This window comes from Priestia sp. SIMBA_032, assembly GCF_046535215.1.
Taxonomy (GTDB): Bacteria; Bacillota; Bacilli; order Bacillales; family Bacillaceae_H; genus Priestia; species Priestia aryabhattai.
The window spans coordinates 461372-517835 of sequence record NZ_JAWRXD010000002.1; the positions used below are offsets into that span (position 1 = coordinate 461372).

Genomic DNA, 56464 nt, shown 5'->3' on the forward strand with positions numbered 1-56464 from the left:
GGCATTGTGAATATACAGCAAAAGACTGGTGACTAGTCACCAGTCTTTTTTATATGTTTGCATTGCACAAAGAAACAGCAGTGCAGCTATGTTTTTAGTCATCAGTCCCGATTAAAACCACATGGCAAGTCCAGCTAAAAGCGTAGATATTAACATGACAAGAAGCATTAAAAACACAATGGTTTTTTGGATTTTCTTATTAGACATACAACCAAAGTCCTCCTACACGTTTTTTTCTTATTTTACATGTCTTCCGCTGCTTAGACAAGCAACTTTCTGTAGATACGCGAGCAGGAGATTTCTTTTGTTTTCAAGAATATGTCTAAATGAAAACGCTTTTTTAAGAGGTGAGAAAGTGATAAAAGGAATTGATCACATAGGAGTAGCTGTAAAATCAATTGAAGGCAGCCTCCCTTTTTATGAAAAGGTATTAGGACTGTCTCTATTAAAAGTAGAGGAAGTAGAAGAACAAGGAGTAAAAGTTGCTTTTATTCAGTGCGGCAACGTAAAAATCGAATTATTAGAGCCGCTCTTTGAAGACAGTGCAGTCGGCGCGTTCATCAAAAAGAGAGGTGAAGGTCTTCATCATGTTGCTTTGGGTGTGCGTACGATTGAAGAACGGATTAATGAGTTAAAGGAAAAGGGTGTACAGATGATTGACGATGTTCCGCGAAAAGGCGCAGGGGAAGCATCCATTGCTTTTTTGCATCCAAAGTCAGCAAACGGTGTTCTTTATGAGCTCTGTGAAAAAACACAAGAGGAGGAGAAGAAACATGGTTGACATTTATGATAAATTAAATGAATTGTACGATAAGCGTCGGAAGATCGAGTTAGGCGGTGGAGACGAAAAAATTGAAAAACAGCACCATAAAGGAAAACTAACGGCACGCGAACGAATTGAAATTCTTTTGGATGAACATACATTTGTCGAATTAAATCCGTTTATTGAACATCGGTGTGCTGATTTCAGTATGAATAATCAAGTAGGACCGGGAGACGGGGTAGTAACAGGTTACGGCAAGATAAACGGTCGCTCAGTCTACTTGTTTTCGCAAGATTTTACGGTGTTCGGAGGCGCTTTAGGTGAAATGCATGCTAAAAAAATTGCGCACGTAATGGATTTAGCGGCTAAAACAGGCGTGCCGTTTATTGGTTTAAATGATTCAGGCGGGGCTCGTATTCAAGAGGGCGTCATGTCTCTTGATGGATACGGTCATATTTTTTATCGAAATGCCATTTATTCGGGTGTCATGCCTCAAATCTCTGTTATTATGGGTCCTTGTGCAGGCGGAGCCGTGTACTCACCGGCGATTACGGACTTTGTTTTTATGGTAGAAGAAACAAGTCAAATGTTCATTACAGGACCAAAAGTAATTGAAACGGTAACGGGAGAAAGCATTTCCTCTGAAAATCTTGGAGGAGCAGCTGTTCATAACGAAATTAGCGGTAACGCCCATTTTAGAGGTGCAACAGAACAAGAGGTGCTAGAACAAGTACGAACGCTCTTAAGCTATCTTCCTCAGTCTAGCCAAGAGCAGCCGCCGACAGCCTCAAAGGCAGAGTCTGATCATTACCGTCCGGATTTATTAGACGTTGTCCCGTTTGATGCCGTACGCCCTTACGATGTGCGTCAAGTCATTCACCAAGTAGTGGACGAGCACTCATTTTTTGAAGTGCAAAAAGACTTTGCAAGAAATATTGTCATTGGTTTTGCCCGCATAGATGGAAAAGTTGTCGGACTTGTGTGTAACCAGCCTAAAGTAATGGCAGGCAGTTTAGATATTAACTCCTCAGATAAAGCAGCAAGGTTTATTCGATTTTGCGATTCATTCAATATCCCACTTATTACGTTTGAAGATGTTACAGGTTTTTTCCCAGGTATCAAGCAGGAACATGGCGGAATTATACGTCATGGTGCTAAAATTTTATATGCATACTCCGAAGCTACCGTTCCGAAAATCACGGTGATTTTGCGAAAGGCGTACGGAGGTGCATACGTAGCTTTAAATAGTAAATCGATTGGAGCGGACCTTGTGTATTCGTGGCCGAATGCAGAAATTGCTGTTATGGGTCCTCAAGGTGCGGCAAATATTATCTTTGCAAACGACATTCGAGGTAGCGAAAATCCAGATGAAACAAGACACGAAAAAATTGAGCAGTATCGCGAGAAATTTGCTAATCCTTACGTAGCGGCAAGCGCTGGAATGGTTGATGATGTTATTGATCCTAGGGAAACGCGAATAAAATTAATACAAGCGCTTGAAATGTTGCACAATAAAAAGGAAGAGCGTCCAGCAAAGAAACATGGTAACATACCATTGTAGGTTATTTTTGGAGGGATTACATATTATGATTAATGAACAACGAATCGTTGATTTATTTATTGAATTAGTACAAGTAGACTCAGAAACAAAGCATGAAGAAAAAATTGCTGTTGTACTAAAAGAAAAATTTACCGCATTAGGCGTTGAAGTAGTAGAAGATGATGCCAAAGAAAAAACGGGCCACGGAGCCAACAATTTAATCTGCACACTGCAAGCTACAAAAGAAGGCGTAGACACAATCTACTTTACTTCTCATATGGATACAGTCGTACCTGGAAACGGTATTAAACCATCTATTGAAGATGGCTATATTAAAAGTGACGGCACGACAATTCTTGGAGCGGATGATAAAGCAGGCTTAGCAGCAATGCTAGAAGCCATCACCGTATTAAAAGAAGAAAACATCGCGCACGGCAAAATTGAATTTATTATTACAGTAGGAGAAGAATCTGGCTTAGTGGGCGCTAAAGCTCTTGATTCTAGCCTCGTAACGGCAAAATTCGGCTATGCTTTAGATAGCGATGGCAAAGTGGGAGACATTATTGTTGCTGCGCCGACGCAAGCAAAAGTAAATGCAACAATTTATGGAAAAACAGCTCATGCAGGTGTAGCTCCTGAACGAGGTGTTTCTGCTATTACGATTGCTTCAAGAGCCATTTCTAAAATGCCGCTTGGACGTATTGATGAAGAGACTACAGCGAATATTGGACGTTTTGAAGGTGGAACGCAAACGAATATCGTGTGTGACCGCGTCGATATCTTAGCAGAAGCTCGTTCATTAATTCCAGAAAAAATGGAAGCACAAGTAGCCAAAATGAAAGAAGCGTTTGAAACAGCTGCACAAGAAATGGGCGGACGTGCAGAAGTTGATATTAAAGTGATGTATCCAGGCTTTAAATTTGGCGATGGAGATCATGTTGTCGAAGTTGCTAAAAAAGCGGTGGCTAATATCGATCGTCCTTCACGCTTGCTTCAAAGCGGAGGCGGAAGCGATGCAAATGTAATCGCAGGCTTTGATATCCCAACAGTAAATTTAGCAGTTGGTTATGAAGACATTCATACAACAAATGAAAAAATTCCGGTAGAAGAACTGGTGAAGACATCTGAACTAGTAGTGTCAATTATTAAAGAAGTAGCAAAATAATAGTTGAAGCCTTGCTTTTATATAAAAGCAAGGCTTTTTACATAGTGAATAGTAAATAGTCTGAATTTTTTAACATAATGTATAATGAAGAAAAGACGGTCGTTTTGTACAATAAAGTTAGTAATATATTTTACCAAAGTAGAAGTTGAAAATAACGTATACAAAAAATATGTAAGCGCTTTCAATTCGGTTTTTATCAACAGATATCCTTGGGAGGTTGATGCAATGCGATCACAGGAAAGTTTGCAGTCCATCATTCAAAACTTTAATGAAGTAGAAAAAGGGTTGTCAAATAGAGAAGCAGTCGAAGAATCTAATCGATGTTTGTACTGTTATGATGCACCCTGTATTCAGGCATGCCCTACAGGAATTGACATCCCGACGTTTATTAAAAAAATTGCATCGGGCAATTTAAAGGGGTCTGCCGAAACGATTATGTCTTCTAATCCCGTAGGAGCAAGCTGTTCAAGAGTTTGTCCAACCGATGAACTATGTGAGGGAGCGTGTGTACTTAACCACTCAACCAAACCAATTATGATTGGAGATTTGCAGCGCTACGCAACGGATTGGGCTATTCAAAATGAACAGGTCCTGTTTGAGAAAGGAAAAGAAAACGGCAAAAAAGTAGCGATTGTTGGGGGAGGTCCGGCTGGTCTCTCTGCAGCAAGAGAACTGGCGCGATTTGGGTACGATGTAACCATTTTTGAAGCGGAAAAACAAGCAGGAGGGTTAAATACATATGGAATCGTGTCGTTTCGTCTTCCTCAAGCGATTTCATTCTGGGAAGTTGAACAAGTAAAAAGCTTAGATGTAAAAATTAAAACAAACGTAAGAATTGGAGAAGATATTCTTCCGAGCGAATTACTGCAGTCATATGACGCTGTTGTATTAGCTATTGGTATGAGTAAGGTACCTTCTTTACATGTTGAAGGTGAAGAGCTAGACGGCGTGTATGATGCGATTGATTTTGTGAAAAAAACGAAGTCAGAAGCGCTATCAACAGAATTTGTTGGTAAGCGTGTGGCCGTCATTGGTGCGGGAAATACTGCGATTGATGGTGCTACGTGTTCCGTGCGCTTAGGAGCTGAAAATGTTCAAATTTTATACCGTCGTACACGAGAAGAAATGACGGCATATGACTTTGAATTTGAATTCGCGAAACAAGATGGTGTTGAATTCCGCTGGTTAACGGCTCCTATACGAATTATTGGAGATGAAAATGGTAAGGTGAGCGGAATTGAATGCGTAAAAATGACCCTAACAGATCCAGATGCAGATGGCCGCAGAAAGCCTGTTCCGGTTGAAGGTTCAACGTTTACCATTCCAGTAGATGCTGTTGTTAAAGCAATTGGTCAAGAACGATACCTATCTTTGATTCAACAATTCCAGCTGAACCATGAAGACGGAGTTGTCTTAATCAATCAAGAGACGTTCCAAACATCGAATCCAAAAGTATTTGCTTGCGGAGACGTCATTTTTGGTAAAGGACAAGGAGAAGCAATGGTTGTGACCGCTGCTCAGCAAGGAAAGCAAACGGCGTTAACTATTCATATGCAGTTAACAAAAGAAACAATGGAAACAGCTTAAAATCAGGAGGAGGAGAAATCTATGGCAGATTTAACAACAAATTTAGCAGGTATTCAATCACCAAATCCGTTTTGGCTGGCATCCGCACCGCCAACCAATTCAGGTTATCAAGTGCAGCGTGCATTTGAAGCAGGATGGGGAGGCGCGGTTTGGAAAACGCTTGGTGATCCGATTTTAAATGTTTCTTCTCGATTTGCTGCCGTTGGCTTCAACGGTCAGCGCGTAGCCGGCTTTAATAATATTGAGTTAATCACCGATCGTCCGCTTGAAGTTAATTTAAAGGAAATCTATGAAACGAAAAAGAAGTTTCCTAACCACGCAATTATTGCCTCTCTTATGGTAGAGCCTCAGCAAGAAAAATGGCATGAAATTGTCAAAAAAGTAGAAGACGTAGGAGTGGATGGATTAGAGCTGAACTTTGGCTGTCCGCATGGAATGGCAGAACGAGGAATGGGTGCTGCCTCTGGGCAAGTCCCTGATTTGGTTGAAAAACAAACATATTGGGCTAAAGAAGTAGCCCAAACGCCGGTCATTGTTAAGTTAACCCCAAATATCACAGATATTACAGTTACAGCAGAAGCAGCGGTTCGAGGCGGTGCCGATGCTGTTAGCATGATTAACACGATTAATAGTTTAGCAGGAGTAGACATTCATTCTTGGAATACGATTCCACACGTAGCGGGAAAAGGTGCTCACGGAGGCTATTGTGGCCCGGCAGTTAAGCCGATTGCATTAAACATGGTTGCTGAATGTGCAAGAAGTCCGTTCATTAACGTTCCAATATCCGGTATGGGAGGCGTTTCGAACTGGCAAGAAGCAGTGGAATTTATGCTCATGGGTGCTACGGGTGTGCAAGTATGTACAGCTGCTATGCACCACGGATTCCGCATTGTAGAGGATATGATTCAAGGTCTCAACTATTATTTGGATGAAAGAGGAATCGAAAAAGTAAGCGACATTGTAGGAAAAGCCGTTTCAAAATATTCCGACTGGGGCAACTTAGACCTCAATTATAAAGTAGTGGCTCGCATTGACCCGGATACATGTATTAATTGCAATAAGTGTCATATTTCTTGTGAAGATACTTCTCATCAATGTATTGATATGCTAAAAGACCCTTCAGGGAAATCTTATTTAAAAGTACGCGAAGAAGATTGTGTAGGCTGTAATTTATGTTCAATTGTATGTCCTGTGGACGGAGCAATATCTATGGTTGAATTACCAAACGAACAGCCTCCAATGACGTGGAATGAACGCCAAGCTGCTTTACAAGCAACGGCTGCACAGCGATTAGACGTATAAATACAAAGGGGATGAAGAAATGAAGAAAATCGTTAAAAACGGTGTGGTAGTTACAGCAACAGATACGTATAAAGCTGATATTTTAATTGAAAATGGAGTTATTTCGGCAATTGGATCAGCTTTTGAAGAGCAGGGCTGTGAAGTGATTGATGCAAAAGGCAACTATGTATTTCCAGGAGGCATCGATCCTCATACTCATTTAGATATGCCGTTTGGAGGAACCGTTACAAAAGATGACTTTGAAACAGGTACAAGAGCAGCAGCTTTTGGAGGTACGACCACTGTTATTGATTTTTGCTTAACGAATAAAGGCGAACCGCTGCAAAAATCGATCGGCACATGGCATGAAAAATCAAAAGGAAAAGCGGCTATCGATTACAGCTTTCATCTAATGATTGGAGAAATCACAGAAGATGTATTAAATGAGCTTCCTACGATTATTGAAAAAGAAGGAATTACTTCTTTTAAAGTGTTCATGGCCTATAAAAATGTTTTTCAAGCAGACGATGCTACCCTTTACCAAACGCTAGTGCAAGCTAAAAAACTAGGGGCGCTTGTGATGGTACATGCTGAAAATGGAGATGTTATTGAGTATTTAACGGAAAAAGCGCTAGAGCAAGGACAAACTGACCCTATCTATCATGCACTGACTCGTCCTCCAGAAATAGAAGGAGAAGCTACGGGAAGAGCCGCGGTGCTAACGGAGCTTGCTGACTCACAGCTCTATGTTGTTCACGTGTCGTGCGCTGAAGCGGTTAAAAAGATTGCTGAAGCAAGGGAAAAAGGCGTAAATATCTGGGGCGAAACGTGTCCGCAGTATTTGACGCTTGACCAAACCTATTTAGAGAAACCGGATTTTGAAGGAGCAAAATACGTATGGTCGCCGCCTTTACGTGAAAAATGGAATCAAGATGTTTTGTGGAATGCTCTGCGTAACGGTGACTTGCAAACGATTGGATCAGATCAGTGCTCGTTTGATTTTAACGGCCAAAAAGATCTCGGAAAAGGAGATTTTACGAAGATTCCAAACGGAGGCCCTATTATCGAAGATCGCATGAGTATTTTATTTTCAGAAGGAGTAGTGAAGAAACGAATTAATATCAATCAGTTTGTTGATATAACATCAACAAAAATTGCTAAGCTGTTCGGACTCTATCCGAAAAAAGGAACGATAGCGGTTGGTGCAGACGCCGATCTGCTTATATTTGACCCTTCTGTTGAACGTACGATTTCAGCAAACACGCATCATATGGCAGTCGACTATAGCGCGTTTGAGGGAATGAAAATCACAGGTGAGCCGGTTTCAGTGCTTTGCCGCGGGGAATTTGTCGTAAAAGATAAGCAGTTTGTCGGTCAAAAAGGCTACGGACAGTATACAAAAAGAGCAAAGTTTAATGAGTTAAATACAGCTAACGAAGTTGAAAAATTAATGTTATAAAAACAGATGCCAAAATAGATCGGAGGCAGGGGAATGTCAAGTTACCATGAATATATGGCAGAGCGGGAAAAGATTGATTTTTTGCTACAAAAAGGATTTAAAATAATGGCTGTAACAGAGAATCTAAGCGGGGCATTTGTGACGTTTGAACGCATAGAAAAGAACCAAACCGAACAAGAAACGCTTCATATATTGACGGCGGATGCTAGAAAATATTTTTCATCTGTATTGATTCAACAAGTATAAAAGCGAAGGCTGGGACAAAATTATTTTAGCTGAAGGAAGATCCGAACGATGAATCGTTCGGATCTTTTTATTGGTAGGGTGAACGTAGGTTTCATGTATGCAGGTGCTTTTAGATGTTGATTGGAGTAATTTAGTTATATCTCAATCTCTTTCTTTGTTTACTAATACCTATAAGTTTTTTACTATATTGGCTGACAAAAGTAATCCGTTTTTTTGTTTTTTTCGTTCTAGATGTGAAGCAAAATAACTAGATATTATCCATTCGCTGTATTACAGTTGTTACATTTCGTTTACATCGAAAGAGAAAAGGTTTAGTTATCTAGTAAATTGTAGTAAATATTATAGTAGAACGTTTTCACAATAAATCTATTAAATACAAAAAGGGTGTGACACGAATGGATCAAGCTACGCAGTGTATGACACAAGAAGAAACAAAAATTATTGATAAATTAAAAATGGAGATGTTAAATGCAGTGTCACTACAAGATTTGCGTTTTTATAAAAAAGAAATTCACCGAATTAAAGAACAAGCAGTTAAGCGCCACGGTTTTTTTAATAAATTACAGCAAACGGCTCAGAAGCTGTAACGATCCATTATCGTTACAGCTTTTTTCGTTTCTTTCATTAAACATTTTATTTCTTCTAAATATTTAATATAATGTAAGAAGATATAGCTTTTGTTCTACACATATGCGAAATACGCGTTGATGATCCAGGAGACATGATGTGAAATTCGCTAGGGGCGGTGTTGACTTGAAATCATATTTAACAGTAACAGAGATTTTAACAAGGAAACATTTTGTAAACTGTGAAGTAATAGCTGGAGAGAAAGGGCTTACTAATTCTGTGAAGTGGGTGCACGTGATGGAAGTAACGCGCATTAATGAGCTGCTAAAAGGAAACGAGCTCATTTTATCAACAGGGGTAGGCTGGGGAGAAAATCCTCAATCTTGTTTATCATTTCTTCAGCAACTAATTTCTTGTAAGGCATCAGGACTGTGTATTGAACTTGGCACTTATACTTCTAAGATTCCGCAAATTGTGATTGATAAAGCGAACGAATGTGATTTTCCGATTATTTTATTTCACGAAGAAGTTCCGTTCGTTGAAATTACGCAAGATGTCCACTCACTTTTAATTAATCAGCATTATCAAATGATTTCCGATTTAGAACAGTATTCTCATAGGCTAAATCAGCTGCTGTTAACAGTTAATGACCCGACCGTTATCTTACAGTGTTTATATGAATCTACGGGGCTTCTTGTCGGCCTTAAAGTTTCAAATGAATTACTTACCTTTGCCCCGGAAATGGACTTGCTCAAACAGCAGCTTCTACTTCATTATATAAGCAGTGAAAATGAGAGTCCGCATTTTACTGAGCAGCCTATTCATTTATTAGGACAAGATTATGCTCAGCTGTATGTTGCCTCTATAAATGAAGCGTTAACAGAACTTGAAGTGCTCACCGTTGACCGGACGGCAACAGCACTTGCTCAGCATTTTTTGAAGGACTTGTATGTCGAAGAGAAAAAAAGAGTAGATGAAACCGAATGGATGACGAAATGGATGAACGGAGAGTTAACTCTTGAACAAATAAAAGACTCCATGCACGAGGTGTGTTCAGACTCTCCTATTCGCGGGGGTGTCGTTGTTTGCTGTAAGTGGCAAAGACGGGAAAAGTTTGATCGAACGTATTTTAAGCTTATCTTACGAAGCATCTTTGAACAAGAAGGCTTCCACTTATTAGTATCCGAGCGAAATCGCGAAGTGTTATTTATTCTTTTGAACAAACGAATGGTTAGCACGTGGAGAGAGAGGCTAGAAAGCAGCCTTCACCGCTGGATGAATCAATACGAATCAGATGAAAACTCAAAGCGGAACGCCATTAGTTTTATCGGAATTGGCCAATACTGTGAACAGCTTGACTGTATGCATAAAAGCTATGAAACGGCTAAAGAAACGATTTCGATTCAAGAAATGCTGCAAAAACAAACAATTATTCATTTTTATGATGATTTGCATATGTACCGAATTATTTCGCTTTTACATCAGCATGAAGACTTACAGGAAGTGGTATTTGAATATTTGCAGCCCGTTATTACATATGATGAAACGTACAATGCAAAACTCATGGAAACATTAAAAATATATTTAGCATGCAACGGATCTAAACAAGAGACGGCTAAGCGTTTATACATTGTCCGACAAACGTTGTATCACCGCATTGAAAAACTAGAAAAGCTGCTGGGTGAAGATTTTATGGAGCCGGAAAAACGATTGGCGATTGAATTTATGATTATGGCATATGAATATTTGTTTATGATGAAAAAGTCGCGTGCGGAATTTATAAACGGATAAGTAAGCAGCTGGAAACAGCTGTTTTTTTATGTTGAGGCTGATTTTACTATATGTTCATTTTAGTTCAAGCTTTCTCCGAATTCACTGCGCAAAATGTGAAACGAGAATCTGGAGTTGTTTCACATTTTGTCTAATGCAACCGCCATTTATTTATTCAATAATAAAGGTAGATTTGTCATTTCTTATTTTTCGAGGAGGCCAAGCGATATGTCAGTTGTGAATAATGATACGCAAGTTTTAAAAAATTACGTGGGCGGAAAATGGGTTGATACGACAGGGAAAAAATTTGGAGAGGTGATTAATCCATCGACTGGAGAAGTAATTGCAAAAGTACCGCTTTCTACAAAAGAAGATGTAGCCAATGCGGTGGAAACAGCGCAAAAAACATTTGAAACATGGCGTAACGTTCCTGCTCCAAAACGAGCAAGATTAATGTTTGCGTTTCAGCATTTACTAGTTAAGCATCACGAAGAGTTAGCGAAATTAGTTGTACAAGAAAACGGCAAGGCTTTTAAAGAAGCTTACGGTGAAGTACAGCGCGGTATTGAATGCGTGGAGTTTGCTGCGGGTGCTCTTACTTTATTAATGGGGGAATCATTAAATAACATAGCGGAAGAAATTGATTCTGAAATGTTCCGTTTCCCACTTGGTGTTGTCGGAGGCATCACACCTTTTAACTTTCCAATGATGGTACCGCTGTGGATGTTCCCGCTTGCCATTGTATGTGGAAATACATTTGTATTAAAACCGTCTGAGCGAACGCCGCTTTTAGCAACGCGACTTGCTGAACTTTTTACAGAAGCAGGAGCACCGGATGGATTATTAAATATTGTGCACGGTGCACATGATGTTGTTAACGGATTAATAGAGCACGAAAAAGTTAAAGCGATTTCATTCGTCGGATCGCAGCCGGTAGCAAAGTATGTTTATGAACAAGCTGCAGCTCAAGGGAAACGAGTTCAGGCTTTATCTGGAGCTAAAAACCATCATGTCGTGATGCCAGACTGCGATATGGATAAAGCGGTATCACATATTATCAGCTCGGCTTATGGAAGTGCCGGCCAGCGATGCATGGCGTGCAGCGCCGTGGTCGTAGTTGGTGAAAAAGGCGATGAATTCGTCGCAAAATTAAAGCAAAAAGCAGATGAATTAATTATGGGAAGCGGCTTTGATGATGAAGTGCTTCTAACGCCTGTGATTCGAAAAGAGCACCGTGATAAGGTGCTGGATTATATTGAACTTGGCATGAAAGAAGGGGCTGAACTCATTCGTGACGGACGTAAAGAAATGGATGAACATACGGAAGGCAATTTCTTAGGAGCAACAATTTTTGATCGCGTAACTCCTGATATGACCATTGCTAAAGAAGAGATTTTTGCACCTGTACTAAGCTTGCTTCGCGCCGACACATTAGATGAAGCACTTCGCTATATGGAAAAATCCCGTTTTGGAAATGGAGCAACGATTTATACAAAAGATGCGAAAGCGGTGCGTCAATTTAGAGAAGAAGCAGATGCTGGTATGCTCGGTATTAACGTAGGAGTACCTGCTACAATGGCCTTCTTCCCATTCTCCGGCTGGAAAGACTCTTTTTACGGAGATTTGCATGTAAACGGCAAAGACGGTTTGAACTTCTTTACACGTAAAAAGATGGTTACATCACGCTTTGACTTTTAACATATAGATGAATATAGCAAGTGGCTTCGGCATTTTGTCGAAGTCTTTTCATACAGAAAAAAATACCGCGCTAGCGATTTGGGAGTGGATAAGATGGTACAGGTCAGTCAAAATGAAAAAGATCTGCGTGCAAAAGATGAGCAGTATGTATGGCATGGAATGAAACCATACAGTCCGGATGCAACGATGGTAGCTACAAAAGCAAAAGGTGCTTGGATTACAGATGAACAAGGAAATCGCTATTTAGATGCAATGGCAGGGCTTTGGTGTGTAAATACCGGGTATGGACGGGATGAGTTAGCGCTCGCAGCCTATGAGCAGCTAAAAGAACTGGCTTATTTTCCACTCACTCAATCTCATGTACCTGCTATCAAACTAGCAGAGAAGCTAAATGAAATGCTAGGTGATGATTATGTTATCTTCTTTTCAAATAGCGGATCTGAAGCAAATGAAACGGCTTTTAAAATTGTGCGTCAGTACCATCAGCAAAAAGGAGAGCATTCTCGCTACAAATTTATTTCACGTTACCGAGGTTATCATGGAAATTCAATGGGCGCACTAGCGGCAACGGGCCAAGCTCAGCGTAAATATAAATATGAACCGCTTGCCCCTGGCTTTATTCACGTTGCCCCGCCTGATTCGTACCGAGGGCAAGATGAGTACGATGCACCGAAAGAGAAGCTTCAATCTGTAAAAGATATTGACAATGTTATGACGTGGGAGTTAAGCGAAACGATTGCCGCTGTTATTATGGAGCCAATTATTACAGGAGGAGGAATTCTTTTACCGCCTCAAAATTATATGAAAGGTGTAAAAGAAACGTGTGAAAAACACGGTGCACTTTTAATTGCAGATGAGGTTATTTGCGGCTTTGGACGTACAGGAGAAGCCTTTGGTTTTATGAATTACGATGTAAAACCAGATATCATTACCATGGCAAAAGGAATTACAAGCGCATATCTTCCGCTCTCTGCAACTGCTGTTAAAAAAGAAATTTATGAAGCGTTCAAAGATAGCGATCAGTACGAGTATTTTCGCCATGTTAATACATTTGGAGGAAGCCCGGCTGCATGTGCACTGGCATTAAAGAACTTAGAAATTATGGAGAGAGAAAATCTTTTTGGCCGTTCTAAACAGCTCGGAGCTTACGTATTAAGTGAGCTAACGCCGCTTATTGATAGCCACCCATACGTTGGAGACGTAAGAGGTAAAGGGCTTTTAATTGGAATTGAACTTGTAGCTGATAAACAAACGAAAGAACCGTTAGACGTTAATCTTGTAAATGAAGTGATTGCTAAATGCAAAAGCAAAGGAGTCATTATTGGGAAAAATGGAGCAACGGTGGCCGGCTATAATAATGTTCTCACGCTCTCGCCGCCGCTCAACATTGAGGAAAGTGATATTGAGCTGTTATTAGCTACTGTTACGTATGCGCTTGACAGCATCAAATAGGTAAGTTTGCAAAAAGCCTGTATAATATACTTATAGGCTTTTTGTGCGTGTGAAGGAGGAAGTAGAAAATGGAATTGTTATTTTTAGGAACGGGTGCAGGAGTACCGGCGAAACAGCGGAATGTTTCATCTCTTGCGCTCGAACTTTTGCAAGAAAGAGGGGCGGTGTGGCTTTTTGATTGTGGAGAAGCAACGCAGCATCAAATTTTACATACAACCGTTAAACCAAGGCGAATTGAGAAAATTTTTATTACGCATCTTCACGGTGATCATATTTACGGATTGCCTGGGCTCCTTGGAAGCCGTTCGTTTCAAGGCGGAGAATCGCTGCTTACTGTATACGGGCCAAAAGGGATTAAAGAATTTATTGAAGTCACGCTGGCTGTAAGTCAAACTCATCTGCAATATCCTCTAGAGATTGTTGAAATAGAAGAGGAAAGTGAAAGTGGAACGATTTTTGAAGATGAAACTTTTTCAGTGGAATTTGGCAAACTTGAACATGGCATTTTATCTTATGGATATCGAGTTGTCGAAAAAGATTTGCCAGGGTCACTGGACGTTCAGCGTTTAAAAGAGATGAATATCCCCCCAGGGCCTCATTATCAGCAGTTAAAAGAAGGGAAAGAAGTAGTATTAAAAGATGGGCGCCTTATTAACGGACAAGAGTTTGTAGGAGAGCCTAAAAAAGGGAAGGTTATTACGGTTTTAGGAGATACAAGAAAGTGCATGCAAAGTGTTCAGCTTGCTATGCATGCGAATGTGTTAATACATGAAGCTACTTTTTCAGCGGGAGACGAGGAGCTTGCTTACAACTATTTTCATTCTACTGCAAAAGAAGCCGCTGAAATTGCTAAAACAGCCTCGGCCGAGCGTCTTATTTTATCTCATATCAGTTCGCGTTACCAAGGAGACGCAGTCAGCCGGCTAGCAGAAGGAGCAAAAGAAATTTTTCCGAATACCGACATAGCAGAAGACTTGAAGCGGTTTACGATTTCATAAAAAAGACGAGGGTACCCTCGTCTTTTTTTACCATCCGCGTTCGTACTGAACGGGTGCTGAAATTGTTTCATTTAGTTCTTTTGCCGCCGTGCGCGGGAAGTACGGATCGCGCAGAAGTTCGCGCGCAACAAAAATTAAATCCGCGCGTTCGCTTTGTAAAATCTCTTCTGCTTGTCGACCAGTTGTAATTAGCCCAACCGCGCCTGTATCAATATTAGCCTGCTGCTTGATTTTATCTGCAAACGGCACTTGATAGCCAGGGTATACGTTGATTGGAGCGTGTACAAGAGCACCGGAACTAACGTCAATTAAGTCGACGCCTTGTTCTTTCATCCATTTTGCAAATGCAACGTGATCATCTACAGTTAATCCACCTTCTGTATAGTCAGAAGCAGAAACACGGACAAATAAAGGACCGTTCCACTCTGTTTTCACAGCGTTAATAATTTCCTTTAAAAAACGATAGCGGTTTTCTGCGCTGCCGCCATATTCGTCGCTGCGTTTATTGCTTAGCGGTGATAGGAATTGATGTACTAAATAACCGTGTGCCGCGTGAAGCTCGATAATATCAAACCCAGCTTCTTTTGAGCGTCGAGCGCTTTCTTTAAAGGCAGAAATCGTTTCATGAATTTGCTCTGTGGTCATTTCCACAGGTTTTTTACTTTTATCATCAAAAGCAATAGCAGAAGGAGCATAAATATCGCCTTCAACAGTTGCTTTACGTCCTGCGTGTGCAAGTTGAATGGCTGTTTTTGCACCGTTTTCTTTTAGCTGTGTCACAAGTTTTGTTAATTCATCTCTTTGCTCATCATTCCAAATTCCCAAGTCTTGAGCTGAAATACGACCTTGTGGGACGACAGCTGAGGCTTCAACCATAATGAGACCTACTTGTCCAACCGCGCGAGTTGTGTAGTGAACCATATGAAAGTCGGTTACTACTCCGTCTTCTTTTTCGCATGAATACATGCACATTGGTGACATTACAATTCGGTTTTTTAATGTTACGTCTTTCACTGTATAAGGTGAAAATAGTTTTGTTGTCATTCGGTTTAACCTCCAATTATTTCGATACTCTAAACAAAAGTTATTATATCACCGCATTGAATTTTCTTTCACATAATCTGCTTATCCATTTTTAATCATAAAAAAACCTCTTTCTTTTTTTTAGAAAGAGGTGAACCTCTACGAACGTTTACTTGAGATTTTTTCGTCAATCGTATCTCCTAAATATTTAGAACGAATGGTAGCTTGTTCAATACACTGCATCATCGCTTCTTGGAAGTTATGAGAAATAAGCTGTTCGATTCCTGCTTCTGTTGTGCCTCCAGGACTCATCACTTCTTTTCGAAGTACGGCTGGCGTTTTAGGCGACTGTTTCAGCATTTCGGCAGCACCGATAAGCGTTTGAAGAATTAGTTCATTTGACACTGACGTATCCAAGCCTTGTTTTTCGGCTGCTTTTTCCATTGCTTCTACTAGATAATAAACATACGCTGGGCCGCTTCCAGATAGTCCTGTTACAGCATGAAGCTGCTCTTCCTCTACAGTTGTAACCGTACCAATCGTTTCAAATAAAGCAGTAGTAACGTTCATATGCTCCGCTGTAGCAAATCTGCCGGATGCAATGGCTGTAGCCGATAATCCAATAGAAGCAGATGTATTTGGCATAGCTCTTACAACCGCTACTTCTTGGTCAAACAAGTTTACAATTGTGGCAGTCGATACACCTGCTAAAACAGAGAGAACGAGGTGATGGGGACGAATATAGGCCTTAATCGTATCGATGCTTTCCGCTACGTCTTTTGGTTTGATAGCAAGCACGACGATATCGCTTTTTTCGATTAACAAGGCATGATTACGCGTAATGTTAATTCCATAGGCGTTTCGAAGTTCGTGAAGTCTTTTATCGTTGCTATGATTTGTTACGGTGATTTGATTGGGGCGAAGCTTTTTATCTGACAGCAGCCCTGAGATCATGGCTTCAGCCATTGATCCAGCTCCAATAAAGGCGATGTTTAGATCCGTTTTCATTAAAATTTCCTCCAGTCATTTGCTATCCAATGAAAACAGATACTGAGAGTTCAGTATCTGTTAAAGGTTTATGTTTGTGTATCTCTTCTTTATAAAATGCATAGTTATCTAAAGATATGAATAAAACTTCACTATATTTCTGTCATTATGCAATGAAAAAGAGAGGGATGTCAATGTAATTTTCAGAAAACGAACGCAATTGTATAAATAAGGGGAAAAATCGTGTAAACTTAAAAGAAAATGCGATGGTAAAGGAGCAAAAATACAGATGAATGAGCAATTATATAAAATTGTGCTGCCTACTCCTTTTGCGGTAGGAGATGTGAATGTTTTTGTTATTAAAGGTCAGACCGTTACGCTAATCGATGCTGGTATTAAAACGGAGGCAGCGTGGTCTGTATTTAAAGAAAAGCTTAATGAAATAGGATTAAAACCAGATGATATTAAGCAAGTTGTCCTAACTCATCACCATCCTGATCACGTAGGAATGCTTGATTTTTTTGATAAAGATATCGCCATCGTCGGTCATGCGAAAAATCAGCCTTGGATCTCCCAGAATCCCGATTTTTTTGAGTGGTACGATTCGTTTTTTGAAGATCACTTTATGAAAGCAGGCGTAGATGAAAGATTTCGCCCCTATTTAAAACGTTTAAAGGCATCAATGAAGTATTCATGTCACCGTTCTCTTACAACTTCTGTGCAGGAAGGTGATTACATTCCGGGCCTAGAGAGTTGGAAAGTGCTTGAAGTGCCCGGTCATGCTCAAAGCCATATTGCATTATACAATGAAAAAACAGCGGTTATGATTGGAGGAGACTTGCTGTTAAAGCATATTTCATCTAATCCGCTTATTGAACCTCCTATGAAACCAAGCGGCGAACGGCCTAAAACGCTTCTTCAATATAATCATTCGTTAAGACGTCTGCTTGACTTAGAGATAAGCTGTATCTATACAGGTCATGGAGATGAAGTATTACATGTCCGTGAACTTGTACAAGAGAGGTTACAAAAGCAAAGAGACCGAGCCGATAAAGTACTTAGCATGATAAAAGAACGCCCTCAAACAGCGTTTGATATTTGCAAACAGCTATTTCCTACTATTTATGAAAAAGAACTAGGGCTAACTCTTTCTGAAACAATTGGTCAGCTCGATTTTTTAGAAGATGCAAATAAAATCATTACACATGAAAAAGAAAGTACGCTTATTTATTCTGTGTGCTCTTAACTTATAAAAAAGGTGTGTTATATTTGAAATCCTCGTTAAAGAACCAACATGTCGTGATTACAGGCGCTTCAGGAGGTCTTGGAGAACATTTAGCTTATGAAGTGGCTAAAAGAGGGGGCGTCCCCGTTTTACTTGCACGTACAGAAGAAAAGCTACAGCGAGTAGCTGAGCAAATTAGTCAACAGTATGGGATTACCTCTTACATATATAAAGCTGACGTAGCGAACGTAGAGGAAGTCAAAAGAGTGGTTGAGAAAATGATGAGTGAAATTAAACGTGTTGATGTGCTGATTAATAATGCAGGCTTTGGAGTATTTGAAGAAGTGAAAGAAGCATCGATTACGACAATTGCATCAATGTTTCAAGTCAATGTTATTGGATTAATTGCATGTACACAAGAAATTTTAGCTTATATGCTAAAAGAAAACAAAGGACATATTATTAACATTGCTTCTCAAGCAGGCAAACTTGCAACACCTAAATCCAGCGGCTATTCAGCTTCTAAACATGCCGTGCTAGGGTTTACTAACAGCCTGCGAATGGAATTAGCGAAAACAGATATTTATGTAACCGCAGTGAATCCAGGTCCTATTCAAACCAACTTCTTTTCAATAGCAGATCAATCAGGAAACTATGAAAAAAGTGTAGAAAAGTTTATGTTAACACCTCAATACGTAGCTAAAAAAACGGTCAATATTATTGGGAAACCAAAGCGAGAAGTAAACTTGCCTAAGTGGATGAATATAGGTTCAAAAATGTATCAGCTTGCCCCGGGGCTCGTAGAAAAATTGGCAGGAGATGCGTTTAATAGAAAATAACCTGTGTTTTAATCACAGGTTACCAATGTTTTTCGTTAATGGTTTTGTTCAGTAAGGCTGTATTTCTATAAATCTACTGCTCGTCTAAAACTTTTGCAGCGCGCACACAAGAGTCGAATTTCCCTTTATGATTTCCGTCGCAAAAGGGCATCTTTTGCGACTGGCCACATCGGCATAGTGAAAACGTGGGCTTTGTTTCAAATTTGTTCCCGTCTGCATCAATTAATTCAACGTCTCCAGTGACACGGAAAGAGCCGTTATCCATTACTTTAATTTGTACTTTTGACATAGAAAAACCTCCTTTTTGTACACATCTATATGAAGCGCCAGAGTTTAATGAAAGCGAGATGTGTATTATACTCATTATATAAGCAATTTTCGTTTGTTTATACAATTAGTTTAAAAGGAGTTAAAGGAAAATGAATATTACCTTTACTGATAAAGCGATAGCAAAAATACAAGAAAAGTACGAGAAAGATTCTTCACTATATTTAAAATTAAAATACGATACGGACGGATGCGGCTGTGTTGTGAGCGGTGTAACGACGCTATGGATTGTTGATGAAAAAGAGAGCGATGATGTAACCATCGAGACGAATTTTGTTCCTGTTCTTGTCGAAAAAACAAAGCAAGTATTTTTAGATGATAATGTGACGGTTGACTACAATGAAAGTGCATATGCGTTTATGCTAAAATGTCCTTCTCAAATTTTAAATCCGCGCATGTCATTTATCGATAAAACAAAAGAAGCGCTTTAATGCGCTTCTTTTTGTATTTTTTCTAAAAATGATTCAATAACTTGTTCATATTCCCCTGGATTATCAGCATACGAGCGGGCATGAGTGCCTACAGGTGCCAAATACATCCGTTTTGCACCCATTTTTTTGGCATGCAACTGCTCCGTCATTTTAGGAAGAATATAGTCATCTTCTTTACTATGGATAAACAGAACAGGATGTTTGATTTGATCTACGACTGAAATGGGAGATACGTCTTTAAATGAATAGCCTTCTCGCCATTTTAAAATAATATTGGCTGCTGGCATCACAAGCTGTTTGGGCAGGTGGAAATCTTGTTTTAAGCGATAGGCAAGAAGTTCTTCCAAGTCTGAAAAAGGGCAGTCGACAATATAAAAATCAGCCCCGTCTTCCATTCCAGCATATAAAAGAGTGGTCGCAGCTCCCATAGACTCCCCGTGAATCCCAAGGGAAATAGTTGAACCGAATTGTTCTTTTACCCAGTGAACAACAGATTGAAGGTCCAGCTTTTCATAATAGCCGTAGCTCGTTGTTTTGCCTTCAGACTTGCCGTGACGGCGATGATCATAAAGAACGACGTTCCATCCAAGCTTCAGAAAAAGCCGAGCATATTTCATAGAGTTCAGTGAATGAACTGTAACTCCATGCGAAATAATTATAAATCGGTTGTGATTGTGTTGTTTAATAACGGTCCCAGCTATGTTATAGCCTAGAGAAGAAGGAAGCACAAATGCTTCTTTAGGAAGAGCGTTATAGACGTTTTCATCATAAAAGCCGTCTTCCGTATCGCGGTCAATAATGACTTTGTCGGTCTTTTTACGGATGTACATCATTTGATTTGTAAAAAAGATGCCAAGAGCGGCAAATGCTCCGAGAACGCTTCCTATTAATAATAGCCATTTTTTCATGATTAGCGGCTCCTTTTGTTAATATAGCTATTATTTATTATAGCATCGCTCTCATAAAAACCTAATTTTTAACGCTGTGCAAACAAAGAGTATTGCTTGCTTTCAATCGGTCTTGAAATGTAAGGAGCGATAAAATCAACTGCTTCAAGCAGCTTTTCTTCATTAATAGAAGTGGAGATACCCATTTCATGAAGCATAAAGACAAGATCTTCGGTAGCTACGTTTCCCGTTGCTCCCTTAGCAAATGGACATCCACCTAGCCCGCCAGCAGATGAATCGAACCTGTTAATACCGGCTTGCAGAGCTGCGTAGATATTTGCAATAGCCAATCCTCTCGTATCGTGAAAGTGGGCAGCAAGTAGCGTGTGGGGGAAACTTTGTTTTAATTTCGAGAAAAGTGAAAATACATCTTTAGGATTTGCCATGCCGATTGTATCGGCAACGCTTAGCTCATCCACTCCAGCTTCCACAAAGCTTTCGCAAAGGCTCAGCACGTCACGTTCATTTGTTTTTCCTTCATACGGGCAATAAAAGGCGGTGGAAATACAGGTGCGAATAAAACATTCTTGCTGCTTAAGCTGCTGAATGAGAGGAAGCAGCGTTTGTACAGCTTCTTCGGTGTTTTTGTTAATATTTTTTTGATTAAAGGTATCGCTTACGCCAATAAAAAGCGCAACCGAGCGGCAATCAGCTTGCAGTGCCTTTTCCAAGCCTTTTTGATTCGGCACCAGTACAATGTTCCGGCATGGATCAGGCTGAAATATAGGTGCAATAGTAGAAGCATCTTTCATTTGAGGAACCCATTTTGGAGAAACAAAGGATGTAATTTCGATTTCGGATAGTCCAGCTTCTTTTAATTTTTTGATAAAATTAATTTTTTTATCAGTTGGAACAAAATTTTTTTCATTTTGAAGTCCATCTCGTGGACCAACTTCTATAATTGTTACTTTTTCAGGAAATCCCATAAACCGCTCTCCTCCCACAATGTAAACGCTTACTAATATTTATTTTAATTCTAAAAAATTAAAATTCAATAAAAATTATAAATTTTTACAAAAAAAGAGGAATTTCGCAAGCGATGTCGAAATTAATACAAGTGACAGTTAATCACAGTAATCAAACAGTAAGGAGAGGTTTTCGACATGGGTCAAACAGAAGTAGTCATTGTAAGCGCTGTACGTACAGCAATCGGCAGCTTTGGGGGAAGCTTACAAAATGTATCCGCAACAACTTTAGGTGGTACTGTAATTAAAGAAGCTTTAAACAAAGCAGGGGTATCAGCAAACGAAGTAGATGAAGTTATTATGGGAAATGTCTTACAAGCAGGTTTAGGACAAAATCCAGCACGACAAGCAACTTTAGCAGCAGGTTTACCTGAAACTGTTTCAGCATTAACCATCAATAAAGTATGCGGATCAGGACTAAAAGCAGTACATCTCGCTACACAGGCGATTCTTGCTGGGGATGCTGATGTGATTGTTGCTGGTGGAATGGAAAACATGAGCCAAGCACCATATCTATTAAAAAATGCACGCAACGGGTTTAAAATGGGCGATCAAAAAGTAGTCGACAGCATGATCCAAGATGGATTATGGTGTGCATTTAACGACTACCATATGGGCGTTACAGCTGAAAACCTGTGTGATAAATATGAAATTACTCGCGACGAACAAGATGCATTTGCAGCTTCAAGTCAGCAAAAAGCAGAAGCGGCTATTCAATCTGGTCGTTTCGCAGATGAAATTGTGCCAGTAGAAGTGCCTGGAAGAAAAGGCCAAGTAACAATTTTTGAACAAGATGAGTTCCCACGCGCAGGCACAACGGCTGAAAGTCTAGGGAAACTACGTCCAGCCTTCAAAAAAGACGGTTCTGTAACAGCTGGTAATGCATCTGGTATCAATGACGGTGCAGCTGCAGTAGTGGTAATGAGCCGTAAAAAAGCAGACGAGTTAGGCCTAACACCATTAGTGTCTATTAAAGCTAATGCAACTGCCGGAGTAGACCCAAGTATTATGGGAATCGGTCCTGTAAGCGCAGTGAAAAAGGCGCTGGAAAGAGCAGCTGTTTCATTAGAAGATGTTCAATTAGTAGAAGCAAACGAAGCATTCGCTGCACAGTCAATCGCTGTGGATCGTGAACTTCAATTCAACCATGATATTTTAAATGTAAACGGTGGAGCAATTGCGCTTGGACATCCTATTGGTGCAAGTGGTACACGTGTCCTGGTTTCACTTATTCATGAAATGCAAAAACGCGACGCAAAACTTGGTTTAGCAACGTTATGTATTGGCGGAGGCCAAGGTGTTGCAACAATCGTTGAACGTCCTTAATTTTTGATATAGCTTTAACAAACATTAAAGCTATATCACAACGCCACAGATTCCAAACATACTGCTTTGGAACTCGTGGCGTTTTTGTTTTTTTTTGAATTTTGTCTACTAATATAACTTTTTTGACAAAAAAATGATTAAATTATAATTTTTAGTTATATATATATTTAAAAAGAAATAAAAATCTTTTATAATAGATTAGAAAGCGTTTTCAAAAATAACGAAGGGGTGGTTATGTATGAAACAAGTACATACGTCGTTTAAAGAAGCGGTGAAAGATATTCACGACGGTGCTACAATTATGGTCGGTGGTTTTGGTTTATGTGGAATTCCGGAGAATTTGATTTTAGCGTTAGTTGAAACAGGGGTAAAAGATTTAACCGTAATTTCAAATAACTGCGGCGTAGACGACTGGGGACTTGGACTGCTTCTGAAAAACAAACAAATTAAAAAGATGATTGGCTCTTACGTGGGAGAAAATAAAGAGTTTGAAAGACAAGTATTGTCAGGAGAAATTGAAGTAGAATTGCTACCTCAAGGCACGCTAGCTGAAAAGATTCGCGCTGGCGGAGCGGGCATACCTGCATTTTATACACCAGCAGGAGTGGGAACACCCATTGCTGAAGGAAAAGAAGTTCGCGTGTTTGATGGGAAAGAATATTTACTAGAAGAGGCGTTAAAAGCTGATTTTAGTTTGGTTAGAGCTTGGAAAGCCGATCATATGGGGAATTTAGTGTATAACAAGACAGCGCGCAATTTCAGCCCAATGATTGCAGCAGCAGGAAAAGTGACGATAGCAGAAGTGGAGGAACTTCATCCAACAGGTTCACTTGATCCAAATATTATCCACACACCTAGTGTATATGTTCAATCGTTAATTATTGGTGAACAAGAAAAACGTATTGAACGTTTAACCGTTCAAAAATAACAAAAGGGGAGAGATTTTTCATGATTGAAAACGGCGTGAACGTGAGAGAGCGAATTGCAAAACGTGCTGAAAAAGAAATTTTGGACGGATTTTATGTGAACCTTGGAATTGGTATTCCAACGCTTGTGGCTAATCATATCTCAGATAATAAAACGGTGGTGCTTCAGTCTGAAAATGGTCTGTTAGGCATTGGACCATATCCGAAAGAAGGAGAAGTAGATCCTGATTTAATTAATGCAGGTAAAGAAACCGTAACGGCGACAAAAGGGGCTTCTTACTTCGACAGTGCTGAATCGTTTGGCATGATTCGAGGAGGGCATATTAATATTGCGATTTTAGGAGGCATGGAAGTCTCAAAAACTGGTGACTTAGCTAACTGGATGATTCCTGGGAAAATGATTAAAGGAATGGGCGGTGCAATGGATTTAGTTCATGGAGCGCAGCGCATCATTGTTATTATGGAACATGTGACGAGAAAAGATGAGCCTAAAATCTTAAATGAGTGCAGTCTCCCTCTGACAGGAAAAGAGGTAGTAGATCGTATTATTACAGATAGAGCGGTCATTGATATTACGGCAGAAGGGCTAAAACTTGTTGAAGTAGCGAAAGGCTATACGGTAGAAGATATTCAACAGTCTACAGAGCCAACTTTAATCATTGATGAACATGTAAAACTAGATGCATTTTGATTTTTGGTAACAAAAGCAAGAATATGATACAATATCTCTCAATTAAAGTAGCGGGGGAATTGTGATGGGTAAAAAAAAGCAAAAACAATCAGTACAAAAACAAAACGATAAGCTCAGTATCAAAGATCAGCTAAATGATAGCTTATTAAAACAGCTTCAAGCTAAAAAACAGGCGCTTTCTTTAAAGGAAGAAGAGCAGAAAGAAACAGAGCGTAAAGAAGCTGCTCGAATTCGAAAAGAAAAAGAAAAAAATAAATCGTTTGAAGAACTGTTAAATGAAAGTGATATGAACTGGTCCGAGTTTAAAAAATAAAAGCGCCGATAAAGGCGCTTTTATTTTTTAACGATGAGCTTCATATTGATTTGCTTTAAAGATCGATTGCAGCTTGCTCACTTCAGTAGGCTGTAGCGGGGAGGTCTCGACAGCCTTTACGTTTTCACGAAGCTGTGAAGAAGAGCTTGCTCCTGCTACAACTGAGGCTACCGCAGGATTAGCTAAACAGTATTGAAGTGCAGTTGAATTCAGAGAGTGATTTGGTCGTACGTGACGAAATGCTTCAATCGTTTTTGCTAATTCCGTACCGCTATAGTCTAAGTATCCCTTACCTTCGAATGAAGCAAGCTTTTGCTCTCCTTTTTCGGTTAGCAGCCCCTTGGCTACTGGACCTCTGGCCACAACGCTAATGCCCTTATCGTGTAAAAGGGGAAGAGCACTTTCTTCAGGACGTCTGTCTAACAAGCTGTATTGCATCATTACGCTGACAATAGAAGAGTTTTGCACATACTCTCGAATTACATTCGGGCGGATAGATGAAATACCATAGTAGCGAATGACGCCTTCTTGTTTTAATTCTTCAAATGCTTCAATCGTTTCTTCAATATTGTCTTCAACCGTCCCTCCGTGCAGTTGATATAAATCGATGTAATCCGTTTGAAGCCGGCGCAGGCTTTCTTTTACTTCATCTTTTATGTAAGATTTAGACGGATCCCATGTCCAGCTGTCTTTTGCATCATTCCAGCGATTTCCTACTTTTGTGGCTAAAACAATATCATGTCTGCGGTTTTTTAGAGCTTGTCCCACAAACTCCTCGTTTAAGCCAAAGTCATATAAATCTGCTGTATCAAAATAATTAACTCCATATTCCAGAGCTTCATCAATCATATTGACAGCGTGTTTCTGTTCCGTTCCAAGAGACATGCATCCTAAACCTAATGTACTGACGAGCAAATCTGAAGTACCTAAGCGTCTTTTTTCCATATATGTCACTCCTTATTTTTTACTTGTTTTTATCTATTGTAGCGCTATGATAGAGGGAAACTCAAATAAGAAGATTAAAAAACTGCAGCACAATTAGTGTCTGCAGTCTGCTTGTTGTTTGTAAGAATTAAAATTTTGAGAGATAGCGTTCGTCCACTCATCAACATACTGAAATTGTTCGCCGTATTCTTTTAACTTTTGCTTGATTTCCCATGCTTTACCGACCAAAATGATTTGCTTCTCGTGAACATAAACTTTCATTTTTTCTACCTCCCAAGATTCGTATGATAGAATATATGTAAGAGTCAAAAAAATAGAACGAGGTGTAGAAAATGGATCATTTAACAGAAAAAATGCTCTCTTCTGAAAAGCTGTTTGGAGGCAGAGTAATTGATTTGTACTTAGAAGAAGTAGAGCTTCCAAACGGAAAAACGAGTACAAGAGAAGTAGTTAAGCATCCTGGAGCCGTAGCTGTCATTGCGTTAACAAACGATCATAAAATGGTTATGGTCAAACAGTATCGCAGGCCGATGGATCGTATTTTGGTCGAAATTCCAGCCGGCAAGCTAGAAAAAGGAGAAGAGCCGATTGTGACGGCAAAACGTGAGTTAGAAGAAGAAACAGGCTATACCACAGATTCGCTTAGCCATATTATTTCTTTTTATACATCACCCGGTTTTGCAGATGAGTTGGTTCACCTTTATTTAGCGGAAGATTTAAAAGTGATGACCACCAAAGCAGAATTAGACGAAGATGAATTTGTTGAAGTAATGGAAGTTACCGTAGATGAGGCGCTTACTCTTATTCAAAACAAAGAAATTTATGATGCAAAAACAGCCTATGCTGTGCAGTACTTACAGTTAAAAAGCGGATTAGGAGAGTAAGAGAGTTTTTTCTTTGACATACGAACGGCAATCTAGCAATTTAAGGGAAAATCCGAACGATGAATAGAGATTCTTGATGGAGAATCAAATTCGTTCGGATTTTTTTAAGGTGATGGTGGACGTAGATTTGATAGATTCAAAAGATTCTTGGCATAGTTTTTGTACTCTATCATACACTCTATTAAGCGATTAATAGGAGGAAGACGATGAGAAAAAAACAATTGCCGTTATCGTATGCAAGACATTTTCAAGAAAACAGTTCTATTTATTTATTTGTAACCGTGCTGTTTTTAATGGGAATTATTTTTGGGGCTATTGTTGTAAATAGTTTGACTCTTGATCAAAAAGAAGACCTGTACTTCTATTTAAACAGGTTCTTCGGACAGGTAAAGAGTGGAGAAGTAGCAAGCAGCGTTGAAATGTTTCAGCAAAGTTTTTTTCACAATGTTAAATACTTAGGGCTCATTTGGATATTAGGAATTGCCATTATTGGTTTGCCCGTAGTGTTGATTCTGCTGTTTTTAAAAGGTATGGTAATTGGTTTTACCGTAGGCTTTTTAGTCAATCAAATGGGACTCTCTGGGTTTGCCCTATCTTTTGTATCTGTTATGCCGCAAAATATCTTTCTCATACCGGCATTTCTGATCTTGTCTGCGGCTTCAGTTGCCTTTTCTTTGAAGCTCGTGCGGCAGCAGTTTTTTAAAAAAGCAGCGGAGCCTATTTCCGCATCCTTTTTACGCTATAGCGGCACGATGATTGCAATGATATGTTTGGTTGCCTGTGCAGCTACAGTTGAAGCTTACGTATCACCTACTTTAATGAAAAGTGTAATGGCTCTATTAAATAAGTAAGAATAAGTATTAAGTAAAAAGAATTCTTTTTTCTTATTAAGAATAACTTTATTTTGACACCCTCGACACATCTGATATAATGGATTAGTGAATGGCGAGGGAGGGAATAATTATGGAAAGTCGAATTGAGCGAATTAAGCAGCAGTTGCACTCAGCTAGCTATAAATTGACACCTCAACGTGAGGCGACTGTAAGAGTACTTCTTGAACATGAAGAGGATCATTTAAGTGCCGAAGATGTATATCTCCTCGTCAAGGAAAAGTCTCCGGAAATTGGATTGGCAACTGTTTATCGTACGTTAGAATTGTTAACTGAACTTAAAATTGTTGATAAAATAAACTTTGGCGATGGCGTTTCTCGCTACGATTTAAGACAAGAAGGAGCCGCACACTTTCATCATCACCTTGTGTGTATGGAATGTGGATCTGTGGACGAAATTCAAGAAGATTTGCTTGAAGACGTTGAAGAAATTGTGGAAAAGCAATGGAATTTTAAAATTAAAGATCACCGCTTGACATTTCATGGCATTTGCCATCGCTGTCAGGATAAAGAAGACAAGCAGTAAAAGCCTTTTCCCTAATGGAGAAGGTTTTTTGTTGTACATAAATAGAAAAAAATAACGAGGTTACAAGCTACATGGTTTTATAGAAAGGAAGGAAATGACCAGGAGAGAACTCAGCGTATAAAGGCAAGAAACATGTATAAAACCTGTCCCAATTGGCATATCTTCTAATAGAATCAAAAATTGGAGGAATTGTTTCATGAAATCATGGGCTGAAATGGTATATAATACATGTAAAGTATTTATCTTATTTACAGGGTTTACTCTTTTGTTTTATTTTGGAATGATATGGGTATCTCAAGAATATCAAAATTATAAACGTTATGATGAGCCGTCGGGTTCAGCAGTTAAAGTCATGCAAGCAAGTGTGAACAAAGATCAGACGTGGCTGGAGCGTTTATTTATGTTTTATCAAAACGGGGAGTAGAGGCTATTGAATGATCAAATTCAAGATTTTATTCATTATTTAGTAGTAGAGCGGGGGCTGGCAAAAAATACGATTGATTCGTATGAACGAGATTTAAAAAAGTATGCTCAATATTTAGAGCATGTAGAGCAGCTGAAATCATTTAATGAAGTAACAAGACTACACATCGTTAATTTTCTAAAATATTTAAGTGATCAGCAAAAGTCATCTAAAACGATTGCGAGACATGTGGCTTCAACTAGATCTTTTCATCAATTCTTACTAAGAGAAAAAGCAGCGGATACAGATCCATCCGTTCATATTGATACTCCGCAGCTTGAGCGCAAGCTGCCAAAAGTGCTAAATGCAGAGGAAGTAGAGGCGCTGTTAAATGTGTTTGATACTTCGACACCTTTTGGCATACGAGACAAAGCGATGCTTGAGTTGCTTTATGCTACTGGAATTCGTGTGTCTGAACTCGTTAACTTAAATATTGATGATGCACATTTGACGATGGGATTTATTCGCTGTATCGGAAAAGGGAATAAAGAAAGAATTGTCCCCATCGGAAGGTTGGCAACGGAGGCGATTGAAGAGTACTTACAGCATGGCCGGAGTATTTTAACAAAGCAAAAGGAACAGGACAAAGCACTCTTTGTTAATCATCATGGAAGGCGTTTAACAAGGCAGGGATTTTGGAAAATATTAAAAAAGTTAGCTTCTGAAGCAAAAATTGAAAAAGAATTAACTCCACATACTTTACGGCATTCGTTTGCTACTCATTTGTTAGAGAACGGCGCGGACTTGAGAGCCGTTCAAGAAATGCTTGGGCATGCGGATATTTCGACCACTCAAATTTATACACATGTTACAAAAGCACGTTTAAAAGATGTATACAATCAGTTTCATCCGCGAGCGTAGGAAGATTCCAATGTCCAGTGAGTTTATAGACATTGGTTTTTTTGATTGAAAACACTTTCATTCATATGTACAAAAAAATAAAAAGCGTCTATACTAATAGAGAGGTCAGACTTCTGACCAATAAGAGAAGATGGTTAAATTATTTCCAAACGGGAATTTTATAGAGAATAAATAAATTGATATTTGGAGGGAATAAAATGGCGCATACATATAAACGTGTATTTTTAATTGTCATGGATTCAGTAGGTATCGGTGAATCACCGGATGCTGAAAAATACAATGATAAAGGTGCCGATACGTTTGGTCATATTGCAGAGCACTGCAACGGTCTTCATATGCCTAATATGGCTAAGCTGGGTCTAAGCAATATCCGTGAAATTAAAGGAATTGATAAAGCTGAAAAACCGCTCGCTTACTACACAAAAATGCAGGAAGCTTCTGCAGGAAAAGATACAATGACAGGTCATTGGGAAATTATGGGCCTTAATATTGATACGCCTTTTAATGTGTTTCCAGACGGATTTCCAGAAGAGCTAATTTCACAACTAGAAGAAAAAACAGGTCGAAAAATCATTGGAAACAAACCAGCATCTGGTACAGAAATTTTAGATGAGCTAGGAAACCAACATATGGAAACAGGTGACTTAATCGTCTATACATCAGCGGATTCTGTTTTACAAATTGCTGCTCATGAAGAAATTGTTCCAATTGATGAATTGTACAAAATTTGTGAGATTGCTCGTGAATTAACGCTAGATGATCCATATATGATTGGACGTGTTATCGCTCGCCCGTTTTTAGGTGAACCAGGTAACTTTACACGTACATCCAATCGTCATGACTATGCATTAAAGCCTTTTGGACGTACAGTAATGAATGAATTAAAAGACAATGACATCGATGTTATTGCTATCGGTAAAATTTCTGATATTTACGACGGAGAAGGGGTCACAAAATCTCTTCGTACCAAATCGAATATGGACGGCATGGATAAGCTAGTTGATACATTAAACATGAACTTCACAGGCTTAAGCTTCTTAAATTTAGTTGATTTTGATGCTCTCTATGGCCATCGCCGCGATCCACAAGGATATGGGCAAGCGCTTGAAGAATATGATGCACGCTTGGAAGAAGTATTTGATTTATTAAAAGAAGATGATTTATTGATTATTACAGCGGATCATGGAAATGACCCTGTTCATCATGGGACAGACCATACGCGTGAATACGTGCCGCTTCTTGTGTACAATAAAGGCATGCAAGAAGGAAAAGAACTTTCTATTCGTCAAACGTTTGCGGATATTGGCGCAACGGTAGCAGAAAATTTTGGCGTAACAATGCCTAAGCATGGAAAAAGTTTTTTAAAAGAGCTGGATTAAGCAGGGGGAATGGAGTATGAAAAAAGAATATATTGAAAAAGCAGCAGCATATATTAAAAATCAATCAGCTGTTACACCAACAATTGGGCTTATTTTAGGTTCTGGACTAGGGGTATTAGCTGACGAAATTGAAGGCGCGGTAAAAATTCCGTATAACGACATTCCTGAGTTCCCGGTTTCAACAGTTGAAGGTCACGCAGGTCAATTAGTAATAGGTACTATTCATGACGTACCGGTTGTAGCTATGCAAGGACGTTTTCACTTTTATGAAGGGTATGCTCTTGATAAAGTAACATTTCCAGTACGCGTAATGAAAGAAATCGGTGTAGAAACGTTGATTGTAACGAATGCAGCAGGCGGAGTAAACGAATCCTTTAATCCAGGAGACTTAATGATTATTTCTGATCATATTAATAATTTTGGAACAAATCCTTTGATTGGACCTAATGACTCTGATTTCGGAGTAAGGTTCCCGGATATGTCAACTGCTTACTGCAAGGATCTTCGTCAATTAGCGAAGAAAGTAGGAGCTGATTTAAATATCGCCTTACAAGAAGGTGTATATGTAGGAAATACAGGTCCAACATATGAAACGCCTGCTGAAGTGCGCATGCTTCGCATTATCGGGGGAGACGCGGTCGGTATGTCTACAGTGCCAGAAGTGATTGTGGCACGCCATGCAGGTATGAAAGTGCTAGGTATTTCTTGTATTTCTAATATGGCAGCTGGTATTTTAGATCAGCCGTTAAATCATGAAGAAGTAATTGAAACGACTGAAAAAGTAAAACAGCAGTTTTTATCGCTTGTAAAAGAAGTAGTAAAGCAGCTTCCAGCTTATCAAAAATAAGAAGAAAATATGACTTCAAGCATCGAGAATTTCTCGATGCTTTTTTTATTTCCCTTAGTATAAATCGATTATACCTTGGAAAAAATAGGTTGTATAAAGAATGGAGGTTTGTGGAGATGAAGCGAACTATTGTAAAGTTACTCGTTGTCATATTTTTATTTCCACTTATGACGCAACCTGTTTTAGCCGCAGAAAAAAAGAGTTCCGAGCTTGCTGACAGTGCTAGGTCAGCTATTTTAATTGAACGGGATACAGGAAAAATTCTATACGAAAAAAATAGTAATCAAGAACTTCCCCCTGCCAGTATGACTAAAATTATGACAATGATTTTAATTATGGAGGCTTTGGATAAAGGGAAAATTACCTTAAAAGATAAAGTGCGGGCAAGTGAATATGCCGCTTCAATGGGAGGCTCACAAATCTTTTTAGAGCCCGGAGAAGAAATGACGGTAAATGATTTGCTAAAAGGGATTGCGATAGGTTCTGGTAACGATGCTTCTATGGCAATGGCTGAATATTTAGCTGGATCAGAAGAAAAATTTGTAGCAAAGATGAACCAAAAAGCGAAAGAGCTTGGTTTGACTCATACAAAATTTCAAAATCCGACAGGCCTGCCCGTAGAAAATCACTATAGCACAGCTCATGATATGGCCATGATGGGCAGAGAGCTGCTAAAGTATGAAAAAATTATTAACTATACGAGTAAATACGAAGCTTATTTACGCACGGATACAGATAAGAAGTTTTGGTTAGTAAATACAAATCGCTTAGTGAAGTTTTATCCCGGCGTTGATGGACTCAAAACTGGATTTACAGGTCAAGCTAAGTATTGCTTAACAGCTACCGCTAAAAAAGGAAATATGCGTGTCTTAGCCGTTGTATTCGGTGCAAGCACGCCAAAAGACCGCAATAATCAAGTAACCAAAATGTTAGACTACGCATTCAGTCAATATACCACGAAGCCTTTATACAAAAAAGGAGACGTTATTACCAAAATAGATGTAAACAAGGGTAGCGAAGATCAGGTAACAGCCGTTACGTCTGAGCCTATTTCTGTTTTATTGAAAAAAGGAAATGCAGCCAAAGACGTTAAAACAGAAGTGAAAATGAACGAGAAGCTAAATGCGCCTATTCAAAAAGGCGACAAAATTGGAACGTTGACCATTAAGAAGGATAACAAAGTAGTTAGTTCTTCACCGCTTCTTGCAAAAGAAGATATCGATGCTGCTTCTTGGTGGAAGATATTCAAACGTACATTCTCTATTTTCTCTCAAACATCGTAAACAGCTAAATGTGACGAAATAGAACTAGTTTTGTCGGTGAGAAGGATTCTATTCTGTCGGCAGCGAAAGACTGACTATAAGATTTCCGAGGAGGTTTGTATAGTGAGTCTTTCGATTGAATTGGAATTCAAACAAGATGTCTTGTTGGTTCGATTAACAGGAGAATTAGATCATCATACGGCAGAAGAGCTAAGAGGCAAAATCACCGAAGCGATAGAGAAGGAATCTATCAGCCATTTGATTTTAAATCTACAGCATTTAACCTTTATGGACAGCTCTGGCTTAGGGGTTATTTTAGGGAGATACAAACAGGTTCATAATAACGGCGGAGAAATGGTTGTATGCGCTATTTCTCCTGCCGTAGAACGTTTGTTCAATATGTCAGGCTTATTTAAAATTATTCGTTTTGAACCTAATGAAGAAAACGCGCTTCAAAAATTGGGGGTGGCATAATGAAAAATCAAATGAACCTCCAGTTTTCCGCGCTTAGTCAAAATGAATCGTTTGCCCGCGTCACTGTAGCATCATTTATCACGCAGTTAGATCCAACAATGGATGAGTTAACAGAAATTAAAACAGTCGTATCTGAAGCAGTAACAAATGCTATTATTCACGGCTACGAAAGCAATCCGGATGGTGTGGTATATATTTCTGTGACGCTTCATGAAGACGGTGTAGTTGAGCTGATGATTCGTGATGAAGGAATTGGTATCGATAACGTGGATGAAGCCAAGCAGCCTTTATACACAACGAAACCAGATCTAGAACGTTCTGGAATGGGTTTCACCATAATGGAAAACTTTATGGACGAAATTCGAGTGGAGTCTACTGTATTAGAAGGTACGACCTTATATTTAAAAAAGCACTTAACAAATAGTAAAGCGCTATGTAATTAAGGAGACTTGCCAATGGATGTGGAGGTCAAAAAAAATAAAAACGAACCGTATTTAAAGGATCATGAAGTTAAAGACCTCATCAAGCGCAGTCAGCAAGGTGATCAAATTGCACGAGATACAATCGTCCAAAAAAATATGCGGCTCGTTTGGTCGGTTGTTCAACGTTTTATTAACCGTGGTTATGAGCCCGATGATTTATTTCAAATTGGATGTATAGGGCTATTAAAGTCCGTTGATAAATTTGACTTATCGTATGATGTTAAATTTTCAACATATGCTGTTCCAATGATTATTGGTGAAATTCAGCGATTTATTCGTGATGATGGTACGGTAAAGGTTAGCCGCTCGCTGAAAGAAATGAGTAATAAAATACGTAAAGCAAAAGACGAGCTTTCCAAATTACTTGGACGCGTCCCTACAGTCGCTGAGGTTGCAGAACATTTGGATCTCACTCCTGAAGAAGTAGTGCTAGCTCAAGAAGCTAATCGTGCTCCTTCGTCTATTCACGAGACCGTCTATGAAAATGACGGAGATCCAATTACCCTTCTTGACCAAATTGCTGATCATACCGAAGCGAAGTGGTTTGATAAAATTGCTTTAAAAGAAGCAATTGAAGAACTTGATGAGCGTGAAAAGCTCATTGTCTATTTGAGGTATTACAAAGACCAAACTCAGTCCGAAGTGGCCGCAAGGCTGGGAATTTCTCAGGTTCAGGTATCGAGGCTTGAGAAGAAAATCTTAAAACAAATGAAGCTGCATATGAATGACACATAATATTTAAGAAGCAATCCGTTTTGCTATTCAAAGAAGAATAGTGAAACGGATTGCTTTTTTTGTTTGGTAATTAATGGTCTGTTCAGAAATGTGAATTAGAAAATTTAAGAAAATCCATACTACACGTACAGGGAGATAATGAATCGTAAGGTGTGATATGAATGGAAAACGTTCTTTATCTTAAAATGAGGCATCGTATTCAAGTAAAACCTGATGAGGCTGTAAATATTGGACAATTAGCAATGGTTATAGCAGGAGATTCTGTTCAAAAGCAAATTGAAAAGCTAATTGTATATCAAGTAAGTATGAGCGATCGAAATATTATCATTGTTGACTTAATGAAGGTAATTGAAAAAGTTGCCTCTCAGTATCCGCACTTAGACATTCAGACGATTGGACCCGCTCAAACAATTGTAGAGGTCGTGTATAAAAAGAAACAATATTCCTTTTTGTTTTTTCTAGCTGTTTGGTTTCTTCTCTTTATCGGAGCTGCTTTAGCAATTATGAACTTTCACGAAGATGTGAGTATGAGACAAGTACATCAAAAATTGTTCTATATGCTGACCGGTCTGAGAGATAAGCAGCCTTTGCTGATTCAAGTGCCTTACTCTATAGGTTTGGGGCTGGGAATGATTCTGTTTTTTAACCACGTCTTTAGAAAACGAATTAATGAAGAGCCTAGTCCTCTCGAAGTCGAAATGTTTAATTACCAGCAAGACTTAGATCAATACGTCATTATGCACGAGAATAAAGAAAGTATGAAAAAAATTGATGATCATTAACATTGTGATGACCATTGTAATTGGACTTGCGGGAGGACTGGCTGCAGGTGCTGGGTTTGTAGCATTTTTAACGGTGTTAGGCATTATTCCGCGTTTGATGCAGCTGACGAAAACCATGAAATACATTCAAGCATATGAGTGGGGAGTCGTAGGTGGTGCTGTTACAGGGGGGTGGTGCAGTCTTCATCAATACACATGGCAGTTTCCTGTGGTATTTATTATGATCATAGGTCTAACGAGCGGTATTTTTATTGGGATGCTGGCAGCAGCGTTAACAGAAGTGCTTAATGTATTGCCGACGTTAACGAAACGTATAGGAATGGAAGGAAAGCTTATTTTATTGTTAATGGCGATTGTACTAGGCAAAGTATGCGGATCATTATTTCATTGGATTTATTTTGTTAATCAATAAGAAAAGGATGTATGTAACGTGGCAAATAATCAAAAATTAAAAGATAACTATCAAGAAAGCATTAAACCATTTCAGCCTAAACCTTCATATGTGGCAAATTGCCTAAAAGCCTTTTTGGTAGGGGGAATCATTTGTACATTAGGACAGGCAATTCAAAATTTCTATATTGCATTTTTTGACTTTAATGAAAAAAATGCAGGTAACCCTACCGTTGCAACCCTTATTTTAATATCTGCGCTTTTAACCGGGTTTGGGATATACGATCGTATTGGTCAATTCGCAGGTGCAGGTTCAGCTGTTCCTGTTACGGGTTTTGCCAATTCCATGACGAGTGCAGCGCTTGAACATCGAAGTGAAGGAATTGTTCTCGGAGTTGCGACGAACATGTTTAAACTGGCCGGAAACGTCATTGTATTTGGAACGGTTTCCGCTTACGTTGTAGGAATCATTCGCTACCTTTTTAAAACTTATTTGCTATGAAAAGAGGGGGATTATGAGAAAAACTGGAAAGCAAACGTGGGTTTATGAAAATCCTATTTATATTAATGCTACAGGAACAGCAGTAGGTCCAAAAGAAGCAGATGGACCGTTGGGAGAAACATTTGATATTACACATAAAGATTTGCACTGTGAAGAAGACAACTGGGAGTTAGCTGAAAGAAGACTGATGACGGAATCCATTGATTCCTGCTTGCAAAAAATAAATTTATCCTATGAAGACGTTGATTTGTTTTTGGCTGGAGATTTATTAAATCAAAACGTAACGGCTAATTTTGTAGCTCGGCATAATCAAATTCCTTTTCTATGCATGTTTGGGGCTTGCTCCACATCAATGGAAACGCTGGCAACAGGAGCAGCTCTTGTGGATGCGGGATTTGCTAATCGTGTTATTGCATCAGCGAGCAGTCATAACGCAACGGCTGAGCGCCAATTTCGAAATCCTACCGAGTACGGAGGACAAAAACCAGATACGGCAACAGCAACCATTACGGGAGCAGGGGCAGCGCTGGTCTCGAAAGAAAAAGGTATTGTGCGTCTGACGTCTGCAACGATTGGTCGGGTAATGGATTATGGGATTAAAAATGCAAACGATATGGGTTCTGCTATGGCACCAGCTGCTGCAGATACCATTCAAAGACATTTGGAAGACTTAAACATCGCTCCAAGCGAGTATGATCTTATTTTAACAGGAGATTTATCTGGTGTAGGCAGTCCAATCTTAAAACAGCTGCTCAAGGACGAAGGCTACGATATATCAACCAATCATAATGATTGCGGATTAATGGTATATCGCCCCGACCAAAATGTATTTGCAGGAGGAAGCGGCTGCGGCTGTTCGGCTATTGTCACATATGGGCATATTTTAAATGAATTAAAATCAGGAAACTTAAAGAAAGTGTTTATGGTGGCAACAGGAGCTCTTTTAAGTCCAACGATGATTCAGCAAAAAGAGTCAATTCCAACAATTGCTCATGGCGTTGTCTTAGAACATATTGGGGAGGGGGGATGATCAATGGAGTATATAATAGCTTTTGCTGTAGGAGGAATCATTTGCGTTATTGGGCAGCTGTTGCTTGATCTTGCTAAGCTTACTCCAGCGCATGTTATGAGTTCGTTTGTAGTTGCAGGAGCGATTTTAGATGGATTTGGTCTTTATGATAAGTTAATTGAATTTGCTGGCGCCGGAGCGACGGTTCCAATTACAAGCTTTGGTCATTCTTTGTTGCACGGAGCGATGAAGCAAGCGGATGACCACGGATTTATTGGGATTGGGATTGGGATTTTTGAACTTACCTCAGCTGGAATTTCAGCAGCTATTTTATTTGCTTTTATTATTGCGTTAATCTTTAAACCGAAAGGATAAAAGATTATGAAAAAAAGAAGGGTCATTATTGTAACCGATGGGGATGAATATGCGCGCAAAGCCATTGAGCATGTAGCCCAATCGGTTGGTGGCAGATGCATTTCGAGGTCATATGGAAACCCTACTACGTTAACAGGTAGTCAAACAGTAGATTTAATTCTTCAAGCACCATATGACCCCGTCTTTGTGATGTTTGACGATAGCGGTTTCTTAGAGGAAGGACCTGGGGAAATTGCTTTGCTCCATGTAGCAAAGCATCCTCAAGTAGAAGTTCTTGGAGTGATCGCTGTTGCATCACGTACTCATCAAAGCGAATGGACAAGAGTGGATGTGACCATTGATCGTTTTGGGGAAATATCGCATTACGGCGTGGATAAAAGCGGAATTCAAGAGTTAGAAGTCGGACGAATTAATGGAGATACAGTTTACTGCTTGGACCAGCTCGATATTCCCTTAGTTGTAGGAATAGGGGATATCGGCAAAATGGCCAGGATGGATGATATTAAACTGGGATGTCCTGTTACAGAAAAAGCAGCAAGACTTATTTTAGAAAGGAGCGGTTCGTTTGGGTAAGCCAGCAGAGCAGAAAACAGCTATTTTTTCAAAAGTGCAAAAAAACGATCAGTGGTTCAAAGAAAACGCTAGCATGAACACAAGTTTTGATGTGGGCGTGCGCAAGCTACTTATTTTAGATCGAGAAGTTCATGTTTATTATGTAACAGGACTGTGCGATAGTTCATTTATCATTGAAATTACAAAAGTCCTCGTTCAGATTAATGATAATGAAGTTGAACGGGCAAAGCTAAAGGATATTGTTGAAAACCGTCTTATTCATCAGCAAGTCAAGCCTTTAAAGACGCTGGATGATGGAATGGTGTCGGTTTTATCAGGACTGCTATTCGTTTTAATTGACGGTGAAGAAGTTGGCTTTGAAGTCGATGTGCGTACATATCCTGGCAGATCCCCTGAAGAAGCGGATACAGAGAAAGTAATTCGCGGAGCAAGAGATGGGTACACTGAAAACATCATTATCAATACAGCGTTAACAAGAAGACGAATTCGTGACGGAAGATTTCGTTTTGAAATTATGAAGGTAGGCGAACGTTCGAAACTAGACGTAGCGATTGGGTACATAAAGGGGGTAGCTGATCCAGGACTGGTTAAACTTATAAAAGATGAACTGGAAGCTATTGATGTAGATGGTTTGCCGATGGCTGACAAATCAATTGAAGAGTTTTTAGTCAAACAAGGAATTAATCCTTTTCCAATGGTACGCTATACAGAACGTCCGGACACAGCAGCAGCTCATGTACTAGAAGGGCATGTGATCATTATTACAGATACGTCTCCAAGCGTTATTATTACGCCAACTACGCTGTTTCATCACGTGCAGCATGCAGAAGAATACAGGCAGGCTCCTTCGGTCGGTACGTTTATCCGCTGGATACGGTTTTTAGGAATTCTTGCTTCTCTTTTCTTATTACCGTTATGGCTGTTATTTGTACTTGAGCCAGACTTGCTGCCGGCAAAATTGCAATTTATTGGGCCAAACGAAGCAACAAATATTCCGACAGTTATCCAGATTTTCTTAGCCGATCTAGGGGTTGAGTTCCTGAGGATGGCCGCCATTCATACGCCGACACCGCTTGCTACTGCTATGGGTTTAATTGCTGCAGCACTCATTGGACAGATTGCCATTGATGTAGGATTGTTTGTTCCGGAAGTTATTCTTTATGTAGCTATTGCGTCCATTGGTTCTTTTTCAACGCCAAGCTACGAGTTAGCAGTAGCAAATAAAATGCTGCGATTGTTTCTGTTAATTTTTGTTGCGGCCTTTCATACTCCAGGGTTTCTTATTGCAACAACGTGTATCATTCTCTATATGGCGCGATTAAAATCATTGAATACGCCTTATTTGTGGCCGTTTCTTCCATTCAACCCGCAGGCTTTATGGCAGATTATCATTCGCACACCGGTTCCTGGAGCAAATCCGCGTCCTAGTATTGTGCATCCGCAGGATAAAGACCGCCAGCCTGCAAAACCTTAAATAAAATATGTGGTTGAAACCTGTATGAAGATGTGATAGATTTGTTTTAAATATGGAAAATAATAAATATTTAGACAGTTAGCAGCGAATTGCCGTTAACTGTCTTTTTTACACTATACACAGGAACGGGGTCAAAGCATGTTTTTACACGGAACAAGTCGCATAAATAAACAGAGTCATCTTGAAATTGGTGGAGTTGATACGGTTGAATTAGCATCAAATTTTGGGACACCTCTTTACGTATATGACGTAGCTTTAATTCGGCAGCGTGCTAGAGGATTTAAAGAAACCTTTGAAAAGCATGGGGTAAAGGCGCAGGTTGCTTATGCAAGCAAAGCGTTTTCGACAATTGCCATGGTCCAAGTCGTTCACGAAGAAGGTCTTTCTTTAGACGTTGTTTCGGGAGGAGAATTGTATACGGCCTTAGCAGCTGACTTTCCGAAAGAACGGATTCATTTTCATGGAAACAATAAAAGCCGAGCAGAACTAGAAATGGCCATCAAAGAAGATGTAGGATGCATTGTAGTTGATAATTTTTATGAAATTGCATTGCTTCAGGAAATAACGGAACAGTATCAAAAAAAGATGTCTGTTCTTCTCAGATTAACACCCGGAATTGAAGCTCATACACATGATTATATCTTGACAGGGCAGGAAGACTCGAAGTTCGGGTTTGATCTTCAAAACGGTCAAGCAGATGAAGCTGTGCGTCTTGTGCAAGATAGCAAGGGGCTAGAACTTTTAGGTATTCACTGTCATATAGGATCTCAAATTTTTGAAACAACCGGATTTATTATGGCGACTCAAAAGCTTTTTGCAAAAATGAAAGAGTGGAAACAACGTATAGAATTTGTTCCGCAAGTATTAAATCTAGGCGGCGGCTTTGGCATTCGTTATACGGAAGAAGATCAGCCTATTCCTGTTTCGCAGTATGTGGAAGTGATTATAGAAGAGGTCAAAAAGCAGTCTAAACAGTTAGAGGTAGAAATCCCTGAAATTTGGATTGAGCCCGGCCGCTCTCTTGTAGGAGATGCTGGAACGACTCTGTATTCGATCGGTTCTCGTAAGCATGTACCTAATGTACGTGAATATGTAGCCATTGATGGAGGAATGAACGACAATATCCGTCCTGCGCTGTATCAAGCGAAATATGAAGCGGTCATTGCCAATCGAATGAATGATGAGAGTGATGAGCTTGTATCCATTGCGGGTAAGTGCTGCGAATCGGGGGATATGCTGATGTGGGATGTACACCTTCCAAAAGCAAACCCAGATGATTTATTAGCGATGTTTTGTACAGGAGCATACGGTTATTCTATGGCAAGTCACTATAACCGTTTGCCAAAGCCAGCTGTCGTGTTCGTAGAAGATGGAGAAGCACAGCTAGTCGTAAAACGCGAAACGTATGAAGACATTGTAAAAAATGACGTGAAATACAAAGTGACGGTAAAAAAGTAACGAGTGATTAACGTAAAAAAAGAGCCTCTTGTTCAAGAGGCTCTTTTTTTATGAGAATAACGATTTAATAGCATTAATAATATCAACAAAGAATTGCTTTAATTTATCAAGAAATGATTGGCCTTCTTCTGACTGAAGAAATGTTGTTACTTTTTCCTTTGTCGCGGAAAGCTGGTCTTTTACTTGATTCCAATCGATATTCATATCTTTTAAACGATTGAAAAAGTCAACAAGTGTATTAAGCTCTGAATCTGTTAATTTAATACCTAAATCATCAGCCACTCGCTGAATTAACGTGCGTAAATCGTCCTTTGTTTGAGGATTTTCTTTGGCAATTTCTTCTTTGATTGTTGCCATAAACTGCGCTGCTTTTTCTTTACCGATTTTTTCACCAAGCTCAGATGTCTGGACCATCTCTTCATTAGCTGCTTTTTTTACTTCTTCTGGGATTTTTTGATCTGTTTGAACTTCATATGCTTTCATAATACCTGTTAAAGCAGCTGTACCAGATACTTCAAATGGAGCGGTAATCTGGATTTTTGCATCTTTAACGCCGGCGGTCATCAAAGCATTAATATACATGTCGTCTGTAATACCATTAATATTTTGAGTTGATACGCTTAAACCAGAATCTTTTGAACCAAGGGTAATACTAGAAGATGAAATAGCACGAGATCCAATAGTAGCCTTTGGAATAAAGTCACCTAAGTATTCATGCTCTTCTTGGTTTGTCACGGTTACTGTTTGAGCATTGCTTGGTGCATCAAGGTCATTTAATACCTGCTGTTTCTGAGAGCTGGTTAAGTCCTGACCTAATGTAATAATCACATCGCCAGGAGCAGCATCTGCAAAACTTTTTAAGGGTGCGGTTAGGAATAGAAGAAGACCTAATGTCACCATCATTGCTTTTATCGTTAATTTCAAACCTTTTTCCTCCTTTAATCCCATACTTGCCCTATTATAATACGGGCAGGTCTGAAGTAACAGAGTCAATTCATCATTTTCCCATAAATCAGTCTAGAGGCGTAGATTTCTATATAAAATGAAATCTATGTATCTCCATCACTGTATTAGACGGATGATACTATAAAAAGTTTCATCTCACAACTACTATTTTTTATTTAGAGCCCTACGAGAAGAAAGTGAAAAAGTGCATTCATTGAATTCATGAGCTTGTTTGTAGTAGAATAGAGTGAGTTTATAAATGTAAGTGTTCTGCCTCTAGGTGGCATTTACAACTTTTACGTTTTGCCGCTTTGACGGGGAAGATAGAGCCTGTAGCGGTACTAATACATATATTGGAGGTCATTTATATGAAAAAAGCAAGTATTTTAATGGAAAATGGCGAAAAAATTCTAATCGACTTATTTCCGAACGAAGCACCAGGAACAGTAGAAAACTTTGAAAAGTTAGCTAATGAAGGATTTTACAACGGCGTAACGTTCCACCGCGTTATCCCTGGGTTTGTTTCTCAAGGAGGAGACCCAACTGGTACAGGTGCTGGCGGCCCTGGCTATTCAATTAAATGTGAAACAGAAGGAAACCCTCACAAACACGAAGCGGGTTCTCTATCAATGGCACATGCTGGTAAAGACACAGGCGGCAGCCAGTTCTTTCTTGTTCACGAGCCACAGCCTCATTTGAACGGTGTTCACACTGTATTTGGAAAAGTAACAGAAGGACTTGATACAGTGTTAAAAATGAAAAATGGCGACGTAATGAAAGAAGTAAAAGTCTGGGAAGAATAAGAGCATACTTCCATAAATGGATATCAGCTAATAAAACGTCATAACAACCTTTTGCAGGGGGTTACGGCGTTTTTTCTTCGCGCAACAGCTCAAAAAGCGTAATAGATTAGGTTTCTCATACGCGCATGACATATGACAAGCTTTTGTGTAATATTGCTATTTACTTATAAATTTTGTATGATAAAAGCAGTAAAAAACGCAGCGCATTAATTTGTAGGAAAGTTTGAGGACGAGGGAGAATCGTATGCTTATTCGCTATAAACGAAACTATGAAAAAATTGCCATGGGTCTTCTATCGTTTGTACCTACGGAAAAAGATTTGAAAAAACTTCAACAAACGATGAAAGAATATGAGCAAAACGAACATTGGCAGCTGTATCTTTGGAAGCAAGAAGAAGATATTATTGGAATTGTTGGCATTTCTATGCTCGATAAAAGTTTGATTGAGGTTCAACACGTCAGTGTAAACCCTTCACACCGCCAACAGGGCATTGGCAAAAAAATGATTAAAGCTCTTAAAGAAATGTATACGACTGCACAAATTAAGCCGAGTGAAATCATCGCTCCGTTTTATGAAAAGTGTCAGGCGGATGAATAAAAAAAGCATGATTAGTTAAGGGGCGAAAGCTTCTTTCACATCGTAGTCATCATAAAACAACAGGTAGCTTCTAGCTACCTGTTGTTTTGTTTTGCCAATAAGTTCGCTTGTCTTTCCGCAATCACATCTGAACGATCTCGCGTACTGTGACGATGAATAATCGCATCATTTTGCAGATTAGAAGCTGATAACCAGACAAGCTGTTTATCAGTGCTTCTTTGTTTGCAAGCTCGTAATAATGCTGGATCTTCAATAGGCAAGTTAATACTTTTATATGGCTGATAGGTATCGATTAAAGCTAATTGTTTACGAAGAAGTTTAAGCAGTGAAGGATAATTAAGTCCAAGCTGTGTAATATTTTCTTCTTCCTTCGTTAAAATGGCCAGTGCCTTTTGCATCGTTCTTTTGGCTCCGGCTAAATTTTGGCGTCGATGATGATAGAGTGAAACAGCAATTTGAATAAGGCCAACCCAAATAATATTGCGATGTCCTCTTTCGTCTTTTTTCCAGTGTTCTTCTAGCAGTTCATGACATTCAAAGTAATCCCGGTCGCCATGAAAATGAACTAAATAATCAATATAGGCTTGTGAATACAATCTTGTTCCCTCCTGGTAAGACTCTATATGTAGTGTATCACAAAAGTTAGCTATTCATCAGCGCTGTGCCTTTAAAGAGACAAACGTGCTCAAGGTATGGCGAACACGTTTGTTTTTATTCAATATGTGTGGTTAGAAGCGTAAGCAAGAACAACCAACAATAATTAATAAAATAAACAGTACAACAATTAAAGCGAAACCGCTACCGTATCCACAAGATTTTTCACCCATGCGAGTTCCTCCTTTAGTCATTTCAAAATGTTATTACCTTGACATCATATGTATGTTTAAACTTTTTGTATGGGCAAATGACCTATTTTTACGTTAATTTGTATTGGACATGTGTCTATAATCCTCTATACTAATGATAGTAACGTTATATAAAGCAGCAGAAATGATAAGCAATTGAAAAGTGTTGGTGAGATAAAAGTGGAGTATAGTGTAAAAGTAGATGCGTTTGAAGGACCTTTAGATCTTCTTCTGCATTTGATTAACCGATTTGAAATTGATATTTACGATATCCCAGTAGCGACAATTACTGAGCAATATATGATGTTTATACATACAATGAATGAGCTTCAGCTAGACGTTGCCAGTGAATATCTAGTCATGGCAGCAACTTTGCTTCAAATTAAAAGTAAAATGCTTCTGCCTACGTATGAAGAAGATATGGATGAAATTGAAATGGTCGATGAAGAAGATCCGCGTGAAGAATTGATGCAGCGCTTAATTGAATATCGAAAGTTTAAAGAAGCGGCAGTAGAGCTTCAAAAGCTGGAAGAAGACCAAAGTCATGTGTATACAAAACCTCCAAGTAATGTGCAAATAAATGCAGAAGAACGTACGCAGCCTCAGGACGAAGGATTGGATATATCACTGTATGATATGCTAAGTGCTTTTCAAAAGTTGATGAAACGAAAGCAAAACAAAAAGCCTATGCAGACGAAAATAGCAAGGCAAGACATTCCAATTGACAAGCGCATGAGTGAAATTGTGAATGAATTAAAAGCCTTTAAAGGGAAAAAAAGTTTTTATCAGCTGTTTCCTTATCAAGAGCGTGATCATATTGTTGTAACGTTTTTAGCTGTGCTGGAATTAATGAAAGAAAATAAAATCGTTGTGGAACAGCAGCACAATCTAGACGAGCTTTATGTATCGTATCGAGAAAGGAATGAAGAGGAATGACAACGAATAATCTACAGGCTATTATTGAGAGCTTACTTTTTGTTTCTGGTGATGAAGGTCTATCTATTAGCCGGTTAGCTGAGATTATAGAAAAGCCTCATGAAGACATTCAAGGTGCTTTGGAGAGCTTAGAGCAAGAGTGTAAGTTCAGAGGAGTTACACTCGTTGAAATAGGAGGGGCGTATCAGCTTGTTACAAAAAAAGAGTATGCACCATATATTGAGAAGCTCGTAGAAGCTCCTGCTAATCAATCATTGTCACAAGCAGCGCTTGAAACGTTAGCTATTGTAGCATATAAGCAGCCAATTACAAGAGCTGAAATCGAAGAGATTCGCGGCGTGAAAACGGAAAGGCCTCTTCAAACTTTAATTGGAAAGGTTCTGTTAAAAGAAGTGGGACGAGCGGAAGGTGCAGGGCGTGCCATCCTGTACGGGACGACGAAAGAATTTTTAGGCTATTTTGGGCTTAAAAGTATCGAAGAGCTGCCGCCGCTTCCAGAAGATTTATTACAAGAAGGAACCGATCAAGAGGCAGATTTGTTTTTTCAATCGTTTCAAGAAATGAAGTAAAACCGTAAAAGAACATAGACTTTTTTCTATGTTCTTTTTTGTATGGACAAATCTTTTCATTCATAACCAAAAAAGACGAGCATAAACTTGTACAAACAGGTAGAGGGACGGGGATGACATGAAAAGAAGCAAAAAAAGTATCATCTATCTATTTATTGTACTGCTATGTCTCAGCGGTTGGCCTTCCGTATCATCTGCAGCAGGGAGTGTAAGTGCTCATAGTGCTATTTTGATGGAACAGAAGTCAGGAAGAGTGTTATATGCTAAAAATGCAGATCAAGTTAGCCGGATTGCTAGCATCACAAAAATTATGACAGCAATACTGGCGATTGAATCTGGCAAAATAAATAAAACAGTTACCGTTAGCCACAAGGCAGTTGGCGTTGAAGGTTCTTCTGTGTATTTAGTTGAAGGTGAAAAAATAAAATTAAAAGATTTAGTGTATGGCTTAATGCTTCGTTCAGGTAATGATGCTGCTGTAGCTATCGCAGAAGCCGTTGGAGGAAGCGAAGATGGATTTGTTTATTTGATGAATAAAAAAGCAGAAGAAATTGGCATGACGAATACAACATTTCAAAATCCGCATGGATTAGACGATCATGAAAATCATCGCTCAACAGCGTACGATATGGCTCTGCTCATGCGCTATGCAATGAATAATAAAATTTTCAAAGAGATTTCAGGAACAAAAGTCTATCGAATGAAGCACCCTGAAGAGAAATGGGATCGAGTGTGGAAAAACAAAAATAAACTGCTGACAACACTATATGCATACTGTACTGGCGGAAAAACAGGATATACAAAATTAGCAAAACGAACGCTTGTGACAACTGCTACAAAAGATGGAATGAATTTAATCGCCGTAACGATTAATGCGCCAGATGATTGGAACGATCACATTTCCATGTATGAAAATGCATTTGATAAATATGATATGACCAGTTTGGCTGCAAAAGGCGAATTGGCAGATATAAAGGATTCCTTTTATAAAGATCAGCTGTATATTAAACGAAATGTCGTCTATCCTCTTACAAAAAAAGAGCAGAGCTCTGTAGAAGTGAAAACAACGTTAATTCAGCCTAAAAAGAAGTGGAAAGAAATGGGGGAAGTTCCAAATGTGGTAGGGAAGCTCGATATTTATAGAAGTGGAGAAACGATTGACAGTGTTCCTATTTATTTCGAAAAGCAAGCCGAGCAGCAAAAAGGTTTCTTTGATCGAGTGAAGCGATTAATGTTTATTCAGTCTGGAGCCAAAACAGATGGTTAATATTATTTGGATGCTGCTGACCATTATCGGAATTGTTTTTGCAATTATAAATGGGAAAATTGGTGATGTAAACAAAGCAATTTTTCAAGGAGCAGGCGAAGCGGTGACCATCAGCATTGGGTTAATCAGCGTGCTGGTCTTTTGGTTAGGTATGATGAATATTGCTCAAAGTGCTGGGCTTCTCGACAAGTTAGCGAAACTATTTCGACCCATTATTACCAGACTTTTCCCTGATGTTCCAAAAGATCATCCGGCCTTAGGGTACATATTGTCCAATATGATGGCGAATATGTTTGGACTCGGGAATGCGGCAACTCCTCTTGGCATTAAAGCGATGGAGCAGCTTAAAAAACTGAACGGCGACAGAGATGAAGCAAGCCGTTCTATGATCACACTTTTAGCACTTAACACAACCAGCTTAACGCTTATACCGACCACAGTTATTGCCATTCGAATTACGTATAACTCGGCTAATCCTACTGAAATTGTGGGTACCACGCTTTTAGCAACTGTTGTAGCTACGATAGGAGCTATCATCATTGATCGCTTCTTTTATTATCGACGTACACGAAAAGGAGGAAAACGAAAATGACGATGCTTAATCAAGTATCATTGATGTTTATTCCTCTTATCGTAGGATGTATTTTACTTTATGGAACCTATAAAAAAATTCCTACGTATGAAAAGTTTGTAGAGGGAGGAAAAGACGGATTACAAATTGCTTTTTCCATCATTCCTTACTTAGTCGGCATGTTAGTGAGCATCTCTATTTTTCGAGCTTCAGGAGCCCTTGATTTTTTCTTATCTGTTTTAAAACCTATGCTGCAAGCAGTTGGCGTTCCGGCAGAAATTGTACCTTTAGCTCTTATTAAACCGATATCTGGAACGGCTGCCCTTGGTATCACGACGGATCTAATTTCTACATACGGACCTGATTCTTTTATCGGTCGTTTGGCATCGACCATGCAGGGAAGTACAGATACCACGTTTTATATTTTAACGGTTTATTTCGGAGCGGTAGGCATTAAAAAAATGGGAGATGCGCTGAAAGTTGGTTTACTGGCAGATTTGGTAGGGATTATTGCATCAGTTGTCATCGTAATCCTTGTATTTGGCCGGTAAGAAATCGAAAATTCTACCTCTGTGTAGCAAATAGACTTGTGTATTACTTCGTAAACAAGTAAGATGTTACAAGAGGTGAAGTGTTAATGGAACGATTACAAAAAGTGATTGCTCACGCAGGTGTAGCATCAAGACGTAAAGCTGAAGAATTAATCGGCCAAGGCCGAGTGAAAGTAAATGGAAAAGTTGTAAAAGAATTGGGCACGAAAGTAGGTCCTAACGATAAAATTGAAGTAGACGAAGTGCCGGTAGAAAGCGAAGCACCCGTTTATTTTATGCTATACAAACCAAGAGGCGTGATTTCAGCTGCTAACGACGACAAAGGAAGAAAAACAGTCGTTGATTTCTTTCCACATGTAGAAGAAAGAATTTATCCCATTGGACGTCTGGACTATGATACGTCGGGTCTACTTCTTTTAACAAATGACGGTGAATTTGCCAATCAGCTAATGCACCCGAAATTTGAAGTGGACAAAGTGTATGTGGCTAAAATTAAAGGAATTCCAAGTCGTGAAAAAATCAGACAGCTGCAGCGCGGAGTGATGCTTGAAGACGGAAAAACAGCACCAGCTCGTGCAAAAGTTCTTTCCATTGATAAAGGCAAGCAGACGGCGATCGTAGAACTGACGATTCACGAAGGGAAAAATCGTCAAGTACGTCGCATGTTCGATGCAATCGGACATTCTGTATTAAAGTTAAAACGTGAGCGCTACGGACCTTTAGACTTACGCGGATTAAATGCAGGAGAAGCACGCGAGCTTACAGCTCATGAAGTCAAACAATTATATTCAATGTCTCAAACAGGTAAGTAATTTTCACTTACCTGTTTTTTTTATGAAAAATGTCGTGAATTAGAAAATCAAGCAAGGTTTTTCGAAAAAATGTCGAACTTGTAGAATGAGAGGAAGACTTCACAGAAACGTCGAAATATTATCGGAAAGCCACTACCAAAAAAATGATATAATGGTAGAAAAAAAGCGTATTGAAAGCGGTTAAAAGGAGTTCGTGCCATGAAAAAAAAGCGCTTGATTATTCGAACAGTTATATTAGCAATTTTACTGTGCGCGGTTGGATATACCCTTTATGCTCAATTTTTTGCTGATAAACAAAAGGTAGCGGTAGGAGATGAGGCACCTGACTTTATATTAAGAGATATTAATGGAGAAACTCATCAGCTATCAGATTACAAAGGTAAAGGAGTTTTTTTGAATTTTTGGGGAACATGGTGCAAGCCCTGTAAACAAGAGATGCCGGCTATGGAAAAGCAGTATGCAGCATATAAAAAGCAAGGCGTTGAAATTTTAGCTGTTAACGTTGCAGAAACGAATATAGCAGTAGAGCAATTTGCTAAACAATACGGGCTATCGTTTCCAATTTTGATGGATAAAGATTCACAAGTTTTGGGTGCGTACGGGATAGATCCTCTTCCGACTACATTTTTAATTGATAAAAACGGAAAGATTGTAGACAGCTTTATTGGCGGGTTGGAAGAATCTAAAATAAAAGAAGATATGGAAGAAATTAAACCATAGGGAGTGTTGACAATGAAACACGTGAAATGTGAGTGTGGACACGTTAACCCGCATGGTACGATTTTGTGTGAAGCCTGTGGTAAACCAATTGCAGAAGAAACAACTGAAAAATTAGTAGATATGCGTTATGAAGGAAGCGCAAGGCGATCGCAAACGTACAATAAAACAGTTATCGATAAAGTATGGAATTTTTTCTCTTCTGTAAAGGTAGGCATTTGGATCATTATTGTGACGCTTGTTGCGTCTGCAGTCGGAACCATTTATCCTCAAGAAGCTTACATACCTCCTAATGTGACAGCCGATGAGTATTATCAAAAGGAATATGGATGGACAGGAGAGCTTTATTATAAGTTAGGTTTTCATCATTTATATGAATCTTGGTGGTACTTGCTTTTAATTGCTGCTTTAGGGATGTCGTTAGTCATTTGCAGTTTAGATCGAGTAGTACCTTTGTACCGAGCTCTAAAAAAGCAGAGTGTAACAAAACATCCAAACTTCTTAAAAAGGCAGCGTTTATATAGCACTTCGTCATCGTGGACGGATCAAGATTATGAACATGTAAAAAGCATGCTTAAAAAAAGAAGATACTCTATTCGCGAAGAAAACGGCAATCTGCTGGCTGAAAAAGGACGCTTCTCAAGATGGGGTCCATACGTTAATCATATCGGTCTCATTATCTTTTTACTAGGTGCTATGCTTAGATTTGTACCAGGTATGTATATAGATGAAGTTCTTTGGATCCGTGAAGGTGAAACAAAAGTTATTCCTGGGACGAACGGAGAGTATTTTTTGAAAAACCATCGTTTTACTGTTGAAACGTATGATAAAGATAGTGAAAGTGCCGTGTTTCAAGAAGCAATTGATCGTGCAGGGAATAATAAAGTAGCCAAAAAATATGAAGCGGATGTTAGTCTGTATAAGCGCGAAGGAAAGCGTATACCGGGAGCAGACCCAAAGCTAAAGAAAATAAAAGATTCAGAGATTCGTGTGAATCAGCCGCTTAAGTTTGAAGGATATGCCATGTACCAAGTGGACTTCAAGTTAAATGAGTTTAGCTCTATGTCTTTCCATTTAACAGATAAAAATGCAAATAGAAACGTTGGTTCACTTACAGTAGATTTACATAATCCAAAAGAAACATATGATTTAAAAAACGGATATAAAGTCAAGCTCATGAGTTACTTTCCGGACTTTTTCTTTGATGATGAAGGAAATCCAAATACAAAGACAAGAGTGCCTAACAACCCGGCTTTTGTATTTAAAATGATTACGCCTCAGCATAAAAAAGGCGAAGTTGCTTTTGTTGGAATTAGAGAGAACTTGGAGCCGCTAGGAAATAACGATTATAAAATGACCTTTGCTGGTGTGGAAACGAAAAATGTAACGGGATTAACCGTTCGCAGAGACTATACGCTTTGGTTTTTAGGGATGGGCGGAGCCATCTTTATGATTGGTGTGATTCAAGGGATGTATTGGAATCATCGTCGCATGTGGATTCAGAAAGTCAATAATGAGATATGGTTGGCCGCACATACAAATAAAAACTGGTATGGTCTTAAAAAAGAATTAAATGGTTTATTAGAATCAACATCCCTTACACAGCTGAAGGACCAAAATGATAAAGAAACAAAATAGGAGGAAAAAGCATGGATTACGCGAGTATAAGTAGTAATTTACTGTATGTGGCGTTTATTGCTTATTTAGTTGCAACCTTTTTTTTCGGTGGAGCTATTCGAGATAAGCGAGCAGCTCAAAAGAAAACAAAGTGGGCAACGTTTGGAATTGCGGTTACCATCATCGGCTTTATTGCACAGATTGGCTACTTTATTACAAGATGGATTGCATCAGGCCACGCTCCTGTTAGTAATTTATTTGAATTTACGACGTTTTTTGGCATGATGCTTGTTGGCGCATTTATTGTTATTTACTTTATTTATCGTCTTAGCATGCTTGGACTTTTTGCCTTGCCGGTCGCTCTTTTAATCATTGCTTATGCAAGTATGTTTCCAACTGAAATTACGCCGCTGATACCGGCTCTCCAAACGAATTGGCTGCATATTCACGTTACAACCGCAGCTACGGGTGAAGCCGTGCTTTCCATTAGCTTTGTTGCAGGATTGATTTATTTAATCAAAACAATTGACCAATCCAGGCGAAACAAAAAAGCATTTTGGCTGGAATTCATCCTGTATACGCTTATTAGTACGCTTGGGTTTGTAGCGGTGACGCTGGCTTTTAATGCGGCTCACTACGAGTCATCATTTAATTGGGTTAATAAAAGTGGAGAACAAGAGCAAGTCGTATATCATATGGTTCCGCTAGTGGGGCCGCATCAAAGTGAGTGGACAGCCGGGAACGATATACAGCCGCTTATTGATATGCCGGCTATTATCAATGCTAAAAAATTAAATACGGTTATTTGGTCGTTAGGCGGCGGATTTGTCTTATATTGGCTGATTCGTTTCATTTTACGGAAGCGAATTGGAGCTGCGCTGCAGCCGCTTGTGAAGCAGGTAAACAGCGACTTGCTTGATGAAGTAAGCTACAGAGCAGTGGCAATTGGATTTCCTATTTTTACACTAGGAGCACTTATTTTTGCTATGATTTGGGCTCAGATGGCCTGGACGCGCTTTTGGGGGTGGGACCCCAAAGAGGTGTGGGCGCTGATCACCTTTTTATTTTACGCTGCTTTTCTTCATCTTCGGCTGTCTAAAGGGTGGCACGGTGAAAAATCAGCTTGGCTGGCAGTTGGCGGGTTTGCCATCATTATGTTCAACTTAGTGGCTGTGAACCTAATTATTGCAGGTTTACATTCATATGCGTAACCTTTAAAAATAGAATAGGGGCTTAAACAAAGATATTTTAGTTGAAGGAAGATCCGAACGAATGAGATTCTTGATGGAGAATCTCATTCGTTCGGATTTTTTCATTGAGAGGGTGAACGCAAGGTTCGTGTATGTAGGTGCCTATAGCCGTGGAACAAGCGACCCCTACTAGCTTCTCTATTTTATTTATTCAGCTGTAGATTGCATGGATTTCGTTGCGTCTCAGCCTCTTTTTGGTAAAAAAAGCTGTTTTTCATAAAGGTGTTCACGAATTGTCACATTGTTTGGGTATCATAAGTAGAACTCGCCGGTTTTTTTTTGTACACTAAGACTAGGAGGTTGAAAATACATGCAAAACGAACAAAGGTTACTGCTAGTAGACGATGAAGATCGCATTAGACGATTGTTAAAAATGTACTTAGAAAAAGAAGGATACATCATTGAAGAAGCAGCCGATGGGCATGAAGCAATCGAAAAAGCGTTACACATAGATTATGATTTGATTGTATTAGATTTAATGATGCCCGGCATAGATGGTATTGAGGTTTGTAAACAAATTCGAGAGAAAAAAGCAACTCCTATTATCATGCTTACAGCTAAAGGGGAAGAAGTAAACAGAGTCCAAGGGTTTGAAGTAGGTACAGATGATTATATCGTTAAGCCGTTTAGCCCAAGAGAAGTGGTTCTTCGCGTAAAAGCACTGCTTCGACGTTCTTCTCAAGCAACGTTTATCCAACCAGAAACGAGCGTGAAAAATCTTATTGTCTTTGATCACTTAACGATTGATAATGATGCACATCGCGTTACAGCAGACGGAAAAGAAGTTAACTTAACTCCAAAAGAATATGAATTATTATGCTACCTTGCAAAAACGCCAGATAAAGTATATGACAGAGAACAGCTGCTGCGTGAAGTATGGCATTATGATTTCTTTGGAGATCTTCGTACAGTAGATACGCACGTCAAGCGTTTGCGTGAAAAGTTAAATCGCGTATCGTCACAAGCGGCGAAAATGATCGTAACCGTTTGGGGAGTAGGGTATAAGTTTGAGGTTGAAAATAACTGATGTTTTGGAGAAGTGTAGTTGGTAAACTATGGTTTACTATCCTATTGCTCGTCACGCTTGTTTTATTTATTTTGACCATTTTACTGCTTCAGTTTTTTGAAAATTATCATGTTGTAGATGCAGAAAACCGTTTAACTAAAACGGCTGCTAAAATCTCTACCATTGTGCAGGAAACGGACGATGAAAAACTAGGACTATCCATTGCTCGTGAACTTGCAGACCAAGCAAGTGTAGTTATTGTTCAAGATAAAGATTTCTATTGGCATTCCACACATCCTGATAAAGAAAATAAGAAAGCTATTTCGGCCATCGTTAAACAAAACGATCAGTTAAATCAAGTGGTTGAAAAAGGTAAAGTAATACGGGAAAAAATGTACATGACCACAAAGAAAGACACGAGCGATGAGCCTTTAATGTTTGTTGTCGGTGTACCTTTAATGAAAGATAACAAACCAACAGGCGGCGTTTATTTGTATCAATCTCTTTCTGAAATTGAAGAACCCGCTCAATATACGACTAAGTTCATCTTATTGGCTGCAGGTATTGCTATTATTTTAACTACTATCTTTGCTTTTTTCTTATCCACTCGAATTACAGCGCCTCTTAGAAAAATGAGACAGGCGGCATTTGAAGTAACAAAAGGCAACTTTGATACAAAAGTACCTATTTTAACTCACGATGAAATTGGAGAGTTAGCGATTGCCTTTAATCAAATGGGCAGGCAGTTAAAGTTTAACCTCAATGCGCTCAATCAGGAAAAAGAACAGCTTTCAAGTATTTTAAGCAGTATGGCAGACGGTGTTATTACGTTTAGTAGGGACGGATCGATTTTAATTACCAACCCCCCAGCGGAGCATTTTCTTCAGACTTGGTATTACGAGCAGGATGTCAACAATCAGCAGGTGCCTGAACTTCCAGCAAACGTCGTCCATTTGTTTCAAACGGTAGTAGAGACTGAAACGGAGCGAAGTGCAGAGTTAAAAATTCAAGGGAAAACGTGGGTCATTTTAATGTCACCGCTTTATAATCAAACGAAAATTCGCGGTGCTGTAGCTGTACTACGGGATATGTCTGAAGAGCGTAAACTTGATAAATCGAGAAAAGATTTTATTGCAAACGTGTCTCATGAATTACGTACACCTATTTCTATGCTTCAAGGTTATAGTGAAGCTATTATTGATGATATTGCAAGTACGGATGAAGAAAAGAAAGAAATTGCACAGGTGATTTATGATGAATCACTTCGTATGGGCCGGCTTGTAAATGAGCTTTTAGATTTAGCGCGAATGGAAGCGGGACATGTGCAGCTTCACTTAGAATCTGTAGCAATGGTTGAATTTACAGAACGTGTTTTGCGCAAGTTTCAAGGGTTAGCTAAAGAAAAACATATTAAACTGTCTCTTAATGGAAAAATAGAAGATGAATTTGAAGCGATGATTGATTCAGACCGAATGGAACAAGTGCTGACAAACTTAATTGATAATGCCATTCGTCATACGGATGACTACGGAGAAGTAAAGCTGCATCTTGATAAAAGTCAATCCGAAATCCATTTTTCTGTTCAAGATACAGGAGCAGGCATTCCAAAAGAAGATCTTCCATTTGTATTTGAGCGATTTTATAAAGCGGATAAAGCCAGAACGAGAGGAAAGTCAGGAACTGGTCTTGGGCTTGCGATCGCTAAAAATATCGTGGAGGCTCATCAAGGGATCATTGCGGTTGAAAGTGAATTAAATGAAGGAACAACTTTCTTTATCAAACTGCCAAAGTAAACACATGCTAACTAACAGTTTTTCTTCGGCTGAAATAATAAGAATAGCAAAGAGATGTGATTCAGTGGAGAATCACATCTCTTTATTTTTTCTATAAACAAGTCTAAAAGAGAAGGAATTGGCATATAGTATGTTTTGTGTGCAATGATCTACATAGGAGGTTCTTTCTTCATGATTGATGTGTTAAGAAGAATATTGGTTGTATTAGTGATGGGGTTGTGTATAGGTCTTTTATTTTGGGGCGGACAAATGGTAAAGGCAGAAGAGAAGCAGTGGGAGTGGCCAGTTGAAGGAGTCTTAACTGATATATTTGGTTCTCGTCACGCCAAACACTTTGGAATTGATATAGCAGCACCTGTTGGTACACAGGTGTATGCTGTTGCAAAAGGAGTGGTGAGCCGCTCTTATTATTCAAATACATACGGACAAGTTGTTTTTATCAAACAAACGAATGGGTACGAAACGGTGTACGCTCATCTAGATGAACGTTTTGTAACGGAAGGAAATTCTGTAGCAGCAGGTCAAAACATTGGACGAGTTGGCAATACAGGGCGATCTTCAGGTGCTCATTTGCATTTTGAAGTTCATCAAGGAATTTGGAATCCGGGTAAAACCAATGCAGTGAACCCACTTGCGAAATTGGACAAGCAAAAGCTATCCGCATACGTAAAAAGCGATTTAGCTGCGACGGTTTTTCAACAGTTGCATTCCGCTCCCGATAACTGTATTCTTATACATCAAGGAGATACATTGTCTGAACTTGCGGCCAAATATGAAGTCGATGTGGAGCAGCTAAGAAAGTGGAATCATTTAGAGAACACCGCTTTAAATGCAGGACAAGTGTTAAAAATAAGTCCATAAAAAAAGAGCCGCTAAGGCTCTTTTTTTCAAGGTCACAATTCAATACGCTGTATGGTCACAATCTCGCTTGTTTGTTTTAATGAAGTGATGACAGAATCATCTAAAAGTTTATCGAATGTGAGCATCATAATGGCTTCTCCGCCCTTTTGCTTACGGCCCACTTGCATGGTAGCAATGTTAATACGTAAATCTCCAAGTACTTTCCCTACATTTCCAATAACTCCGGGCTGATCACTGTGACGGATATAAAGAAGATGTCCTTCTGGATAAAAATCAATATCAAACGAATCAATATTAACAATTCGAGGTCCATATCCTGCTATATAGGTTCCCGTAATGGTAAATGTACGCTGTTCGCCTGTTACTGTAACGTCAATTATATTAGAATATCCTTGCGTATCTTCCGATGTTTTTTCACCAAATGTAATTCCTCGTTCTTTGGCAATCATAGAAGCATTGACTTCATTAACAGGTGAGTCAATACGA

Annotated in this window: 65 protein-coding genes (2 of these 65 cut by a window edge); 53 read left to right on the top strand and 12 right to left on the bottom strand. The window is 39.2% G+C overall.

Annotation, left to right across the window (positions count from 1 at the left end; translation table 11 throughout):
- Positions 1-36 carry the final stretch of a L,D-transpeptidase gene (locus SB717_RS08305; protein ID WP_410903564.1) on the top strand. It extends 489 nt beyond the left edge of the window, so 36 of the gene's 525 nt are visible here — the last part of the coding sequence; the start codon falls outside the window, past its left edge; its stop codon occupies positions 34-36.
- 75 nt (positions 37-111) lie between these two features.
- On the opposite strand, the gene prli42 is transcribed toward SB717_RS08305, so the two are convergent.
- Positions 112-207: a stressosome-associated protein Prli42 gene (prli42, locus tag SB717_RS08310; protein WP_149917156.1), complete on the bottom strand. Its 96-nt coding sequence runs from the start codon at positions 205-207 to the stop codon at positions 112-114.
- Between the two features lie 148 nt (positions 208-355).
- Here prli42 and mce point away from each other — a divergent pair, with 148 nt between their 5' ends.
- From mce to rnz, 12 genes are all read left to right on the top strand, one after another.
- A complete protein-coding gene (mce, locus tag SB717_RS08315) occupies positions 356-781 on the top strand; it encodes a methylmalonyl-CoA epimerase (RefSeq protein ID WP_081350911.1) in 426 nt (141 codons plus the stop codon).
- Positions 774-2324 (top strand): acyl-CoA carboxylase subunit beta, encoded by a 1551-nt coding sequence (locus SB717_RS08320; protein ID WP_074677455.1) that lies wholly within the window; start codon positions 774-776, stop codon positions 2322-2324. The genes mce and SB717_RS08320 overlap by 8 nt, the downstream gene beginning before the upstream one ends.
- Before the next feature lie 25 nt (positions 2325-2349).
- Positions 2350-3468: a tripeptidase T gene (locus SB717_RS08325; protein ID WP_074677454.1), complete on the top strand. Its 1119-nt coding sequence runs from the start codon at positions 2350-2352 to the stop codon at positions 3466-3468.
- Positions 3469-3693: 225 nt separating this feature from the next.
- Positions 3694-5055 (top strand): NAD(P)-dependent oxidoreductase, encoded by a 1362-nt coding sequence (locus SB717_RS08330; RefSeq protein WP_074677453.1) that lies wholly within the window; start codon positions 3694-3696, stop codon positions 5053-5055.
- Between the two features lie 21 nt (positions 5056-5076).
- The gene (gene preA / locus SB717_RS08335; RefSeq protein ID WP_013084960.1) at positions 5077-6357 is read left to right on the top strand and encodes an NAD-dependent dihydropyrimidine dehydrogenase subunit PreA; all 1281 of its coding nucleotides are present in this window, start codon (positions 5077-5079) and stop codon (positions 6355-6357) included.
- A 19-nt stretch (positions 6358-6376) separates the two neighbouring features.
- Positions 6377-7795: a dihydropyrimidinase gene (hydA, locus tag SB717_RS08340; protein ID WP_144643866.1), complete on the top strand. Its 1419-nt coding sequence runs from the start codon at positions 6377-6379 to the stop codon at positions 7793-7795.
- A 33-nt stretch (positions 7796-7828) separates the two neighbouring features.
- Entirely contained in the window at positions 7829-8041 is a 213-nt protein-coding gene (locus SB717_RS08345; RefSeq protein WP_410903565.1) for a hypothetical protein, read from the top strand.
- A 395-nt stretch (positions 8042-8436) separates the two neighbouring features.
- Positions 8437-8628, top strand: coding sequence for a hypothetical protein (locus SB717_RS08350; RefSeq protein WP_013059103.1), 192 nt, complete (start codon positions 8437-8439; stop codon positions 8626-8628).
- Positions 8629-8767: 139 nt separating this feature from the next.
- Positions 8768-10399: a PucR family transcriptional regulator gene (locus SB717_RS08355; RefSeq protein ID WP_410903566.1), complete on the top strand. Its 1632-nt coding sequence runs from the start codon at positions 8768-8770 to the stop codon at positions 10397-10399.
- 207 nt (positions 10400-10606) lie between these two features.
- Positions 10607-12076, top strand: coding sequence for a CoA-acylating methylmalonate-semialdehyde dehydrogenase (locus SB717_RS08360; protein ID WP_410903567.1), 1470 nt, complete (start codon positions 10607-10609; stop codon positions 12074-12076).
- A gap of 93 nt (positions 12077-12169) precedes the next feature.
- Positions 12170-13528, top strand: coding sequence for an aspartate aminotransferase family protein (locus tag SB717_RS08365; protein ID WP_410903568.1), 1359 nt, complete (start codon positions 12170-12172; stop codon positions 13526-13528).
- Between the two features lie 68 nt (positions 13529-13596).
- Positions 13597-14526 (top strand): ribonuclease Z, encoded by a 930-nt coding sequence (gene rnz, locus SB717_RS08370; RefSeq protein ID WP_074677447.1) that lies wholly within the window; start codon positions 13597-13599, stop codon positions 14524-14526.
- A gap of 27 nt (positions 14527-14553) precedes the next feature.
- Here rnz and namA read toward each other — a convergent pair whose 3' ends face one another.
- Positions 14554-15570, bottom strand: a complete 1017-nt coding sequence (gene namA / locus SB717_RS08375; RefSeq protein WP_182003375.1) for an NADPH dehydrogenase NamA — start codon at positions 15568-15570, stop codon at positions 14554-14556.
- 138 nt (positions 15571-15708) lie between these two features.
- Complete coding sequence (gene proI, locus SB717_RS08380) at positions 15709-16557, bottom strand: pyrroline-5-carboxylate reductase ProI (protein ID WP_098622877.1); 849 nt, start codon at positions 16555-16557, stop codon at positions 15709-15711.
- A gap of 268 nt (positions 16558-16825) precedes the next feature.
- On the opposite strand from proI, the gene SB717_RS08385 reads away from it, so the two are divergent.
- On the top strand, positions 16826-17782 hold the full coding sequence (locus SB717_RS08385) for an MBL fold metallo-hydrolase (RefSeq protein ID WP_410903569.1): 957 nt from the start codon (positions 16826-16828) through the stop codon (positions 17780-17782).
- Positions 17783-17805: 23 nt separating this feature from the next.
- Entirely contained in the window at positions 17806-18600 is a 795-nt protein-coding gene (locus SB717_RS08390) for an SDR family NAD(P)-dependent oxidoreductase (protein ID WP_074677443.1), read from the top strand.
- A gap of 73 nt (positions 18601-18673) precedes the next feature.
- Here SB717_RS08390 and SB717_RS08395 read toward each other — a convergent pair whose 3' ends face one another.
- Positions 18674-18889, bottom strand: a complete 216-nt coding sequence (locus SB717_RS08395; protein WP_028410691.1) for a CDGSH iron-sulfur domain-containing protein — start codon at positions 18887-18889, stop codon at positions 18674-18676.
- A 130-nt stretch (positions 18890-19019) separates the two neighbouring features.
- Here SB717_RS08395 and SB717_RS08400 point away from each other — a divergent pair, with 130 nt between their 5' ends.
- The gene (locus SB717_RS08400; RefSeq protein WP_410903570.1) at positions 19020-19358 is read left to right on the top strand and encodes an iron-sulfur cluster biosynthesis family protein; all 339 of its coding nucleotides are present in this window, start codon (positions 19020-19022) and stop codon (positions 19356-19358) included.
- On the opposite strand, the gene SB717_RS08405 is transcribed toward SB717_RS08400, so the two are convergent.
- Together SB717_RS08405 and SB717_RS08410 are read right to left on the bottom strand one after the other, a co-directional pair.
- Positions 19355-20266: an alpha/beta hydrolase gene (locus SB717_RS08405; RefSeq protein WP_410903571.1), complete on the bottom strand. Its 912-nt coding sequence runs from the start codon at positions 20264-20266 to the stop codon at positions 19355-19357. The genes SB717_RS08400 and SB717_RS08405 overlap by 4 nt on opposite strands.
- Before the next feature lie 68 nt (positions 20267-20334).
- On the bottom strand, positions 20335-21231 hold the full coding sequence (locus SB717_RS08410) for a hydroxymethylglutaryl-CoA lyase (protein ID WP_098622881.1): 897 nt from the start codon (positions 21229-21231) through the stop codon (positions 20335-20337).
- Between the two features lie 177 nt (positions 21232-21408).
- Between SB717_RS08410 and SB717_RS08415 the strand changes: the two genes are divergently transcribed.
- The 4 genes from SB717_RS08415 (at position 21409) to SB717_RS08430 (ending at position 24526) form a co-directional block, all read left to right on the top strand.
- Complete coding sequence (locus SB717_RS08415; protein ID WP_028411556.1) at positions 21409-22596, top strand: acetyl-CoA C-acetyltransferase; 1188 nt, start codon at positions 21409-21411, stop codon at positions 22594-22596.
- A gap of 238 nt (positions 22597-22834) precedes the next feature.
- Positions 22835-23524, top strand: coding sequence for a CoA transferase subunit A (locus tag SB717_RS08420; RefSeq protein ID WP_013059089.1), 690 nt, complete (start codon positions 22835-22837; stop codon positions 23522-23524).
- A gap of 20 nt (positions 23525-23544) precedes the next feature.
- Entirely contained in the window at positions 23545-24213 is a 669-nt protein-coding gene (locus SB717_RS08425) for a 3-oxoacid CoA-transferase subunit B (protein WP_016765510.1), read from the top strand.
- 64 nt (positions 24214-24277) lie between these two features.
- Positions 24278-24526 (top strand): YqkE family protein, encoded by a 249-nt coding sequence (locus tag SB717_RS08430; protein WP_410903572.1) that lies wholly within the window; start codon positions 24278-24280, stop codon positions 24524-24526.
- A 27-nt stretch (positions 24527-24553) separates the two neighbouring features.
- On the opposite strand, the gene SB717_RS08435 is transcribed toward SB717_RS08430, so the two are convergent.
- Both SB717_RS08435 and mciZ read right to left on the bottom strand, forming a co-directional pair.
- Positions 24554-25471: an aldo/keto reductase gene (locus tag SB717_RS08435; protein ID WP_074677438.1), complete on the bottom strand. Its 918-nt coding sequence runs from the start codon at positions 25469-25471 to the stop codon at positions 24554-24556.
- A gap of 93 nt (positions 25472-25564) precedes the next feature.
- Positions 25565-25732 carry a Z-ring formation inhibitor MciZ gene (mciZ, locus tag SB717_RS08440; RefSeq protein WP_033579730.1) on the bottom strand — a complete coding sequence of 56 codons (168 nt, stop codon included), beginning with the start codon at positions 25730-25732 and terminating at the stop codon, positions 25565-25567.
- 71 nt (positions 25733-25803) lie between these two features.
- Here mciZ and SB717_RS08445 point away from each other — a divergent pair, with 71 nt between their 5' ends.
- The 19 genes from SB717_RS08445 (at position 25804) to lysA (ending at position 40837) form a co-directional block, all read left to right on the top strand.
- Positions 25804-26355, top strand: a complete 552-nt coding sequence (locus tag SB717_RS08445; protein ID WP_071270778.1) for an NUDIX hydrolase — start codon at positions 25804-25806, stop codon at positions 26353-26355.
- Between the two features lie 206 nt (positions 26356-26561).
- On the top strand, positions 26562-27206 hold the full coding sequence (gene spoIIM / locus SB717_RS08450) for a stage II sporulation protein M (RefSeq protein ID WP_025750451.1): 645 nt from the start codon (positions 26562-26564) through the stop codon (positions 27204-27206).
- Positions 27207-27318: 112 nt separating this feature from the next.
- Positions 27319-27771, top strand: coding sequence for a ferric iron uptake transcriptional regulator (gene fur / locus SB717_RS08455; protein ID WP_013059082.1), 453 nt, complete (start codon positions 27319-27321; stop codon positions 27769-27771).
- 196 nt (positions 27772-27967) lie between these two features.
- Complete coding sequence (locus tag SB717_RS08460; protein WP_013059081.1) at positions 27968-28195, top strand: YqzK family protein; 228 nt, start codon at positions 27968-27970, stop codon at positions 28193-28195.
- 6 nt (positions 28196-28201) lie between these two features.
- A complete protein-coding gene (gene xerD / locus SB717_RS08465) occupies positions 28202-29095 on the top strand; it encodes a site-specific tyrosine recombinase XerD (RefSeq protein ID WP_028411550.1) in 894 nt (297 codons plus the stop codon).
- 197 nt (positions 29096-29292) lie between these two features.
- A complete protein-coding gene (gene deoB / locus SB717_RS08470; RefSeq protein ID WP_074677435.1) occupies positions 29293-30474 on the top strand; it encodes a phosphopentomutase in 1182 nt (393 codons plus the stop codon).
- A gap of 16 nt (positions 30475-30490) precedes the next feature.
- Complete coding sequence (locus SB717_RS08475; protein ID WP_013084938.1) at positions 30491-31321, top strand: purine-nucleoside phosphorylase; 831 nt, start codon at positions 30491-30493, stop codon at positions 31319-31321.
- Positions 31322-31437: 116 nt separating this feature from the next.
- Positions 31438-32604, top strand: a complete 1167-nt coding sequence (locus SB717_RS08480; protein ID WP_050688196.1) for a D-alanyl-D-alanine carboxypeptidase family protein — start codon at positions 31438-31440, stop codon at positions 32602-32604.
- A 102-nt stretch (positions 32605-32706) separates the two neighbouring features.
- Complete coding sequence (gene spoIIAA, locus SB717_RS08485; RefSeq protein WP_410903573.1) at positions 32707-33057, top strand: anti-sigma F factor antagonist; 351 nt, start codon at positions 32707-32709, stop codon at positions 33055-33057.
- A complete protein-coding gene (gene spoIIAB / locus SB717_RS08490; RefSeq protein ID WP_013084935.1) occupies positions 33057-33500 on the top strand; it encodes an anti-sigma F factor in 444 nt (147 codons plus the stop codon). Before spoIIAA ends, spoIIAB begins: the two co-directional genes overlap by 1 nt.
- 12 nt (positions 33501-33512) lie before the next feature.
- Positions 33513-34274, top strand: a complete 762-nt coding sequence (gene sigF, locus SB717_RS08495) for an RNA polymerase sporulation sigma factor SigF (RefSeq protein ID WP_013059074.1) — start codon at positions 33513-33515, stop codon at positions 34272-34274.
- A gap of 161 nt (positions 34275-34435) precedes the next feature.
- Positions 34436-35056 carry a stage V sporulation protein AA gene (locus SB717_RS08500; RefSeq protein WP_045292952.1) on the top strand — a complete coding sequence of 207 codons (621 nt, stop codon included), beginning with the start codon at positions 34436-34438 and terminating at the stop codon, positions 35054-35056.
- On the top strand, positions 35046-35468 hold the full coding sequence (locus SB717_RS08505; protein ID WP_074677429.1) for a stage V sporulation protein AB: 423 nt from the start codon (positions 35046-35048) through the stop codon (positions 35466-35468). The genes SB717_RS08500 and SB717_RS08505 overlap by 11 nt, the downstream gene beginning before the upstream one ends.
- An 18-nt stretch (positions 35469-35486) precedes the next feature.
- Positions 35487-35948, top strand: coding sequence for a stage V sporulation protein AC (spoVAC, locus tag SB717_RS08510; protein WP_028411545.1), 462 nt, complete (start codon positions 35487-35489; stop codon positions 35946-35948).
- A gap of 13 nt (positions 35949-35961) precedes the next feature.
- Positions 35962-36978: a stage V sporulation protein AD gene (gene spoVAD / locus SB717_RS08515; RefSeq protein WP_043976324.1), complete on the top strand. Its 1017-nt coding sequence runs from the start codon at positions 35962-35964 to the stop codon at positions 36976-36978.
- A gap of 3 nt (positions 36979-36981) precedes the next feature.
- Positions 36982-37332 carry a stage V sporulation protein AE gene (gene spoVAE / locus SB717_RS08520; protein WP_410903574.1) on the top strand — a complete coding sequence of 117 codons (351 nt, stop codon included), beginning with the start codon at positions 36982-36984 and terminating at the stop codon, positions 37330-37332.
- 6 nt (positions 37333-37338) lie between these two features.
- Complete coding sequence (gene spoVAEA / locus SB717_RS08525; protein ID WP_074677427.1) at positions 37339-37905, top strand: stage V sporulation protein SpoVABEA; 567 nt, start codon at positions 37339-37341, stop codon at positions 37903-37905.
- Complete coding sequence (locus tag SB717_RS08530) at positions 37898-39379, top strand: spore germination protein (RefSeq protein WP_074677425.1); 1482 nt, start codon at positions 37898-37900, stop codon at positions 39377-39379. The genes spoVAEA and SB717_RS08530 overlap by 8 nt, the downstream gene beginning before the upstream one ends.
- Positions 39380-39517: 138 nt before the next feature.
- Positions 39518-40837, top strand: a complete 1320-nt coding sequence (lysA, locus tag SB717_RS08535; protein WP_410903575.1) for a diaminopimelate decarboxylase — start codon at positions 39518-39520, stop codon at positions 40835-40837.
- 48 nt (positions 40838-40885) lie between these two features.
- On the opposite strand, the gene SB717_RS08540 is transcribed toward lysA, so the two are convergent.
- The gene (locus SB717_RS08540) at positions 40886-41761 is read right to left on the bottom strand and encodes a DUF1002 domain-containing protein (RefSeq protein WP_013059065.1); all 876 of its coding nucleotides are present in this window, start codon (positions 41759-41761) and stop codon (positions 40886-40888) included.
- A 389-nt stretch (positions 41762-42150) separates the two neighbouring features.
- On the opposite strand from SB717_RS08540, the gene SB717_RS08545 reads away from it, so the two are divergent.
- Together SB717_RS08545 and SB717_RS08550 are read left to right on the top strand one after the other, a co-directional pair.
- Positions 42151-42585: a peptidylprolyl isomerase gene (locus SB717_RS08545; protein ID WP_013059064.1), complete on the top strand. Its 435-nt coding sequence runs from the start codon at positions 42151-42153 to the stop codon at positions 42583-42585.
- Between the two features lie 244 nt (positions 42586-42829).
- The gene (locus tag SB717_RS08550; protein WP_013059063.1) at positions 42830-43183 is read left to right on the top strand and encodes a GNAT family N-acetyltransferase; all 354 of its coding nucleotides are present in this window, start codon (positions 42830-42832) and stop codon (positions 43181-43183) included.
- Positions 43184-43257: 74 nt separating this feature from the next.
- Here the strand turns inward: SB717_RS08550 and SB717_RS08555 are convergent, their stop codons facing one another.
- Both SB717_RS08555 and SB717_RS08560 read right to left on the bottom strand, forming a co-directional pair.
- Positions 43258-43779 (bottom strand): DUF309 domain-containing protein, encoded by a 522-nt coding sequence (locus SB717_RS08555; protein ID WP_074677421.1) that lies wholly within the window; start codon positions 43777-43779, stop codon positions 43258-43260.
- A 132-nt stretch (positions 43780-43911) separates the two neighbouring features.
- Positions 43912-44010 (bottom strand): YjcZ family sporulation protein, encoded by a 99-nt coding sequence (locus tag SB717_RS08560; protein ID WP_170836726.1) that lies wholly within the window; start codon positions 44008-44010, stop codon positions 43912-43914.
- 198 nt (positions 44011-44208) lie between these two features.
- Between SB717_RS08560 and SB717_RS08565 the strand changes: the two genes are divergently transcribed.
- The 12 genes from SB717_RS08565 to SB717_RS08620 all read left to right on the top strand — a co-directional run bounded on the left by SB717_RS08565 (position 44209) and on the right by SB717_RS08620 (position 55978).
- Positions 44209-44964 (top strand): segregation/condensation protein A, encoded by a 756-nt coding sequence (locus tag SB717_RS08565; protein ID WP_081350898.1) that lies wholly within the window; start codon positions 44209-44211, stop codon positions 44962-44964.
- Positions 44961-45533 (top strand): SMC-Scp complex subunit ScpB, encoded by a 573-nt coding sequence (gene scpB, locus SB717_RS08570; RefSeq protein WP_013059059.1) that lies wholly within the window; start codon positions 44961-44963, stop codon positions 45531-45533. The genes SB717_RS08565 and scpB overlap by 4 nt, the downstream gene beginning before the upstream one ends.
- A gap of 118 nt (positions 45534-45651) precedes the next feature.
- Positions 45652-46800, top strand: a complete 1149-nt coding sequence (locus SB717_RS08575) for a D-alanyl-D-alanine carboxypeptidase family protein (protein ID WP_410903576.1) — start codon at positions 45652-45654, stop codon at positions 46798-46800.
- Positions 46793-47392 carry a nucleoside recognition domain-containing protein gene (locus SB717_RS08580; RefSeq protein WP_013059057.1) on the top strand — a complete coding sequence of 200 codons (600 nt, stop codon included), beginning with the start codon at positions 46793-46795 and terminating at the stop codon, positions 47390-47392. The genes SB717_RS08575 and SB717_RS08580 overlap by 8 nt, the downstream gene beginning before the upstream one ends.
- Positions 47389-47922, top strand: a complete 534-nt coding sequence (locus SB717_RS08585) for a spore maturation protein (protein WP_013084923.1) — start codon at positions 47389-47391, stop codon at positions 47920-47922. The genes SB717_RS08580 and SB717_RS08585 overlap by 4 nt, the downstream gene beginning before the upstream one ends.
- Before the next feature lie 86 nt (positions 47923-48008).
- Complete coding sequence (locus SB717_RS08590; protein ID WP_029714568.1) at positions 48009-48734, top strand: pseudouridine synthase; 726 nt, start codon at positions 48009-48011, stop codon at positions 48732-48734.
- Between the two features lie 198 nt (positions 48735-48932).
- Positions 48933-49454, top strand: a complete 522-nt coding sequence (resA, locus tag SB717_RS08595; protein ID WP_410903577.1) for a thiol-disulfide oxidoreductase ResA — start codon at positions 48933-48935, stop codon at positions 49452-49454.
- A 12-nt stretch (positions 49455-49466) separates the two neighbouring features.
- Positions 49467-51089, top strand: coding sequence for a cytochrome c biogenesis protein ResB (gene resB / locus SB717_RS08600; RefSeq protein WP_029714570.1), 1623 nt, complete (start codon positions 49467-49469; stop codon positions 51087-51089).
- Positions 51090-51100: 11 nt separating this feature from the next.
- Positions 51101-52279, top strand: a complete 1179-nt coding sequence (gene ccsB / locus SB717_RS08605; protein WP_029714571.1) for a c-type cytochrome biogenesis protein CcsB — start codon at positions 51101-51103, stop codon at positions 52277-52279.
- 349 nt (positions 52280-52628) lie between these two features.
- The gene (locus SB717_RS08610) at positions 52629-53345 is read left to right on the top strand and encodes a response regulator transcription factor (RefSeq protein WP_013059051.1); all 717 of its coding nucleotides are present in this window, start codon (positions 52629-52631) and stop codon (positions 53343-53345) included.
- Entirely contained in the window at positions 53345-55117 is a 1773-nt protein-coding gene (locus SB717_RS08615) for an ATP-binding protein (RefSeq protein ID WP_029714572.1), read from the top strand. Before SB717_RS08610 ends, SB717_RS08615 begins: the two co-directional genes overlap by 1 nt.
- A gap of 171 nt (positions 55118-55288) precedes the next feature.
- Positions 55289-55978: a peptidoglycan DD-metalloendopeptidase family protein gene (locus tag SB717_RS08620; RefSeq protein ID WP_029714573.1), complete on the top strand. Its 690-nt coding sequence runs from the start codon at positions 55289-55291 to the stop codon at positions 55976-55978.
- A gap of 32 nt (positions 55979-56010) precedes the next feature.
- On the opposite strand, the gene serA is transcribed toward SB717_RS08620, so the two are convergent.
- Positions 56011-56464: the 3' portion of a phosphoglycerate dehydrogenase gene (gene serA, locus SB717_RS08625; protein WP_029714574.1), read on the bottom strand. Its footprint extends 1121 nt past the window's final position; only the last 454 of its 1575 coding nucleotides appear in the window; its start codon lies off the right edge, out of view — the gene reads right to left on this strand; its stop codon occupies positions 56011-56013.

Excerpts from the sequence above, each read along its gene's own strand:
- prli42 (WP_149917156.1), bottom strand. The coding sequence starts at position 207 with ATGTCTAATAAGAAAATCCAAAAAACCATTGTGTTTTTAATGCTTCTT.
- SB717_RS08320 (WP_074677455.1), top strand. The coding sequence starts at position 774 with ATGGTTGACATTTATGATAAATTAAATGAATTGTACGATAAGCGTCGG.
- SB717_RS08325 (WP_074677454.1), top strand. The coding sequence starts at position 2,350 with ATGATTAATGAACAACGAATCGTTGATTTATTTATTGAATTAGTACAA.
- SB717_RS08330 (WP_074677453.1), top strand. The coding sequence starts at position 3,694 with ATGCGATCACAGGAAAGTTTGCAGTCCATCATTCAAAACTTTAATGAA.
- preA (WP_013084960.1), top strand. The coding sequence starts at position 5,077 with ATGGCAGATTTAACAACAAATTTAGCAGGTATTCAATCACCAAATCCG.
- hydA (WP_144643866.1), top strand. The coding sequence starts at position 6,377 with ATGAAGAAAATCGTTAAAAACGGTGTGGTAGTTACAGCAACAGATACG.
- SB717_RS08345 (WP_410903565.1), top strand. The coding sequence starts at position 7,829 with ATGTCAAGTTACCATGAATATATGGCAGAGCGGGAAAAGATTGATTTT.
- SB717_RS08350 (WP_013059103.1), top strand. The coding sequence starts at position 8,437 with ATGGATCAAGCTACGCAGTGTATGACACAAGAAGAAACAAAAATTATT.
- SB717_RS08360 (WP_410903567.1), top strand. The coding sequence starts at position 10,607 with ATGTCAGTTGTGAATAATGATACGCAAGTTTTAAAAAATTACGTGGGC.
- SB717_RS08365 (WP_410903568.1), top strand. The coding sequence starts at position 12,170 with ATGGTACAGGTCAGTCAAAATGAAAAAGATCTGCGTGCAAAAGATGAG.
- rnz (WP_074677447.1), top strand. The coding sequence starts at position 13,597 with ATGGAATTGTTATTTTTAGGAACGGGTGCAGGAGTACCGGCGAAACAG.
- namA (WP_182003375.1), bottom strand. The coding sequence starts at position 15,570 with ATGACAACAAAACTATTTTCACCTTATACAGTGAAAGACGTAACATTA.
- proI (WP_098622877.1), bottom strand. The coding sequence starts at position 16,557 with ATGAAAACGGATCTAAACATCGCCTTTATTGGAGCTGGATCAATGGCT.
- SB717_RS08385 (WP_410903569.1), top strand. The coding sequence starts at position 16,826 with ATGAATGAGCAATTATATAAAATTGTGCTGCCTACTCCTTTTGCGGTA.
- SB717_RS08395 (WP_028410691.1), bottom strand. The coding sequence starts at position 18,889 with ATGTCAAAAGTACAAATTAAAGTAATGGATAACGGCTCTTTCCGTGTC.
- SB717_RS08400 (WP_410903570.1), top strand. The coding sequence starts at position 19,020 with ATGAATATTACCTTTACTGATAAAGCGATAGCAAAAATACAAGAAAAG.
- SB717_RS08405 (WP_410903571.1), bottom strand. The coding sequence starts at position 20,266 with ATGAAAAAATGGCTATTATTAATAGGAAGCGTTCTCGGAGCATTTGCC.
- SB717_RS08410 (WP_098622881.1), bottom strand. The coding sequence starts at position 21,231 with ATGGGATTTCCTGAAAAAGTAACAATTATAGAAGTTGGTCCACGAGAT.
- SB717_RS08415 (WP_028411556.1), top strand. The coding sequence starts at position 21,409 with ATGGGTCAAACAGAAGTAGTCATTGTAAGCGCTGTACGTACAGCAATC.
- SB717_RS08420 (WP_013059089.1), top strand. The coding sequence starts at position 22,835 with ATGAAACAAGTACATACGTCGTTTAAAGAAGCGGTGAAAGATATTCAC.
- SB717_RS08425 (WP_016765510.1), top strand. The coding sequence starts at position 23,545 with ATGATTGAAAACGGCGTGAACGTGAGAGAGCGAATTGCAAAACGTGCT.
- SB717_RS08430 (WP_410903572.1), top strand. The coding sequence starts at position 24,278 with ATGGGTAAAAAAAAGCAAAAACAATCAGTACAAAAACAAAACGATAAG.
- SB717_RS08435 (WP_074677438.1), bottom strand. The coding sequence starts at position 25,471 with ATGGAAAAAAGACGCTTAGGTACTTCAGATTTGCTCGTCAGTACATTA.
- mciZ (WP_033579730.1), bottom strand. The coding sequence starts at position 25,732 with ATGAAAGTTTATGTTCACGAGAAGCAAATCATTTTGGTCGGTAAAGCA.
- SB717_RS08445 (WP_071270778.1), top strand. The coding sequence starts at position 25,804 with ATGGATCATTTAACAGAAAAAATGCTCTCTTCTGAAAAGCTGTTTGGA.
- spoIIM (WP_025750451.1), top strand. The coding sequence starts at position 26,562 with ATGAGAAAAAAACAATTGCCGTTATCGTATGCAAGACATTTTCAAGAA.
- fur (WP_013059082.1), top strand. The coding sequence starts at position 27,319 with ATGGAAAGTCGAATTGAGCGAATTAAGCAGCAGTTGCACTCAGCTAGC.
- SB717_RS08460 (WP_013059081.1), top strand. The coding sequence starts at position 27,968 with ATGAAATCATGGGCTGAAATGGTATATAATACATGTAAAGTATTTATC.
- deoB (WP_074677435.1), top strand. The coding sequence starts at position 29,293 with ATGGCGCATACATATAAACGTGTATTTTTAATTGTCATGGATTCAGTA.
- SB717_RS08475 (WP_013084938.1), top strand. The coding sequence starts at position 30,491 with ATGAAAAAAGAATATATTGAAAAAGCAGCAGCATATATTAAAAATCAA.
- SB717_RS08480 (WP_050688196.1), top strand. The coding sequence starts at position 31,438 with ATGAAGCGAACTATTGTAAAGTTACTCGTTGTCATATTTTTATTTCCA.
- spoIIAB (WP_013084935.1), top strand. The coding sequence starts at position 33,057 with ATGAAAAATCAAATGAACCTCCAGTTTTCCGCGCTTAGTCAAAATGAA.
- sigF (WP_013059074.1), top strand. The coding sequence starts at position 33,513 with ATGGATGTGGAGGTCAAAAAAAATAAAAACGAACCGTATTTAAAGGAT.
- SB717_RS08500 (WP_045292952.1), top strand. The coding sequence starts at position 34,436 with ATGGAAAACGTTCTTTATCTTAAAATGAGGCATCGTATTCAAGTAAAA.
- SB717_RS08505 (WP_074677429.1), top strand. The coding sequence starts at position 35,046 with ATGATCATTAACATTGTGATGACCATTGTAATTGGACTTGCGGGAGGA.
- spoVAD (WP_043976324.1), top strand. The coding sequence starts at position 35,962 with ATGAGAAAAACTGGAAAGCAAACGTGGGTTTATGAAAATCCTATTTAT.
- spoVAE (WP_410903574.1), top strand. The coding sequence starts at position 36,982 with ATGGAGTATATAATAGCTTTTGCTGTAGGAGGAATCATTTGCGTTATT.
- spoVAEA (WP_074677427.1), top strand. The coding sequence starts at position 37,339 with ATGAAAAAAAGAAGGGTCATTATTGTAACCGATGGGGATGAATATGCG.
- lysA (WP_410903575.1), top strand. The coding sequence starts at position 39,518 with ATGTTTTTACACGGAACAAGTCGCATAAATAAACAGAGTCATCTTGAA.
- SB717_RS08545 (WP_013059064.1), top strand. The coding sequence starts at position 42,151 with ATGAAAAAAGCAAGTATTTTAATGGAAAATGGCGAAAAAATTCTAATC.
- SB717_RS08550 (WP_013059063.1), top strand. The coding sequence starts at position 42,830 with ATGCTTATTCGCTATAAACGAAACTATGAAAAAATTGCCATGGGTCTT.
- SB717_RS08560 (WP_170836726.1), bottom strand. The coding sequence starts at position 44,010 with ATGGGTGAAAAATCTTGTGGATACGGTAGCGGTTTCGCTTTAATTGTT.
- scpB (WP_013059059.1), top strand. The coding sequence starts at position 44,961 with ATGACAACGAATAATCTACAGGCTATTATTGAGAGCTTACTTTTTGTT.
- SB717_RS08575 (WP_410903576.1), top strand. The coding sequence starts at position 45,652 with ATGAAAAGAAGCAAAAAAAGTATCATCTATCTATTTATTGTACTGCTA.
- SB717_RS08580 (WP_013059057.1), top strand. The coding sequence starts at position 46,793 with ATGGTTAATATTATTTGGATGCTGCTGACCATTATCGGAATTGTTTTT.
- SB717_RS08585 (WP_013084923.1), top strand. The coding sequence starts at position 47,389 with ATGACGATGCTTAATCAAGTATCATTGATGTTTATTCCTCTTATCGTA.
- SB717_RS08590 (WP_029714568.1), top strand. The coding sequence starts at position 48,009 with ATGGAACGATTACAAAAAGTGATTGCTCACGCAGGTGTAGCATCAAGA.
- resA (WP_410903577.1), top strand. The coding sequence starts at position 48,933 with ATGAAAAAAAAGCGCTTGATTATTCGAACAGTTATATTAGCAATTTTA.
- resB (WP_029714570.1), top strand. The coding sequence starts at position 49,467 with ATGAAACACGTGAAATGTGAGTGTGGACACGTTAACCCGCATGGTACG.
- ccsB (WP_029714571.1), top strand. The coding sequence starts at position 51,101 with ATGGATTACGCGAGTATAAGTAGTAATTTACTGTATGTGGCGTTTATT.
- SB717_RS08610 (WP_013059051.1), top strand. The coding sequence starts at position 52,629 with ATGCAAAACGAACAAAGGTTACTGCTAGTAGACGATGAAGATCGCATT.
- SB717_RS08615 (WP_029714572.1), top strand. The coding sequence starts at position 53,345 with ATGTTTTGGAGAAGTGTAGTTGGTAAACTATGGTTTACTATCCTATTG.
- SB717_RS08620 (WP_029714573.1), top strand. The coding sequence starts at position 55,289 with ATGATTGATGTGTTAAGAAGAATATTGGTTGTATTAGTGATGGGGTTG.